The organism is Clostridium grantii DSM 8605 (genome assembly GCF_900129965.1).
In the GTDB taxonomy this organism is placed as follows: Bacteria; Bacillota; Clostridia; order Clostridiales; family Clostridiaceae; genus Clostridium_AF; species Clostridium_AF grantii.
In genome coordinates this window covers 230687-274479 of the sequence record NZ_FQXM01000005.1, presented here as the reverse complement: position 1 = coordinate 274479, position 43793 = coordinate 230687, and the positions used below count along the sequence as shown (strand labels likewise).

General features: G+C 29.6%; 41 protein-coding genes and 1 other annotated feature (1 of these 42 cut by a window edge). Of the genes, 9 read left to right on the top strand and 32 right to left on the bottom strand.

Annotated features, from left to right (window positions below; genetic code table 11):
- Positions 1–412: 412 nt before the first annotated feature.
- The 24 genes from BUB83_RS06235 to BUB83_RS06125 all read right to left on the bottom strand — a co-directional run bounded on the left by BUB83_RS06235 (position 413) and on the right by BUB83_RS06125 (position 27488).
- Positions 413–1414, bottom strand: coding sequence for an Rpn family recombination-promoting nuclease/putative transposase (locus BUB83_RS06235; protein ID WP_073337582.1), 1002 nt, complete (start codon positions 1412–1414; stop codon positions 413–415).
- Between the two features lie 681 nt (positions 1415–2095).
- Positions 2096–2692 carry a dTDP-4-dehydrorhamnose reductase gene (gene rfbD, locus BUB83_RS06230; RefSeq protein ID WP_084133425.1) on the bottom strand — a complete coding sequence of 199 codons (597 nt, stop codon included), beginning with the start codon at positions 2690–2692 and terminating at the stop codon, positions 2096–2098.
- 53 nt (positions 2693–2745) lie between these two features.
- On the bottom strand, positions 2746–3801 hold the full coding sequence (rfbB, locus tag BUB83_RS06225) for a dTDP-glucose 4,6-dehydratase (protein WP_073337581.1): 1056 nt from the start codon (positions 3799–3801) through the stop codon (positions 2746–2748).
- Between the two features lie 18 nt (positions 3802–3819).
- Positions 3820–4389 carry a dTDP-4-dehydrorhamnose 3,5-epimerase gene (rfbC, locus tag BUB83_RS06220; RefSeq protein ID WP_073337580.1) on the bottom strand — a complete coding sequence of 190 codons (570 nt, stop codon included), beginning with the start codon at positions 4387–4389 and terminating at the stop codon, positions 3820–3822.
- A gap of 24 nt (positions 4390–4413) precedes the next feature.
- Positions 4414–5298 (bottom strand): glucose-1-phosphate thymidylyltransferase RfbA, encoded by an 885-nt coding sequence (gene rfbA, locus BUB83_RS06215; RefSeq protein ID WP_073337579.1) that lies wholly within the window; start codon positions 5296–5298, stop codon positions 4414–4416.
- 100 nt (positions 5299–5398) lie between these two features.
- Positions 5399–6565, bottom strand: a complete 1167-nt coding sequence (locus tag BUB83_RS06210) for a nucleotide sugar dehydrogenase (RefSeq protein ID WP_073337578.1) — start codon at positions 6563–6565, stop codon at positions 5399–5401.
- Positions 6566–6589: 24 nt separating this feature from the next.
- Positions 6590–7624 carry an NAD-dependent epimerase gene (locus BUB83_RS06205; protein ID WP_073337577.1) on the bottom strand — a complete coding sequence of 345 codons (1035 nt, stop codon included), beginning with the start codon at positions 7622–7624 and terminating at the stop codon, positions 6590–6592.
- Between the two features lie 203 nt (positions 7625–7827).
- Positions 7828–9246, bottom strand: a complete 1419-nt coding sequence (locus tag BUB83_RS06200; protein ID WP_073337576.1) for an MATE family efflux transporter — start codon at positions 9244–9246, stop codon at positions 7828–7830.
- A gap of 367 nt (positions 9247–9613) precedes the next feature.
- On the bottom strand, positions 9614–10930 hold the full coding sequence (locus tag BUB83_RS06195; RefSeq protein WP_073337575.1) for an O-antigen polymerase: 1317 nt from the start codon (positions 10928–10930) through the stop codon (positions 9614–9616).
- 239 nt (positions 10931–11169) lie between these two features.
- Complete coding sequence (locus tag BUB83_RS06190; RefSeq protein ID WP_073337574.1) at positions 11170–12090, bottom strand: WaaS/CpsH family glycosyltransferase; 921 nt, start codon at positions 12088–12090, stop codon at positions 11170–11172.
- A gap of 41 nt (positions 12091–12131) precedes the next feature.
- The gene (locus BUB83_RS06185; protein WP_073337573.1) at positions 12132–13331 is read right to left on the bottom strand and encodes a glycosyltransferase; all 1200 of its coding nucleotides are present in this window, start codon (positions 13329–13331) and stop codon (positions 12132–12134) included.
- A gap of 31 nt (positions 13332–13362) precedes the next feature.
- Complete coding sequence (locus BUB83_RS06180; protein ID WP_073337572.1) at positions 13363–13959, bottom strand: DapH/DapD/GlmU-related protein; 597 nt, start codon at positions 13957–13959, stop codon at positions 13363–13365.
- 53 nt (positions 13960–14012) lie between these two features.
- Positions 14013–15023, bottom strand: a complete 1011-nt coding sequence (locus tag BUB83_RS06175; RefSeq protein WP_073337571.1) for a WaaS/CpsH family glycosyltransferase — start codon at positions 15021–15023, stop codon at positions 14013–14015.
- Between the two features lie 6 nt (positions 15024–15029).
- Positions 15030–16190: an NAD-dependent epimerase/dehydratase family protein gene (locus BUB83_RS06170; RefSeq protein WP_200801441.1), complete on the bottom strand. Its 1161-nt coding sequence runs from the start codon at positions 16188–16190 to the stop codon at positions 15030–15032.
- A 23-nt stretch (positions 16191–16213) separates the two neighbouring features.
- Complete coding sequence (locus tag BUB83_RS22690; RefSeq protein WP_278336917.1) at positions 16214–16345, bottom strand: hypothetical protein; 132 nt, start codon at positions 16343–16345, stop codon at positions 16214–16216.
- A 121-nt stretch (positions 16346–16466) separates the two neighbouring features.
- Positions 16467–17480: a virulence RhuM family protein gene (locus BUB83_RS06165; RefSeq protein WP_073337569.1), complete on the bottom strand. Its 1014-nt coding sequence runs from the start codon at positions 17478–17480 to the stop codon at positions 16467–16469.
- 138 nt (positions 17481–17618) lie between these two features.
- On the bottom strand, positions 17619–18236 hold the full coding sequence (locus tag BUB83_RS06160) for a sugar transferase (protein WP_073337596.1): 618 nt from the start codon (positions 18234–18236) through the stop codon (positions 17619–17621).
- Between the two features lie 28 nt (positions 18237–18264).
- Positions 18265–20190: a polysaccharide biosynthesis protein gene (locus tag BUB83_RS06155; RefSeq protein WP_073337568.1), complete on the bottom strand. Its 1926-nt coding sequence runs from the start codon at positions 20188–20190 to the stop codon at positions 18265–18267.
- Between the two features lie 166 nt (positions 20191–20356).
- A complete protein-coding gene (locus BUB83_RS06150) occupies positions 20357–21124 on the bottom strand; it encodes a tyrosine-protein phosphatase (RefSeq protein ID WP_073337567.1) in 768 nt (255 codons plus the stop codon).
- 80 nt (positions 21125–21204) lie between these two features.
- Complete coding sequence (locus BUB83_RS06145) at positions 21205–21945, bottom strand: CpsD/CapB family tyrosine-protein kinase (protein ID WP_073337566.1); 741 nt, start codon at positions 21943–21945, stop codon at positions 21205–21207.
- 18 nt (positions 21946–21963) lie between these two features.
- Complete coding sequence (locus BUB83_RS06140; RefSeq protein ID WP_073337565.1) at positions 21964–22650, bottom strand: YveK family protein; 687 nt, start codon at positions 22648–22650, stop codon at positions 21964–21966.
- A 420-nt stretch (positions 22651–23070) separates the two neighbouring features.
- Positions 23071–24765, bottom strand: a complete 1695-nt coding sequence (gene ilvB, locus BUB83_RS06135) for a biosynthetic-type acetolactate synthase large subunit (protein WP_073337564.1) — start codon at positions 24763–24765, stop codon at positions 23071–23073.
- A 437-nt stretch (positions 24766–25202) separates the two neighbouring features.
- Entirely contained in the window at positions 25203–26198 is a 996-nt protein-coding gene (gene ilvC, locus BUB83_RS06130; protein ID WP_073337563.1) for a ketol-acid reductoisomerase, read from the bottom strand.
- A gap of 78 nt (positions 26199–26276) precedes the next feature.
- Positions 26277–26468, bottom strand: a binding site (T-box leader).
- Positions 26469–26597: 129 nt separating this feature from the next.
- Positions 26598–27488: a DMT family transporter gene (locus tag BUB83_RS06125; protein WP_073337562.1), complete on the bottom strand. Its 891-nt coding sequence runs from the start codon at positions 27486–27488 to the stop codon at positions 26598–26600.
- A gap of 176 nt (positions 27489–27664) precedes the next feature.
- Between BUB83_RS06125 and BUB83_RS06120 the strand changes: the two genes are divergently transcribed.
- The gene (locus BUB83_RS06120; RefSeq protein ID WP_073337561.1) at positions 27665–29323 is read left to right on the top strand and encodes a DUF5050 domain-containing protein; all 1659 of its coding nucleotides are present in this window, start codon (positions 27665–27667) and stop codon (positions 29321–29323) included.
- 426 nt (positions 29324–29749) lie between these two features.
- On the opposite strand, the gene BUB83_RS06115 is transcribed toward BUB83_RS06120, so the two are convergent.
- From BUB83_RS06115 to BUB83_RS06100, 4 genes are read right to left on the bottom strand one after another with little or no spacing between them, the layout of a single operon-like run.
- The gene (locus BUB83_RS06115) at positions 29750–30853 is read right to left on the bottom strand and encodes a sodium ion-translocating decarboxylase subunit beta (RefSeq protein WP_242950636.1); all 1104 of its coding nucleotides are present in this window, start codon (positions 30851–30853) and stop codon (positions 29750–29752) included.
- 59 nt (positions 30854–30912) lie between these two features.
- On the bottom strand, positions 30913–31287 hold the full coding sequence (locus tag BUB83_RS06110; RefSeq protein WP_073337559.1) for a biotin/lipoyl-containing protein: 375 nt from the start codon (positions 31285–31287) through the stop codon (positions 30913–30915).
- Between the two features lie 48 nt (positions 31288–31335).
- Complete coding sequence (locus BUB83_RS06105; protein WP_073337558.1) at positions 31336–31638, bottom strand: OadG family protein; 303 nt, start codon at positions 31636–31638, stop codon at positions 31336–31338.
- A 38-nt stretch (positions 31639–31676) separates the two neighbouring features.
- Positions 31677–33164: an oxaloacetate decarboxylase subunit alpha gene (locus tag BUB83_RS06100; protein WP_073337557.1), complete on the bottom strand. Its 1488-nt coding sequence runs from the start codon at positions 33162–33164 to the stop codon at positions 31677–31679.
- Positions 33165–33420: 256 nt separating this feature from the next.
- On the opposite strand from BUB83_RS06100, the gene BUB83_RS23045 reads away from it, so the two are divergent.
- On the top strand, positions 33421–33564 hold the full coding sequence (locus BUB83_RS23045; protein WP_479723228.1) for an Lrp/AsnC ligand binding domain-containing protein: 144 nt from the start codon (positions 33421–33423) through the stop codon (positions 33562–33564).
- 221 nt (positions 33565–33785) lie between these two features.
- Here BUB83_RS23045 and uvsE read toward each other — a convergent pair whose 3' ends face one another.
- Positions 33786–34703, bottom strand: coding sequence for a UV DNA damage repair endonuclease UvsE (gene uvsE, locus BUB83_RS06095; RefSeq protein ID WP_073337556.1), 918 nt, complete (start codon positions 34701–34703; stop codon positions 33786–33788).
- A 225-nt stretch (positions 34704–34928) separates the two neighbouring features.
- Here uvsE and BUB83_RS06090 point away from each other — a divergent pair, with 225 nt between their 5' ends.
- The 4 genes from BUB83_RS06090 to BUB83_RS06075 all read left to right on the top strand — a co-directional run bounded on the left by BUB83_RS06090 (position 34929) and on the right by BUB83_RS06075 (position 39955).
- On the top strand, positions 34929–36722 hold the full coding sequence (locus tag BUB83_RS06090) for a PocR ligand-binding domain-containing protein (protein WP_073337555.1): 1794 nt from the start codon (positions 34929–34931) through the stop codon (positions 36720–36722).
- Positions 36723–36870: 148 nt separating this feature from the next.
- The gene (locus tag BUB83_RS06085; protein WP_073337554.1) at positions 36871–38139 is read left to right on the top strand and encodes a DEAD/DEAH box helicase; all 1269 of its coding nucleotides are present in this window, start codon (positions 36871–36873) and stop codon (positions 38137–38139) included.
- A gap of 60 nt (positions 38140–38199) precedes the next feature.
- Positions 38200–38565 (top strand): HsmA family protein, encoded by a 366-nt coding sequence (locus BUB83_RS06080; RefSeq protein WP_073337553.1) that lies wholly within the window; start codon positions 38200–38202, stop codon positions 38563–38565.
- 199 nt (positions 38566–38764) lie between these two features.
- Complete coding sequence (locus BUB83_RS06075; RefSeq protein ID WP_073337552.1) at positions 38765–39955, top strand: DUF5692 family protein; 1191 nt, start codon at positions 38765–38767, stop codon at positions 39953–39955.
- A gap of 41 nt (positions 39956–39996) precedes the next feature.
- Here BUB83_RS06075 and BUB83_RS06070 read toward each other — a convergent pair whose 3' ends face one another.
- Positions 39997–40608 (bottom strand): TetR/AcrR family transcriptional regulator, encoded by a 612-nt coding sequence (locus BUB83_RS06070; RefSeq protein WP_073337551.1) that lies wholly within the window; start codon positions 40606–40608, stop codon positions 39997–39999.
- 221 nt (positions 40609–40829) lie between these two features.
- On the opposite strand from BUB83_RS06070, the gene BUB83_RS06065 reads away from it, so the two are divergent.
- Together BUB83_RS06065 and BUB83_RS06060 are read left to right on the top strand one after the other, a co-directional pair.
- Entirely contained in the window at positions 40830–41666 is an 837-nt protein-coding gene (locus BUB83_RS06065) for a hypothetical protein (RefSeq protein WP_073337550.1), read from the top strand.
- A gap of 205 nt (positions 41667–41871) precedes the next feature.
- Complete coding sequence (locus BUB83_RS06060; protein WP_073337549.1) at positions 41872–42471, top strand: hypothetical protein; 600 nt, start codon at positions 41872–41874, stop codon at positions 42469–42471.
- Positions 42472–42522: 51 nt separating this feature from the next.
- On the opposite strand, the gene BUB83_RS06055 is transcribed toward BUB83_RS06060, so the two are convergent.
- Entirely contained in the window at positions 42523–42975 is a 453-nt protein-coding gene (locus BUB83_RS06055; RefSeq protein WP_073337548.1) for a DMT family transporter, read from the bottom strand.
- An 11-nt stretch (positions 42976–42986) separates the two neighbouring features.
- Positions 42987–43406, bottom strand: a complete 420-nt coding sequence (locus BUB83_RS06050; protein WP_073337547.1) for a DMT family transporter — start codon at positions 43404–43406, stop codon at positions 42987–42989.
- A gap of 98 nt (positions 43407–43504) precedes the next feature.
- Here BUB83_RS06050 and BUB83_RS06045 point away from each other — a divergent pair, with 98 nt between their 5' ends.
- Positions 43505–43793, top strand: partial view of a Crp/Fnr family transcriptional regulator gene (locus BUB83_RS06045; RefSeq protein ID WP_073337546.1) — the 5' portion only. 392 nt of this gene lie beyond the right edge of the window; only the first 289 of its 681 coding nucleotides appear in the window; the start codon lies at positions 43505–43507; its stop codon lies off the right edge, out of view.

Below are 43793 nucleotides of genomic sequence, written 5' to 3'. Positions count from 1 at the left end.
AAACAAGTTTTCTTTAATGATCAATTTACTTTGTTAAATTTATTTCAGTTAATAAATGAAATATTTCTAAAAAATGGTATAAAATCAAGAAAAAAAAGTAAAAAAACATCTCTTGACATCATAGAAGCTATACTTGAAACATTCATGGAAAAAAAAGCTGTAGCTTAAAATATTAAACAATCAATAATCTAAATGGATATATTACCATATTCAGGTATTATATTTAAGGATAGTTCTAACTAATTTTAATGTAATATTTTTCACATAAATGATAAGTATAGCATTTGAAGAAAATAATAAATATTATTTAATATTCTATATTTTTTAAATATTCTAAACTTTACGGACATGGGTCTGGCCCCATTGCGGAGCTTGCTCCTTGCGAGAAGGCTTTACCGACGAGGTTGCTAAGCTAATTAGATACTTCTTTATTAATATTTTCTACTTCTTCTATTGTTAAGTCAGTACTTTCTACAATTATATCAGTAGATACACCTTTTTGTAAAAGCTTCTTAGCTATTTTTATAGCTTTTTTAATTTCGCCTTCTTCTCTGCCTTCTTCTCTGCCTTCTTCTCTGCCTTCTTCTCTGCCTTCTTTTCTGCCTTCTTCTCTGCCTTCTTCCTTATAGTGCAATTTTCTAATCTCGTCTATTGTCATTTTAAATGCACCTCCTCTTAAATTTTTATATTCTTCATATCTCTTTTCAAAGGTAGGATCTTTAGTTAAAAATAAGTATCCTAAAAAATCTACTAATGCTTTTATTTGATCATTATTTTTAACTTTATTATAAGTTGATAATTCATCTGATAGTTTTATTTTGGCCTCATATATATCTTCATCTCTTGTACCTGTTTCTAATAAACTTTTTGCCATTTTAAAAACTAATTTAAGTGGGTTATCATCACTAATATTTTCAAGTTCTATTTTTTCTACATCAATAGTTTTAAAGTTATATATTAGTATTTCATTTTTTAACTCTGGTAATTTATATACATAACTTTTATCTTTTCCACTATTACCTTTATAAGTATATATTGCTGCAGCTACTATTTCTGACCTATCTTTATTTTTATATCTAAATTTATCCCATATCCTATAAAAGTATCTAAACATTCTTTCTCCAAAAATTTCATGGTTACTTCTATAGCTTTGTACTTCTACATGAATAAATAAAATCTTACTTCCTTTATCCTTTAATTTCACCTTTATTATTTTATCTGATATTATGTTTTCAGCGCTATCTTTATCAAATATATCCTTTTGTATTTCTTTCAAATCTTTATCTAATGATTCTGTTCCCAATTCCCAAGCTATTTTATTAAATATCTCTGGAAAAAGCAATTCTACTATTTCTTCTTCAAATGCTTCCAAGATTGATTTCCACGCTGCATCAAAATCATGTTTTTTAGTCAAAATTATTCACTTCCTTGTAATTTTGTAATTCAATTATTATTTTAATATAGGTTCATTTGCCCCCTATCACTAACTTTATTATACTTTACCCGGGGTCATATGACCTAATATTATTATATCAAATTTTAGTAACTATTACACGAGTATATAATTAAAGTTTTTCAAATTGTTTGTAAATAATTTTTAATCATGCAAATGATTTTTAATAGTATTTTGCTAAAATTTGAATCAAAGACCAAAATTAATTTCGCGAAACGTATATTTAGCATAAAAAGAACACGCTTCTCTATTGTAGAAACATGCTCTTTTTTCTCACCCTACGGGTCTTTTTTCAATTTTTTCTTCTTATTCTTTACTTTATATCTCCTAGTTATATCCTCAGATCCACTTTTTCTTTACTTTTACTTTTTTCCTCTTCTACTTCATCTTCACCCTATTTGCATCGGATTCCATCCCTCGCAGAACTTATCGCTCAGTTGTTCACGTTTCGTTCACAATTGCTTGGATTATTTTTACAATTTTCCCCAAGGGTCTGGCCCCTTTGCGAGGGGAAATGCTTTATGCCCCGAGCTTGCTTCCCTCGCAGAGCTTATCGCTCAGTTGTTCACGTTTCGTTCACAATGGCTTGGATTATTTTACCAGTTTTCCCCAAGGGTCTGGCCCCATTGCGAGGGGAATGCTTTATGCCCCGAGCTTGCTCATAACTCTAGCTAAGTCTACTGTGCTTGTTGGGCTTCCTTTTTGATCATTAACTACTTTTAATGTTTTATTTGTTTCACTTAATTTAATCATTGTTTTTACAAAGTTATTTCCATCTCCATAAAGCCATGCTGTTCTAACTATGTAATGCTTAGGATTAAGCTTACTTACAACTCTTTCTCCTTCTAATTTTGTTTTACCATATACAGTTTGAGGATTTACTTCATCAAATTCTGTTAATTCTTTATCCACTTCTCCATCAAAAACATAATCAGTTGATACCTGTACTATTTCAGCACCTATAGTATTAGCTGCTGATGCTAAATTTTTAGGACCTATTGTATTTATTTTATATGCCATATCCACATCTGTTTCACATTTATCAACAGCTGTATGTGCTGCACAGTTTATAATTACTTCTGGTTTATGCTCATTTACAAATTCATATACAGTTTTTACATCTGTTATATCTAAATCTGCTACATCAGTAAGAATCAATTCTATATTACTTTTTTCTTTGTATTGTTTTGTTAGTTCTCTGCCTAATTGACCATTAGCTCCTGTTATTAAAACCTTCATATTTAACACCTCTTATAAAAAAACTCTCAGAGCTTACCCCAAGAGTTTAAATTTTATTTATTATCGTACATTTTATTGTAGTATTTTTGATAATCTCCTGATGTTACATTTTTCATCCAGTCTTCATTATCTAAATACCATTTTATAGTTTTCTTTATTCCAACTTCAAAAGTGGTCTCAGGATACCATCCAAGCTCTTCTTTAATCTTAGTTGGGTCTATTCCATATCTTAAATCATGGCCTTTTCTATCTTCTACATATTTAATTAGGTTTTCTGTAACTTCTTTATCCACATTTTCATTTATATAATCAATAACAGTTTTTACTATAGTAATATTAGTTCTTTCATTATGTCCACCTACATTGTAGACTTCACCTAATCTACCACCATTTATAACCATATCAATAGCTTTACAATGATCTTCAACAAATAGCCAATCTCTTACATTCATTCCATCACCATAAACAGGTAAATCTTTATGACTTAAGCAATTGTTTATAAGTAGTGGTATTAATTTTTCTGGAAATTGGTATGGACCATAGTTATTTGAACATCTTGTAATATTAACTGGCATTTTATATGTATCTGCGTATGCTTTAACCATTAAATCAGAACCAGTCTTGCTTGCTGAATATGGGCTATGTGGGTCTAATGGTGTAGTTTCCATAAAGAAACCTGTTTCACCTAAGCTTCCATAAACTTCATCTGTAGAAACGTGAAGGAACTTAACTCCTTCTTTAAAGCCTTCTGCTGTCTCCCAATCATTTTTTGCACAATTAAGTAGGTTAACTGTACCAAGTACATTGGTTTGAGCAAAAATTTCTGGCATCTTTATACTTCTATCTACATGTGACTCTGCTGCAAAGTGTGCAACATAATCAATTTCATACTTATCAAATAAGCTAGAAACCAATTCTTTATCACATATATCCCCTTGAACAAATATATGTCTTTCATCATTTTCTATATCCTTTAAGTTCTCTAAGTTTCCTGCATAAGTTAATTTATCTAAATTTATTATTTTAATATCTTCATATTTGTTAAGCATATAAAGTACAAAATTTGACCCAATGAAGCCAGCTCCACCGGTAACTAAATAAGTTTTCATAACAACTCTCCTAACTATTTATGGTATATATACAAAAGGTACTTCAATCTCTGATAATTTCTTCTGTGCTTTATCCTTTTCGGATAAAAGAAGTTCTTCTATTCCTTCAATTGGCCACTGTACACCTATTTCAGAATCATTCCAAAGTACTCCAGCATCGTATTCTGGTGCATAAAAATCAGTACACTTGTAGTTAAATACAGCTTCTTCTGAAACAACTAAGAATCCATGTGCAAAACCTTCTGGAACATAGAACTGCTTCTTATTTTTACCAGAAAGCAAAATTCCTTCCCATTGTCCAAAGGTAGGTGAACCCTTTCTTAGATCCACTGCCACATCATAAACTTCACCTTCAATAACTCTAACTAGCTTTCCTTGAGTATGCTTTGTTTGAAAGTGTAATCCTCTAAGTACTCCCTTTTTAGATTTTGATTCATTATCTTGAACAAATTCCATTGTGAGTCCAGCTTCAAAGAAATCTTTTTTGCTGTAAGTTTCCATGAAATATCCTCTATTATCACCAAAAACCTTTGGCTCAATTATATATAAATCTGGAATCTTGGTTTCTATAAAATTAAAGTTTCCCATATGTACCTCCATTTATTACTCTTCTTATAAATTAGCATTATTGTACTCATCAGCAATCTGAGTTAAATACCTACCATACTCTGTTTTCATTAAAGGTTCTGCTAATTTTAAAAGCTGCTGTCTATTTATAAAGCCTTTTCTATAAGCAATTTCTTCTAAGCAAGCAACATAAAGTCCTTGTCTAGTTTGGATAGCTTCTACAAAGTTTGAAGCTTCCAATAGTCCCCTGTGAGTTCCAGTATCTAACCATGCCATCCCTCTACCAAAAAGCTCAACTTTTAAATTACCTCTTCTTAAATATTCATTGTTTACTGCTGTTATTTCTATTTCACCTCTTGCGGAAGGCTTAACATTTTTAGCAATCTCTACTACATCATTATCGTAGAAATATAATCCTGGAACTGCATAGTTTGATTTTGGTTTTTGTGGTTTTTCTTCTATCGATACTACATTATACTTTTCATCAAATTCTACTACTCCAAATGATGTTGGATCACTTACATGATATCCAAAAATAGTAGCACCTTCTTTTCTTGAAACAGCTCTTTGAAGTCTTTCAGTAAATCCATAACCATGGAAAATATTATCCCCTAAAACTAATGCAACACTATCATCACCTATAAATTTTTTTCCAACTATGAATGCATCTGCAAGCCCTCGTGGTTCTTCTTGGATTGCATAGGATAATTCAAGACCTAATTCACTTCCGTCTTGAAATAATTCTTTGAAGAAATTTATATCTCTTGGTGTAGAAATTATTAAAATTTCTTTTATACCTGCAAGCATAAGAACTGACATTGGGTAATAAACCATTGGCTTATCATAAATAGGTAGTATTTGTTTAGATACTGATTTAGTTATTGGATAAAGTCTTGTGCCTGATCCACCTGCTAAAATTATGCCTTTCATTAGTAATCCTCCATTTATTCGAGATTATAATTTTATATTTTTTCTATTCATATAAAGGTATAGATTTCTACCTCTATACCTTTTGTTTATTCTATTTAATTTAATCCCTACAATATAGATCTCTAGTATAAACTTTTTCTTCTACATCTCCTAGTTCACTAGACAATCTATTAGAAACAATAACATCAGACATTTCCTTAAATTCACCTAAATCTCTTATAACTTTTGAATGATAAAACTCTTCTTCTTTTAGTACTGGTTCATAAACTACTACTTCAATACCTTTTGCTTTGATTCTTTTCATTATACCTTGAATAGAAGATGCTCTAAAGTTATCAGAATCAGTCTTCATTGTTAATCTATAAATACCTACAACTTTAGGGTTTCTAGCTATTATCATATCAGCCACATGATCTTTTCTAGTTCTATTAGCATCTACAATGGCTCCCATGATATTTTGAGGAACATCAGAATAATTAGCTAGCAACTGTTTTGTATCTTTAGGTAAACAGTATCCACCATAACCAAAAGATGGGTTATTGTAATGGCTACCTATTCTAGGATCAAGAGATACTCCTTCAATTATTTGCTTAGTGTCAAGACCTCTTACCTCTGCATAAGTATCTAATTCATTGAAGTAAGCTACTCTAAGTGCTAAATATGTATTGGAGAATAGTTTTACTGCTTCTGCCTCTGTAGATTCAGTAAATAACACATCAATATTTTCTTTGATTGCTCCTTGTACTAATAAATCAGCAAATCTCTTAGCTCTTTCTGATTGCTCACCTACAATTATACGAGATGGATATAAATTATCATATAGTGCTTTACCTTCTCTTAGAAACTCAGGAGAGAAAATAATATTATCTGTTTCAAACATTGCTCTTACTTTTTCTGTATATCCTACTGGCACTGTTGATTTAATAATCAATGTTGCATCTGGATTAATGGATAATACATTAGCGATAACGGCTTCAACTGTTCTTGTATTAAAATAATTTTTTTCTGCATCATAATTAGTAGGTGTAGAAATAATAACATATTCAGCATATTTATAGGCTCTATATGCATCTGTTGTTGCTGTTAAATTTAATTCTTTTGTTGCTAAATATTCTTCAATTTCTTTATCTACAATAGGTGATATTCTATCATTTATCATATCTACTTTTTCTTGAATAATATCAAGTGCTATAACTTCATTATGTTGGGCTAATAAAACTGCATTCGATAGTCCAACATAGCCAGTTCCTGCTATTGTGATTTTCATGATAAGTTCCCCCTTTCTTATAACCTAAATCTTATAATATTCTTTATACCATTCTACAAACTTACCTAATCCATCTTCTATACTTGTACTAGGTTTAAAATCTATATCCTTCTCCAAGTCACTTACATCTGCATAGGTTCTTAAGACATCTCCAGGTTGCATATCCATATAATTTTTAACAGCTTTTTTATCTAATTTATCTTCTAATACAGATATGAATTTTTCTAATTGTACCGGCTGATTATTTCCTATGTTATAAATCTTATATGGAGCAAAGGAACTACTTAAATCGTCTTTTACTTCATCCCACTCTTCATTTGATTTTGGTGCTAATGGTAATAACTTATAAATTCCTTCTACTATATCATCCACATATGTGAAATCTCTTTCCATCTTTCCATGATTAAATACATTAATAGTTTTATCTTCTAATATATTATTAGTAAAAGAGAAATAAGCCATATCAGGTCTACCCCATGGTCCATAAACAGTAAAGAATCTAAGTCCTGTTGTAGGGATATTATATAAATGACTATACGTATGTGCCATTAGTTCATTAGATTTTTTAGTAGCTGCATATAAACTTACTGGATGGTCTACATTATGGTTAGTTGAGAATGGGGCTACTTTATTGCCACCATATACTGAACTTGAAGAAGCATATAATAAATGTTTTACTGGATAGTTTCTACAAGCTTCAAGAATATTCATAAAACCAATAAGATTAGAATCAACATAAGCATACGGGTTAGTTATCGAATAACGAACTCCTGCTTGTGCTGCTAGGTTGATTACATAATCCGGTTTGTAGTTTTCGAATATATTGTCTATATCTGATTTGTCTTTTAAATCTACTTTGTGAAATATGAAATTGTTGTTAGTTTGTAATTGTTTCAGACGATTTTCTTTTAATTTAGGGTCATAGTAATCATTTAAGTTATCTATCCCTATTACCTGATAATCATGATCAAGCAATAAGGTTGATAGGTGAAATCCTATAAAACCGGCTGCTCCTGTCATCAAAATTTTAGTGTTTTTATCAATTATATTAGTGTCCATATCAAAATCTCCTTAAAAATTATACTCACTTTTTTTACTCAATGCTTGTAACCGAAAATTTCTAAACTATTCTGTTTATAGTGAAAGCTTTCTCATGTTAATCCATCATCACAAATTACAGAATGCTACGACTCAATTATTTATCATCATTTGATGGCTAGAAATCCAGTCATTGCTATAATTGTATACATTACGAGTTCTTATTAAGCTTTCATTAATAGCTTTACATTTTTAATTGCATTAGTAATATCTTTTCGTTTTATAGCCAAATATATTATATAAGCTACTACATATAGTAGAACTGCAAGCCAAGAATTTATAAACCATCCTGTTAATATAAAAATTAATGCCATTGTTAATTCCAAGACTATATCTTTATACAAAGAAATTTTAAGAATCTTGGACAAATATATTTCAGCTAATATACATCTAAACGCTAAAAGAATAACAATTGATGCTATTGCTAAATTTAAATTTTTAAATAGTATAGTAGTTACAAAAGTAACTGTTGCACTTAAGATAAGTGAAATTGAATTGATTTTCAACATCAATTTTTCTTTTCTCATAGTTTTTAAATATGTATTTACAAGCAAAGCCATTTTCCCCTCAAATACACATATAGGAAACACCAACGACATATACATTAAGCTATCATAATACTTCGGCAACCATGCTGATAAAACAACTTTAAGAGGATAATATACAATAATCAAACCTAACAATATTACCATCAGAAAGTCTCTCATCGTTATATATAAACCGGGTAATTTCTTCCCATCAGTCCTTCTTAAAATGGGAAACATAATAATTCCTACAGCATTAATAAATAGCATCATTAAATTTGATATGCTTAACGTAAGCGATACTTTCCCAAAAGTCGAAACATCCCACGAATGTTCTATTCCAAATCTCACTACACCTATAATCAACATACTTGCAATATTGGAAAACATGAGTTTTATTCCAGCATTAATATTCTCGAATGTTTCTTCGAAACTAAAGTAAAATGTAGAAATTCTCCTAAAAACCATATCCCCACAGCAATATGTAGCATATACCAATGAAATAAACCTGCCAATTAAATCAGCCACTATCATTAATTTATATTGTCTAACACCAATTGCTAATAAAATGATGATTAAGCAACAATATAGTATTTTATCCATCATCGTTATTTGGGCATACTCTTTTATTCTATTCGTACATTGCAAAATATATAGCAACATAAATCTTACATTGGTAACTAATAAACATAAGGCCGTCATTCTAAATATAAATATCTTATTCCCATCAATAAAAAAAAGATTGGAAACGGTAAACATAATCACTGCTATTATTAACTGAAGAAGAAGCAACATGTAAAACTGTGAGAAAAATAGTCCTTTATCTAGTTCCTTATATTCTTTACCTCCATATCTTAGATAAATACCGTCATTCCATCCAAAATGCAAAAAACCTACATATAATGAATAAAATAAATATAATTGCCAATAACCGTATTCTTGTACTCCAATCAACTTTGGTACTATTAATATCACCAAAGTTGAGATAATCAATGATAATAAATTTGAAGTTAGTGTATACGAAAAATTTTTAATTAAATTAACTGCTTTACTATTCAATAATTAACTCTCACCTTTCTATTCAGATATTGTAACTTAGTTGTTTATTTTAATAAATATTTTTTAAAATAAACTTATACTACCTTTATTAGTTTTTACATAACCATTAACCTTTTATTTTATAATCCATTAATAAGTTTAAATGTTTTAAACTTTTGTATTTTATTCGTAAGTCTTTAATAATCTATATACCATACAAATTATCAATATATAATGTAATCTAAATATACTATTTACTTTTCTATTACAAACTTTGAAGTTAATAAAATAATGCATTTATTCAATCATTAGCATTGAATGTGCAAACTTTCAAGAATCAACTTTGTTGTTTACTCAATTTGTCTATAATGTCTCAATTTTCTATCTTTTATTTAATCGAATTTGAATTAAATAATCTATAAAATATATAAAAACAGCAAATTTGAATTAACATCGTTGGGGTTAGTAATATTGTTAAAAATTTCTCATCAATTGATTGCATGACAATCGGGTAGAATATGCTAGAATATATTAATATAGCAAATATTTCATTCTTGTAAATGTGATGCTTAATCTTTAAATATATTGAAGTGTAAAACATCCCCATTATAAACTGTATAAAACACATTCCTATATAACCGTAATCATGGAGATACCTTCTTAAAGATGTATATATATTTGTCCTTAAATATGAGTTAATTGCAATAAATTCTAAATGCCTAGTTTCAATTACTTCTTTTCCTGTCAGCCTTGACAAGATATGACTTATTCCATACAATGTTTCACTGCCAAAATCAGTTTGATTAAATGTAAAAGTCTGAAGGAATAAATTCAATGATACTATAGACCCTGATGAATAAACAGATATTCCCTCAAATGCGTCATTAAAATGTTGACTTTTTCCTGTTAATTTTCCTGAAAAATAGAATATCACTAAAAAACCAAACATTGCTAAAATTGCAGTTTTAATCATTTTTTTGTTACTTCTTTTCTTCCATCCATATTTGTTTTTCCATAAAATATACCCCATTACAACCGTAGATGTTAAAATGTATATAAAATTAGAGCGTGACCCTGTTATAATTTGCATAATAATAAAAATCACAATGGGTATAAAATTATACACATCATATTTCTTAAACTTATTAAAAATAATTTTATACAAAATGATATATATATACGTGTTCACTAATACATTACATACTAAAAATCCAAAAGTATATCCAATCCCTACATTATATCCAGTAGAAGATGAAATATTATAATATTGTAATGTAGTTGAAAAATCAACAACATTTCCAAACATAGAAGCAATTTGTTTTATTTTATAATAATATAGATATCCATAGATAACCATCACAATTGATATACAAATATTATATGAGAAAGGTATATCCAACTCGTAAACATTGTTAAAATTCGTTGATCCCATTGTATTTTTATAGCTTAATTTTTTCTTCCTATTTAGAAAAAAACTTCTAACCGATAATTCACCTAAAGCTAAACATATCATTGCTATTACTATAACAAAAAATGTTTTACTACTTAAATAAAATCCCCACTTTTTTTTATTAAGAATGAGCACTATAGTGCTTAAAGAAAAAAATAAGTTTGAAAGAAACGAAGCAGATAAAATATCTTTATTTGTGATAAAATATGTAAATATTGCAAAAATAATTAAAGTTATTAATAAAACATAAATCAACCAATTACACCTCAACTCTATTTATCAATTCCTACAAGTGGTTTTTAAAACATAAGTTTTATCTTATGTTCACATGTTCTATTTTTAGGATTATATGCTGCCTTTGAATCTGTGTGAGAAAATCTATTACAATTTTTAGATTTCCATATATTAATACAAAGCTCTAAATAAATAGAATATTTAAATTTTTTTAATACTCCTATAAAAATAAAAATTTGTGAAGTAGCATATATTTGTACCTAAACATTCATTTGATCTTTAATTTGATTTAACCAGTTACCAAAATCATAATTCTCTATAATATTTTTATCTATGGATATATAATCTGAATTAAGAAATCTTTTTAAATCGTCAATATTATCTTTACCCAAAATGAAAATATTGTTTCTATTGTAAAAATCATATTTGCAAATTTTAATATCATTAGTAACTAATTTTTTACTGAAAAAGATTGCTTCCATGGGTCTTTGTGACATTCCCATCTGCCCAGGTTGCACTAAATCTAGAATGGCATAACTTTTTGAAATTTCTGCCAGCACTTCAGAATAAGATATTTTATACTCGTACGTATAATTTTTAACATTTTTAGAATTTGACGACTTTGTTATGTGAAATTTAGTAACAATGTCCTTTTGTTCAAACACTTTCTTTAATTCCAATAACTCATGGATTCTGCCTTTATCTGCACCCACAAAATAAATATCATTTATTATATCATTTTGTGGTAACTCTATACCCGAAAAATAATATGTTTGAATATAATTCAATCCATACTTTTGACAATCCTCTTTGTCAAAGGAATATATTTCACAATCACTGCCTCTAAGTTTATCAGGTTTAATCTCTGTAATTACAGGATTCCAATACCATTGTATAATTCTTATATTAGTTTTTTTTCTTATATATTTTGCTATATTTGGACTGTATGGATTAACAGATATAATAATCAACTCATACTTATTAATGTTTTTCACCCAATTATCATAAAATATAGATAACCCTGGTAATTTATATTTTAATATTAACCTACGAATTAATTTACTAAATTTGCTATCACTTTTAAAAATACTTGTAGCATTAATACCATTATACTTATTCCTTTCATTGTTATAAAATTCTGTACTATTATTTCCATTTAAAAATAATATATTAGTATCCATACTGGTTTTACACTCCTTAATTCTCAACGAAAATGATAAAATTAATTAACTTTATACTTTGCTTCAGCGACTTTTTTCAGTTCTCTATAAAATTCATCACGTCTATTAGTAAGCTCTTCTTTCCTATATCGTCTTGCATTTTCTATATTTTCACAGCTCATTACCTCAAGTTCATCACAGTTTTGTATTAATCGAATAATTTCATTTGCAAATCCATTGATATCATCTGGAGCAAACATATACTTGCCTTCTAATAACTCAGGTATACCTGCTACAGCAGTAGAAAGACATGGTAATCCTACTGCCATTGCTTCTATAACTGCCCTTGGTAATCCTTCCGCTCTAGTAGGGAAAACAAACAAATCGCTGTTAATTAATAGATTTCTGACCTCATATTTTGAAGAAAATAAACCAACAAATTCAACATCTTCTGAGATTTCCAAATCAGATGCCATCTTTTCATAGTAATTGCGTTTATCACCATCCCCTATACAAATAAGTTTTACATTTAGTCCTTTCTTTTTTAATATTTTGAAGGCATTGAGTAACGTTGTATGACCTTTATTATCATTGTTTATACTACTTGCAGTATGAATTATTGTGAAATTCACTTTAGATTTAGCATATTTCTTAGGTTCACTAAAAAAATCTTCATCTAAATCTATCGATGAATAATAATTTTCAAAATAAAGTGAATCATCTGTTCTAATTCTAGCACGTGATGGGTATCTTTCCTGTAGAAAATACTTTGTTACATACGAAACACCATTTGCCTCTGCACAAGTTCTTTTCAATTTCATTGTATATACAATTCTAGCAACTAAATTTGTGCTATATGCATCATAGGGGTCTGCAACAACCTCAACAGCATAAGGCCTTTTAGTTCTTTTAAAATATCTCAATACCATAAATGCTGGTATTGATGGTAACCTAAATATAGCACATTCTTCATCCTTTATAACAGCTTTTATTTCTTTTAAGAAACTAAAATAATGAATTAAAAATCCCTTAGCCCCTCTTACAAATGGTAATTCACATATTTCGATACCTTCTCCATCAACACGTGTGTACTTACCTTTATCTATGTTTTTCATATACTCAACACGAGAAACTACTTTTACTTTTTCAAATACAGATAAATATCTACTCCAAAAAACATAGCCATGAACAGCAGTTTTGCACCAATAAGTTCCATCTACACATTTCACCAAATGAGCGTCTGACACCACTAATAGTTTCATTCCACATCCTCCATTTAAGATAAAACTCCCTTTATCTATTTGTAATCCATACTTTATTTTTATTGTCCCATTTTTTTATTACTTTTGCCGGTGACCCAGCAACTATACAATTATCCATCACATCTCTATTAACCACCGAATTAGCACCAATAATGCAGCCATTACCAATAGTTACTCCCAACAAAATACAAGCATTCTCGCCGATCCAAACATTGTTTCCAATTACAACTGGTCTCATGTAGAGGAGTCTATCATCTGGTGGAACATCTGGTGATGAATCAATTGTTTTATTTGAGTAATTCCCATGATTAGTATCACTAATAAATATCTTAGACGCCATTAAACAGTTGTCACCTATTATGACTTTTTCATTTGCAACAATATGAACATTATCTCCAAGCTTGCAGTTTTTGCCTATAAAAAGTTTCTTCGAATTGTCATTGTCTTCACCAAGCAAATCAAATCTGCAACTATACCCTGTGGTAAGTCCTTCATCGAATTGTAATTTAGCTTTACCTCTACAATAGAATGGTCTTCTAATCAGTCTTGCACCTTTATAAAATAATTTTGTACAAATCAAGGCATATGCCGTTGCTATAGTTTCTGATAACGAATATTTATTTTTCATTAACTACCTCCATCTATCATTGCTGGTAGTACCACAGCATTCTCATAGTTCCACTATCTTAAATAATTATTATCACTTTCATTAATAATTGTTGTTATAAAGCTATGTAAACTATATTTTTTATAGATATCTTCACCTATTGGTACATATTTATTATTAATGAATTCTTCTATTTTATCTAAATTATTCTCATCCATAACAAATATATTGTTTTCAGTGTAAAAATCATATTTCTTAATATTTGTATTAGTAGTAATCATCTTTCTTTTAGCTCCAAGAGTCTCAATTGTTCTCATAGTCAAACCGCTCTGCTTGTTATGTTGCATATCAAACACAGTATTTGATTTCTTAAGAACGGCCAAGTTTTCTTGTTCAGACAAAGGTATAAATTTAAATTCACTGCTCTTTGCACCTTTAAATTCAGGTACAAACACCTTATTATATAAGTACTGTAGTTTATTCAAAAACATATAAGAAAATATACGGATACCCTTAGACTCTAGTTTTGGGAACAACTCATGCATTGTCTTATAACGATTAGGGTGAGCTGTACAGACACTTACAATATCGCATTCTCTTTCTTCAACGTCTTCTTGCCCTATTTCTTTATATTCTTTACAATAAAATAAAGGTAGAAATTTTAGTGTTTCTATTTTTTCACTGTCTTCTAAATCAAATGAATATGCCTTATCAAATATAGAAATCAGCTCTCTGCTATTAGGATAAAGCGTTAAAGAATCCCACATATATAAAACAAATCTAGCAGTCTTTTGGGTATTTCTTAATTGCTGAACCATTGCAGGAGTAAACACTTTGCAATTAACTATAAATACTAAGTCATAGCTTTTCTCTTTAGTTTCAATCATAATTTTATCAAAATACTTTTGAATAAGAGAATTCATAAAACTCTTTCTAATTTTAATCATACCCTTAACAAATGAACTTTCACTTGGTCTATCATTATAAAAATCAACAGAATATCCCTGTTCTTCAAACTCTAAAATTATTTTTTTATGATAATTAAATATTGGAGTACCAATATACAAAACTTTTTTTTCACTCATGTCAACTTACTCCTTAGCTTGAATTAACATTCCGGTTTCTTTCATTTCATCAATCGAACGTTCAAAAAGATCTTCAGATTTTTCTAAACTTTTCTCTTCATCTTGTTTCTTTACCCATGTTGTAAATTCTTCCATACCTTTTTCAAAAGTATATACCGGTTTAAATCCACACATTGATTTTGCTCTATTAATATCTGCAATATTATGCCTAATATCACCTTTTCTAAAATCACCCGATGTCTTTATTTCTGAATTTGATTCATATAATCTTTTTAATGTTTCTGCAACTTGTATTACAGAAATGTTCTCTCCACTACCTACATTTATATACTGATAGTTGGTATTGTCATTTTCAAGTGCATTGCATGTAGCTGCCGCAACATCACTTACATGAACAAAGTCTCTACTTTCTTTTCCATCTTCAAAAATATTCAAATTCTGATTTTTTAACAATAACTTTGAGAATATTGAAAGAATACCTGTATAGGGATTATTTAAAGATTGGCCAGCACCATATACATTTTGATATCTAAAAATTGTATATGGTATATCCATTGTAGGACACATTACCTCAAGCATTTTTTCTTGTGCAAGTTTTGTATATGCATAGTAAGAGATAGGTGTTAAGTTACACTCTTCTGTTGTATCTCTCAATTCAACTGTTCCGGCACACACTGGACATTTCACTTCAAAATCTCCATTCTTCATATCATCAATTTCTCTTGATTTAGGAACAACTATTCCATGTTCTTCACAATAATACATTCCTTCCCCGTAAACTGACCGAGATGAAGAAAGTATTATTTTCTTTATAGGTAGTTTGTTTTTTAATATAACTTCAAGTAAGTTTGATGTACCTTTTATATTAACATCAGTATATCTATTAATTTCATACATAGATTGACCTGTACCAGTTTCAGCAGCAAGATGTATTATATAATCCACACCTTCTAGTGCTACCTTTAAATCTTCATAATTTCTTACATCGCCTTTAATTACCTTACACTTATCTTTTATATTTTGATATAAGTATGATTCTTCATAATTATCTCCGTGAATTTGAGGAGAAAAATTATCTAAAACAACAATTTCATATTTTTCGTTTAATTCTTTAACAATCGCATTTCCGATAAAACCTGAACCACCTGTAATAAGTACTTTTCTCATAATTTAAAGCTTCCTTCCCAGTGTTATTTATTTAAACTCCATCTAATCCTTACCCCATTCTCACTTCGTTTTCCATTTTCTGTAAAAACTTGTCTATTTTTGTATTTTCTTGTAATATCTAAACCCTTACAAATCAAGGCCGAACAAGCTATCATAGCTTGTCTTATCCATACCCCATTCTCATCTTGTCAAAAGAATGGACTATAGATAAACATGCTTATTTTTAATTACAATTTTTTATTTTGAACTGCTCGAACTTTTCGAGTAGTTGCTATTTTATTTCCCCTCAAGTTTTTTCTGTGTACTTTTAATATTCTCTATAAAATCTTTTTCAACTTGAGTTAGCTCTTCTTTACTTCGGTCTTTATATTTCTCATATTCTAATTCTGCTTTTATTTTAGCCTCTTCATGACTAATTTTCCCTGCGCCACTTAAGAGTTCACTTCCACTCATTTTTATGAAGCCATTTAATCTTTCTATCCAATCCTTCATATACATCGGTCTTTGCCTAATCGCTTGAAGTTCGGCAAATTCTAAATAAGCAGTTACTAATCTATTCAAAATTTTAATTTCATCTTCATTTAAATAATTCTTTGCAATTGATGCATCTGCTTTTCTTAAGCTTTTGCCATCAAAAGATGTCATTCCCATGAATTCTTTGTCTCCATCAGCACGTAAAAAAACAATTTCTGCTGCTGTATGTCCATGTGCAGCATAATGCATTTTATTCTGTACTACTTTAAAAAATTTAATTGACTCTTCTGCCCTCGGATCATAATCTATACTAGTTGCATAAATGTCTAGCACTTGTCTATAGAATACTTTTTCACTAGAGCGAATGTCTCTAATACGCTCCAAAAGTTCCTGAAAGTAATTGCCGCCTCCTGCATTTTTAAGCAATCGGTCGTTCATGGTAAATCCTTTTACAATATATTCTTTTATTCTTTGATTTGCCCAAATTCTAAATTGAGTTCCTCTGTGTGATTTCACACGATAACCTACTGAAATAATTACATCTAAGTTGTAAATTTTAGTCTGCCTTTTAACGGTTCTACTTCCTTCTTTGCGAACTTGTAAGGATTCCTTACAAGTTGAATTTTCGTCTAGCTCAGCTTCTTCATATATATTTTTCACATGCATCGTTATGTTCTGTGGTGTTGTTTGAAACAATTCAGCCATCTGGGCCTGCGTAAGCCAAACGGTTTCTTCTTCCATTTTTACTTCTATTTGAATCAGACCATCTTGAGTTTGATACATTAAAAATTCAGTATTATTTTCTTCTATGTTCATTTATTTCACTCCTTACAATAATCAGTAAATTTCATTACAAAAACTATTGTACTACACTACTAATTTATTTTATATACCAATCACTCATAGCTTGTCTTATCCAAATGCCATTCTCACTTCGCCCACACCATTCAATCCCTACATAGAAACAGAATCCTCATCTTCCAAAACTCCAGTCCCGCCTTCAACAACTCCATCACTCTTAAACACACTAAAAATAGTGCCAAAGAATATCTTAACATCCATCACAAAACTCATTTTCTCAACATAAACCCCATCAAGTTCAGCTTTCACATCAATAGGAAGTTCATCTCTCCCATTAATTTGTGCCCAACCAGTAAGTCCAGGAAGAATATCATTAGCCCCGTACTTATCACGCTCATCTCTTAAATCATACTGATTCCAAAGAGCAGGTCTAGGTCCTACAATACTCATTTCACCTATAAATATATTCCAAATCTGAGGAAGTTCATCCAAGCTAGATTTTCTCAAAAACTTACCTATCTTTGTAATAAAAGCATCTGGATTTTGAAGCATATGAGTAGGCATATCACTAGGAGTATCTGTTCTCATAGTTCTAAATTTTAATATACTAAATTCTTTTTTATCTCTTCCAATACGGTTTTGCTTAAATAATATTGGTCCAGGTGAATCAGTTTTTATAATTATTGCTATTATTAATATAAAAGGTGACAAGATTATTATGCCCATTAGAGATAAAACAATGTCTATAACTCTTTTAATATAAGGATATATTTTTATAAGAAACCCCTCCCAATACACTTTATAACATACTCACTGCTGCTTCTTGCTTCGTATCAATTATTTCTTTTATTTCTTTTTCTATCACTTCATCACTAGATCCATTTCTACTACAATAAGTCGGTACTAAATCCCTAACAACCGCAAATACCATCTCATCATCTTCTGCTTCTAATAAAAGCCTAACCCCACCTAATTTATTCTTTAATTTTTCAAAAGAAATATCAGCTGGTTGTCCGATAAATATCTTTTCATGCTTAGTTTTACCCAAATCTTCTTCATCCATTAACAACTCTTCATAAAGTTTTTCCCCTGGTCTTAGTCCAGTAATTTCGATTTTAACTTCTTTCTCAGGCTCAAATCCTGAAAGCTTTATAAGATCACTGGCTAAATCGTAGATTTTTACAGGTTTCCCCATATCAAGTACAAAGATTTCTCCTCCACCTGCAAAAGCACCCGCTTGAAGTACTAATTGAGCTGCTTCTGGGATAGTCATAAAGAATCTAGTTATATCTTTATGGGTTAAAGTAACTGGTCCGCCTGCTGCAATTTGTTTCTTAAATAATGGAATAACTGACCCATTAGAACCAAGTACATTACCAAAACGAACTGCCACAAACTTTGTTTCACTTGTTTTATCTATAGCTTGTATTATCATTTCACAAATACGTTTAGTAGCTCCCATAACATTAGTAGGATTTACTGCTTTATCTGTGGAAATTTGTACAAATCTATCAACACCATGTTTATCAGCACATTCCACCAAATTCAAAGTACCAAAAACATTATTTTTAATAGCTTCCCCTGGGCTTTCTTCCATTAAAGGCACATGTTTATGTGCTGCTGCATGGAACACCACTTCTGGTTTAAATTTAGCAAAAATAGCTTCAAGTCTTTTCTTATCTCTAATGCTTGCAATAAGCACAGTTAAATTCAAATTAGGGAATAAAGTTTTTAATTCGTTTTGAAGATCATATGCGTTATTTTCATAAATGTCTAATACCAAGAGCTGCTTAGGTTTGAATTTAGAGATTTGCCTACATAACTCTGATCCGATAGAACCACCACCGCCAGTAACTAATACTACACGATTTTCTAGGTAAACACTAATACCTTCCATATCCAATTGAACTGTATCTCTTCCAAGTAAGTCTTCTACTGCCACATCTCGCATTTTACTAAGGAAAACATCATCATTTAAAATTTCATTATAAGCAGGGATTATTTTAAGTTCACAACCCGTTTCTTTACAAATATTTATAATTTCCACTTTTTCTTTCTGAGATATTTTAGCTATAGCAATGACTATAATTTCAATATTTTCTTTTTTTACATAATTACGTATTTGATTTCTACCACCTACAACTTTAACTTTATTAATGTAGCTACCCCATTTACTTCTGTTATCATCAATAACTGCTTGTGGTGAATAACCAAGGTGTACATTAGAAAGCATTTCTTTAATAATTAATGACCCTGTATAGCCAGCTCCAATTATCATTACTTTCTTTGGAATCAAACAACTATTCATAGATTTAGTTTGAAGAAATATCATATATCGTCTTAAAAATCTATAAAACATTCTTGATGAAAAAGTGAGTGTTACTGTAAATAAAGAAAATATTACAGCTCTAGTAAAATTCAATCCTTGTTTTAAAAGAATAATCTTTAGAACATTAAAAGTTAATGTAGCACATGCATTAGCCATAATAACATTCAAAAATTCGTAAGACCCTGCAAATTTCCATAATGAATCATACAATTTAAAAACATAAAAAAAGAATAAATAAGTACAAGTCGCAAGAACAAATCCCCAAATATTAATTTCATTTCGCTGCTCAAGCAACAGAAAAGCAAATCCATAAAAGAAATTCACAAAAATAACATCTAAAAATATAAGTAATACTTTTTTATGCCGAAGTTTTAATTTATCTAAAAAATTTTTCAAAGTATCCCCTTCCCTTAAAATAATTTTTTTCAGTTGAACACAAATTGCCTTAACAATCCTAAACTCATAACAACTCAATCAATGATACCAAATTCAACTGCAAACAAACAGTCTTAAATCCAGTGATAATCAAGTAAAATTCAACAAATACTAATGTTTGGCCTTATTATCTCCTAAAAAACCCAAACATCTTCTTCTTTTCTCTATATATCTCCCTATTTACAACAATGTCGCCATCTTTCAACAATATTCGACAATTATCGCTAATGTCATCAATGATTTTTGCACTTTTTTTAGTAATAATGTCGAATGATTCTTTTATCCTAGGCGATCTAACCCCTAATGAATGTGCATCTGATGCAATAAAATCGCAAAACCCTTCATTTACCAAAGAAAAAGCTGTTTTCTCAACCTTATTACCAAATTTACCAAGTAAAGAACCTGCATTCACTTGAAACAAACACCCTTCTTTAATAAAATAATTTAAAGAGATTAAACTTTCTTGAATAAAAGCATATCTTTCAGGATGAGCGATAATAGGCACAATCCCTTGAACTCTCAATTCATAAATAATATCCAAAATTTCTTCCCCTAATTTTCTAGGATCCATTTCTACCAACATATACTTAGAATTGTTTAAAGTACCAACAATACCTTCTTTATAAAGTGCCAAAGTAAACTCATCAAGAAAAACTTCTTGCCCAGGCATAATATGAATATCAATGCCAGCTTCTTTTGCACGATAATTAACAATCTCTATAAGTTTTATCACATCTGAATAGCTATTTTCAAAATTAAACTTATAATAATGTGGCGTAACAATTATTTTACTTATACCATCAGCCTTAGCCATTTTTAGCATTTTCAACGTTGTTTCCATATCTTGTGATCCATCATCAATTCCTGGGAGACTGTGGTTGTGCATATCCAGCATTGGTTTCACTCCTTTTCTTTAGTATAGTTTAGTTGTGGGAGTACAAACTGGCGGGCATGGAAACCCGCCCCTACTATCTTTTACTTTACGGCCGCACTATTTAATTCTGGTTTCTTAGGTTTTTTAGTTTTTTTCCCTTTTGTACTCTTTTTATCGTCTTGTCCATAATAATAGTAATACTGGTATCCATAACCCTTACCTTTACGCATTTCCACTTTATTAAGTACTACTCCAATAATATTAGCTCCAACTTTTAGTAACAATTCTTTAGCTCTTACTACAGCATCTTTATCTGCTTGTTTTGAAGCTACTACTAATACTACCCCGTCTACATTTCCGGCTAAAACTTGGGCATCTGTTACTGCTATTACTGGTGGTGTATCTAGTAATACATAATCAAAATTTTCTTCTAGTTTTGATATCAAAGCTTTCATTTTATTAGATCCCAACATATCCGCTGGATTTGGAGGAATTGGGCCTGATGTAATTACAAAAATATTCTTATCAATTAATTGAAGTGCTTCTTCTAATTTTACTTCTCCTGCTAAATAATTTGATAATCCTACAGTATTAGAAAGTCTCATTTTCTTGTGTACGCTAGGTTTTCTCATATCACAATCTACAATAACAACTTTTTTATCAACTGTTGCTAAAGTGTAGGCTAAATTACCTGTAGTAGAAGATTTTCCTTCACCTGGCCCTGCGCTTGTTAATAAAATAGTTTTCATTTCTTTATCTACTGAAGAATACTGTATATTAGTTCTAAGAGTTCTATAAGCTTCTGCTGATACACTCTTGGCATCACGTTTTACGATTAACAAATAAAACAACTCCTTTTCCTATTCTGCTTCATGCTCCGGAATTAATCCAATTACTGGCAAATCAAGTATCTTTTCTACATCTTCTTTAGTTTTAACAGTGTTGTCCATAAATTCTATAACAAAAACTAAGCCTACCGATACCATAAGTCCTAAAAAGAAGGCTATAGCTACATTTAATTTTTTATTTGGTGCTACTGGGTTTTCTGGTAATTCAGGTTGGTCTAATATTTCTATACTACTATTAGATATTAAACTTTCTGCTCTTTTTATAAAAGCCAAAGTTAATGATGATACGATTTGTTTTGCTTCTTCTGGATTTGTAGATTTAACTGTTATGTCCATAAGTTGTGTATCTGCTTGTGGAGTAACAGTAACCATTTCAATTAAATCGTCAACTTCTAGATCTGTGTCCATTAAATCTAAGGTACTTTGAGCTACTACTCTTGATTTTGCAACTTCTGCATAAGTTTTAACTAATTTTTGGAACATAGTAACATCATTTAAACTGTATGCTGAATCTGTGGAAGTTGTTTCCGCTTTTCCTATAACCACACTCATTTTCGCTTCATAAACTGGTGTTAATACAAAAAAACTTATAATTATGGATATTATAGTTGATGCCAAAGTAATACCAATTATAAGACCCATTCTTTTTCTCAAAATGTAGAATAATTCTTTCAGGTCCAAGGTCATTTCTTCTTCCATTATTTTTCCTCCGTCCATTTTTTTCCTTATTTTTTTATAAAAAGATAAATTTCGAATGATTTCTTAATTTAAATTAAATGATTTCTTAATTTAAATTATACAATTGATTATAACATACATATATGACAATTTCATTGTTAATTTATTCAAAATCAATCGAAATTTTATTTATTTTCTCTTATTATAAATTCATTTGTATTATATCATACTTTTTTTAGAATTACTAAGTTTTTTTGTATAAATATGTATAAAAAACTAAGTAGCTTGAAATAATCCCCTTAAATCTTTATCGCATAAATATCAGTTATTATGATTTCTTTTCATCATAATTCCAATAAATAATAGGGTTATATTTTTCCACAACAAAAGCCCATTTGCAAAAGCAAATGAACTCTTTATGAGAAATACATCCTTTTTATTCTATTCTTCTATCATATTTTCAATACTTTCCCCTGGTGGTACTATAGGGTAAACATTTTGTTCACAAGGAATTATACATTCCACTATAACTGGTCCTTCTATTTCTAATGCTGCTTTTAAAACTTTTTCAGCTTCTTCTTTTTTATCAAGTTTAAAATAAGGAATATTATAAGCTGCTGCTAATTTTTCAAAAGAAACTTCATCTCCAAATTCTGTGAAGGAATATCTATTGCCATGGAATAATCCTTGCCATTGATAAACCATGCCCAAAGTTGAATTATTAAATATCAATTGTAGCATAGGTATTCTATATCTAGAAACTGTAGAAAGTTCATGAGAATTCATCATAAAACTTCCGTCTCCAGCCACATTAATTACTTTTTTACCACCAGTTGTAAAGGAAACTCCCACTGCTGCTGGAAGACCATACCCCATGGTGCCCATGCCACCTGAAGATATAAAGTTTTTAGAATCATTAAATTTATAATATTGCGCTGTCCAAATTTGATTTTGTCCTACTTCTGTAGTGATAATGGCATCTCCTTTAGTAACTTTATAAAGTTCTTCCACCACATATTGCCCAGTAAGTACTCCTCCATCATTATATTTGTATGGAAAATCTTGTTTCCATTTTTGAACATCTTCATTCCACTTATTTTCTACGCGAGGATTTACTAAATCAATTAAAGCGGTTAAAACTTTCTTTACATCTCCCTTTAAAGGAAGATCTACTCCTACGTTTTTACCTAATTCTTTTTCATCTATATCTATATGAATAATGGTAGCTTTTTCAGCAAAAACAGAAGTTTTACCTGTTACTCTATCTGAAAATCTACAACCAATAGCTATAAGCACATCACATTTACTAATGCCTAAATTTGAGCTTCTAGTTCCATGCATACCTGGTAATCCTGTAAAGTATTTATGAGTGCCTGGAAATCCACCAAGGCCCATTAAAGATGTAGTTACTGGAGATTTAATTTTTTCTGCAAATTCTAAAAGAGCCGCTTCGCCACCTGATTTTTCTACGCCGCCCCCAGCGTAAATCATAGGTCTTTCACAATTATTTATAGCATCTGCTGCCAATTGTATAGCTTGCTTTAAAGAATCGAAATCTGAATCAAATGTAACTTCTGCATTTTTTAATCTAGCTTCTCTTAATTTAGCTATTGTCCCTACTTCATATTCCACTTCTGTTAATTGAATATCTTTTGGAAAATCTACAAGAATGGGACCTGGTCTTCCTTCTTTTGCTAAGAAAAAAGCTTCTTCAAATATTTCTGCAATTTTATTAACATCATCTATTAAAAAAGTTTTTTTAGTAATAGGCTTTGTAATAGCTCTTATATCCATTTCCTGAAAAGAATGTCTTCCTAATAAAGCAGTAGGTACTTGTCCTGTAATCACCACTATAGGCACTGAATCACTAAAAGCCGTTGCTATACCCGTAACGCTATTAGTAGCACCTGGACCTGAAGTAGTAAGAGCCACACCAACCTTGCCGGAAGCTCTAGCATACCCATCTGCTGCATGTGTAGCTCCTTGCTCATGTGCAGTAAGTATATGCTTTAATTCTCTCTCATAATATAAACAATCATATATTGGTAAAACAGACCCACCTGGATATCCAAAGAAAGTATCTACATTTAATTCTTTTAAACATTGTAAAAATAATTGTGCCCCATTTAACTTCATAAAAAACCCCCCTTTAATTTGATGATATGACATTAATTTGATGATATAACATTTGATCCATGATGTTGCATTTGTTTTATGAAGAAAACAGGCTGGCATGGAAACCAGCCCCTACATATATTAATCAGAATATTCCGATAATTTTCAAAATAAGTGTATTTCTATTTTATTCTCTTTGTTTTTATCAGAAATCCTGCATTAGCAAGATTTCTGATAAAGCTGGAGTTCTTACAGGCTCCAGCTTTGCATGGATTTTTTACATAAAACAATTTGCTACAACGAGTTTTATTTAAACATTAAATGTTGTACCCTTAACTCTGCTTACTAATATTGAAGTAAAAGATTTTAAAAGTCTTTTGCTATGCAAAAGAGTCCCCACCTTATCATTGTAGATAATAAGCTCTTTTAATCTTTTAACTTCTTTTTTTACTGTTTTTTTATTGTTTCTTGCTCCATGAGAACATTGATCTTAATTCTTTTCCAACTTTCTCAACTTGATGATCTGCACCAATGGCTCTCATTCTGTTGAAGTATGGTCTATTTACTTGGTTTTCTGCTAACCAGTTTCTAGCAAATGTTCCTTCTTGGATTTCTTTAAGAATTAATTTCATTTCTTTTTTAGTATCTTCTGTGATTATTCTAGAACCTGTTACGTAGTCTCCGTATTCAGCTGTATCACTAATTGAGTATCTCATATATTCGAATCCACCTTGGAATATAAGGTCTACTATTAATTTCATTTCATGTACACATTCAAAGTAAGCATTTTCTGGTGCATAACCTGCTTCTACTAATGTTTCAAAACCTGCTTGCATTAAGGCTGTAACACCTCCACATAAAACTGCTTGCTCTCCGAATAAATCTGTTTCTGTTTCATCTTTAAATGTAGTTTCTAAAACTCCACCTCTAGTACCGCCTACTCCTTTAGCATATGCAAGAGCCATGTCTTTTGCTGATCCTGTAGCATCTTGGTGTATAGCTATTAAGCAAGGAACTCCATTTCCTATTTCAAATTGACTTCTTACAGTGTGTCCTGGTCCTTTTGGTGCAACCATGAATACATCTACAAAATCTGGTGCTATTATTTGTTTGTAGTGAATATTGAAACCATGTGCAAACACAAGTGCATTTCCTTCTTCTAAGTAAGGTTTGATTTTTTCATTATAAACCGCACCTTGAGTTTCATCTGGTATTAAAATCATTATTACATCAGCGGCTTTTGCTGCTTCTGAAGTTTCTAATACTTCAAGTCCTGCTGCTTCTGCTTTTGCTTTTGATTTACTGCCCTCATATAAACCAACGCAAACATCTACTCCACTTTCTTTTAAGTTAAGTGCATGAGCATGCCCCTGACTACCATAACCTATAATTGCTACTTTCTTACCTTGTAATAAATTTAAATTCGCGTCTTGTTCATAATATATCTTTGCCATTTTTTAAGTCCCCCTTATATTTCAGTGTACAGTGTACACTTTATGCTTATTTTTTTGTAAAAAAAAGCAGACTGACATCCATGAGGCGTCATCCGCGGTTCCACTCAATTTTATATCTCAATGAAATAACGGCTCATAACCGGCACAGCTTACTAACTTCAGCTGGCAGCTCCTGGGTGATTTTCTTATGATAATTATCTATGGGCTTTCACCTTTCCCCACTCTCTAAAAGATATTTTTCATATTACTCTTCCCAATCAACGCTGAAAAAACTTTTCATATTTGTTTACTAGAATACAATGTAATGAAGTATTTTGCAACTAATTATGTTGCCACATTTTTAGCAATATTTTGCTAGTATGAATATTTTGTGGGAAAGATGAAGTTCACTATCCCTTATCAACTTTCAACTACACTCTTCCTTCTTTTTAACTTTAAGTCTTTTAATTCTACAAAGAAACTAGCTCCTAATATCATAACTCCACCACAAATTTGCCATATTGTTATTCCTTCTCCCAGCACTAAAGCTCCTAGCAGTAAGGCTGATATTGGGTCAATGTAGCTAAGCATAGCTGCAGTATTAACCTCAGTATCCTTTATTCCTGAGAAATATAAAATATAAGCTAGAGCTGTATGTACAACCCCTACTATAATCATAAAAATCAAAGAATTTGAACCTGAAAAATTAATATTATTTCTAACTATAACAAAAGGTATAAGCACTACAACAGAAGCAGCCAATTGAACAATAGTTCTTTCAAACCCTGTAAGTCCTACCACTCTTTTGTTTAAGAAAATAACAGTAGCATATAAAACCGCTGCACTCAATCCATAAGCAATTCCAATAAAATCATTGCCCTTACCTAAAGTTTCCCCAGCACCATTATTTATAATTAAAACTAAGCCCCCTAGTGCCACCAATACTGAAAGGATTTTTTTAATAGATAACTTTTCCTTTAACACAATAGGTGCTGCCATAACCACAAAAACTGGAGCAAAATAATAAGATAAAGTAGCATTACTTATAGATGTAAATTTATAAGCTTGAAAAAGTAACACCCAATTAAACCCCATAGCAATTCCCGAGGCCATAAGTAAAATTAAATTCATCTTAGAATAATTCCTAATATTCAAATCCTTTTTAATAATTCCTATACTTAAAAGTATAAAAGTTGCAATAATAGCTCTAAAAAAAGCAATTTCCATAGAAGGCATTTCTATGTTTTTTACAAACAAACCTAAACTACCCCAAATAATCATAGCAAAAACAATTTTAAAACTTGATTTCAAATAATACTCCCCCTTTTCCAACTTTTCAAATCCCCACTAAATTATACCACCATCCATGAAAAATATCTCCCTCCCTCACTTATTTTTTTCTATATTTATAAAAATACAATAAATGGTTATGATAATTTAAAACAATATAGTAAAATTGATATATGTAAAGAAAGGATGATACTTTTATGAAAAAACTCTTCATTATTTTTATAACCTGTTCAGTATTAATAACTGGATGTAACATAAATAAAAATTATAATTTAAATAATTTTTCTACTAAAGAATCTAATAAAAACTCTATGGAAAATACTACTGAGAATTCTCAAAATCTAAATTCTATAAAAACCAGTGCTTTAATAATAGATGCTTTTACTTCTAACTATTATGATGGAAGTATATATTATATTGATAAAGATGATAATATTTCAGCCATAAATGAAATCACCGGGGAATCAACTACTATTATTGATAGTAATGGAAAAATAATTGATTTTACCATTAGTGAAAATATATTATTTTATTGGGCAAATAATAACAATGATTATAGCTTTCATTACGGCGAAATGAAAAACCTAGAAAATATAAATACACTGAAAGATATGACTTACAAATTTGAAGATGGTGTACATAATTTTAAAGATATGATTATAAAAGATAATATTATTTATTATGCAGAGAATAATAATATATTCGTCGTTGATATTAATAAAAAAACCAAAAAGGAAATTTCTGTAGATAAATCTATAAATATAACTTCTTTGCTTTATGTTATTAAAGATAATATTTATTTCATCCAAGAAAATAAAGATGAAAATTTTCTTTACTCTTTAAGTATTGATGATAAGCTATTAACAAAACAAAATTCTTTTACTTTTGATACTTTAGCAGAAAATAAAAATATCTTTTATTATAATAATGAAATTTATTATGTAAAAAAAGATAGTTTAAGTAGGATAATTAAAATTGATAAAACCGGAAATTCTTCAACCATCTTTAGAGGTTTCAACATTGATAAAATCAAAATATTAAAAAACAATTTATTTATTTTAGATGATACAAGTATATCTAAAGATTTGTTTGTTTCAAATAAAGATGATAAAACTAAATTAATAGCTACCAAAGTTACAGACTTTTGTGTTGGGGAAAATGAAATTTTTTATTCTAGTGAAGATAGTAACAATAAATTTTATATTAATAAAGTTAATTTATTAGGAGAAGAAAAAGTATCTTTAGTCAATTTAGAAAAGCTTTCTTTATCAGAAATCCTAAGTTCTGAAGATTTATTATACTTTACCCTTGAAAATGGGGATTTACATAGCTATAATACAAACAATAAGGAAACAACTTTTATAGACAAAAATGTTTCAAAAATTTCGCTGCTAGGAAAGAATTTAGTTTATTCATATAAGAATTCCTCTGCAGAAAAAATATACTTACCCAATATTGAAACCCAAGTTAAAGAATCTATCACTGAGGAATTAACAAAGGAATTAACAATTGAAGAACCCTCACCTGAAGAAATTATATCAAATTTGATAATTGATTTTGATAATGCTTGGGCAGATTATGTAAATGAAGAAAATGAATTAGTTAAAGATTATATAGCCCCTAACAGCCCTATATATGATTATCTCTCCAAGTTTCAAAGAAATATTATTGACGAAGAATTTTTAAATATTGAAGTTAAAGCTACAAGAATAAAAGAAACAACTGGAGAAGTAGACGTAAACGAAACTTTAAAAAAAGTTGTAAATGGAGTTGAAGAAATTAAGAACTACCAATGGACTTACTCTGTAATCTTAGTAGATGACGAATGGAAAGTTTATAATTATAAAAAAAGATAGATTTAGCTAAAAGAAAAACTGAATATGCTCTTCTACAAAATAAATAAACCCTCAGATAATCTGAGGATTTATTTTATATTTGATTAGAATAGAAGTTCAAGTTAAACCTTTTATACTTCTAGGCTATCTTTGCCGGTATTTTGTGTGAGTTGGTAAGGTGGTAAGTTGGTATGTTGGAAGAGTTGGAAAGGTGATTATTTACTGTTCTTTGTTCACTATTCACTGTCCACTATCCACTAAGTATTCTACCCAATAAAAATTAATTTAGTACAATAAAAAAACTGGGCCTATCAGTATTATATCACCTTTTTCACAATTTATCATTCTAATTCCTAAATTTTTTATGGAATTATTACATATTTTTTATTTATCTTAAATTTAAGCTTTAATTAAAGCAAAATTTGTTCTTTTATAGGAAATATTTCCCTATCCAAATATACTGAGTAACACTCCTGCGGCTACGGCTGAGCCTATTACTCCCGCTACATTGGGACCCATGGCATGCATTAATAAGAAATTTGAAGGATTTTCTTCTTGTCCTACCTTTTGCACTACTCTAGCTGCCATTGGTACAGCTGATACTCCTGCAGCACCGATCATTGGATTAATTTTGCCTTTTGTTAACTTACACATTAATTTTCCAAATAGTACTCCTGATGCTGTTCCTACCGCAAAAGCAATTAATCCTAGAGCAATTATTTTTAATGTAGTAGGATTTAAAAAAGTTTCTGCATCGGCTTTAGCCCCTACTGTTAATCCTAAAAATATTGTAACTATATACATCAAAGAATTTTGAGCTGTTTCTACTAATTTAGGTACAACCCCTGATTCTTTTATTAAATTTCCAAACATTAACATACTTATCAATGGAGCTGAAGAAGGAAGTAGCAATATAACAAAAATTGCAACTACAATAGGGAAAACCACTTTTTCCTTTTTTGATACAAATCTTAATTGCTCCATTTTTATTTGTCTTTCTTCTTTTGTAGTTAAAGCTTTTATTATTGGAGGTTGAATTATTGGCACCAAAGCCATATAAGAATAAGCTGCTAGTGCAATAGGACCTAATAAATCCGGTGCAAGTTTTGAAGTTAAATAAATTGCCGTGGGGCCATCCGCTCCCCCTATAATTCCAATAGCTGCAGCAGCCGCTCCATCAAACCCCAACAATATAGCCCCTATAAAAGCAAAAAATATACCAAACTGAGCCGCCGCACCAAGTAATATACTTTTAGGATTTGCAATCAAAGGTGCAAAATCTGTACAAACACCCACACATAAAAATATTATAGGAGGATAAATTCCAAGCTTTGTTCCCATATATAAATAATGAAATAGCCCTCCTTCATCCATCAATCCAGTATTAGGCAAATTCACCATTAACATGCCGAAAGCTATAGGTAATAAAAGGTAAGGCTCGTATTGTTTCTTAATAGCTAAATATAAGAAAAAGCATGCTATTCCAATCATCAAAATTTGTTGCCATCCAAGCGCCATAAACCCTACACTATTTAAAAAATCTAGTAACATGTTTTTAATTCCTCTCTACTTTATTATTTTTTATGTTGCTATTTTCAGATTGTCCATTTTTAGTTTCTCTTCAAAACCCCCAAACATTCTCCCGTAACAACGGTTCCACCTTTATTCACAAGAATTCTTCCAACAATACCATCATTTGAGGCTACAATCTCATTTTCAAGTTTCATTGCTTCAAGTATAAAAAGAATCTGGCCTTTTTTTACACTATCCCCTTCTTTTACTTTAACCTCTAAAATATTCCCCGGGAGAGGAGCCAAAATTTCTTCCCCCTCAACAGAATTAGTAGCTGCTACTTCACTCTGCTTTTCCTTTTCTTTCTGCTTATCCTCATCCCCATTAAAAGTTGCTGGCTCAGAAGTTACTTCCATTTCTTCTACCTCTACCTCATATACCTTACCGTTTAATTTCACTTTATATTTTTTCATTCAACTCTCTCCTTTTTAGGTTGTTAATTGGTTATCATTTTAAACTTTCTACTCCCCAACTTCCCTCATAGACACTATCCTAAACTTACTATTCTTCTTCTCATTACTCATATTAATTGCAGCCGTTATAGCTACTATTACTTCTTCATCTGTCACAGCTTTACCAATGATTTTTTCTTCTTTCCCTTTAACTTTTTCTATTTCTGTAACCTGTGATTTTTCCTTTTTTTCTGAAAAAATTATTTTAAATAATCCTATAATCAAGGAAATGACGTAAAGGGTTACAAATACAATACCCATGCAAATAGCCGTTATTTTTAAAGCTTCAATAATGGTTATATATTCTTTCATTGCTTTCTTCCTTTCTTTTATCTATATGATTATAAAAATCACATTACAATTTCAATATAATAAGTATCCTCTTCAACATTATCTTCAATGTTATTTTTCATGTTATTTTTAATGTTTTCTTTAATGTTTTCTTTAATGTTTTCTTTAATGTTTTCTTTAATGTTTTCCTTAATATTTTCTTTTATCTGTTTTTTCTGATTTTCTAAATATGTTCTTGTCACATCTGGAAATATTGCATAAGCTAGGATCATTTCTTCTTCTTGTGTTAAATCTTCTATTTCCTTTTTTGTTTTCTCATACATTGGTTCTATTTTATCTGCAGGGCAATAATCAATGGTGACTCCTTCCCCGATTATTTTCTTTTTTATTTCTTCCTTTATTGGTACAGGAGCTCGTCCATAAAATCCTTTAACGTAATCCTTTATTTCTTTAGGAATCATCTTGTACCTTTCCCCTATTAAAACATTAAATACTGATTGAGTTCCAACCATTTGACTTAATGGAGTAACTAGTGGCGGAAAGCCTAAATCTTCTCTTACTCTTGGTATTTCATTCAATACCTCTTCATATCTATTTTCTGCATTTTGAGCTTTTAGTTGTGATAATAAGTTTGAAAGCATTCCTCCTGGAACTTGGTATTCTAATATTTGAGGCTCTATTTTCATAACTCTAGGATTAAAAGTTCCATCTTCTATATACTTTTCTTTTACCCTAGAAAAATGCGCTGCTACTTTTTTCATTTTTTCTTCGTTTAAATTTAAAGCTCTTTCATTATTTTTAAACACTTCATTTAAAGATTCTGTACAAGGCTGAGAGGTTCCTGATGAAAATGCTGATATAGCAGTGTCTACTATATCTACCTCTGCTTCTATAGCTTTCATATAAGTCATTTCAATAATGCCACTTGTACAATGTCCATGTAACTCAATGGGTACCTTTATACTACTCTTCAACTGCGAAATTAATTCAAAAGCATTATCAGGAGTTAAAATTCCTGCCATATCCTTTATACAAATAGAATCCGCTCCCATATCTTCCATGGTCTTGGCTAGCTTTGTATAATAATCAATAGTATGAATTTTGCTAGTTGTATAAGAAATAGCACATTGACAATGGGCTTGCTCTTTTTTAATAACTTCTATTGATTTCTTTAAATTTCTAACATCATTCAAAGCATCAAAAACTCTAATAATATCTATTCCATTATAAATGGATTTTTGAATAAATCTTTCAACTATATCATTAGAATAATGCTTATAACCCAAAAGATTTTGTCCTCTTAATAACATTTGCAGATTTGTTTTTTTAGCTTTTTCTTTTATTAATCTAAGCCTTTCCCAAGGATTTTCATTTAAATATCTTAAACAAACATCAAAAGTGGCTCCTCCCCAAACTTCCATAGCATAATATCCAACTTCATCCATAGTCTCTACTATAGGAAGAATTTCCTCTATTTTTAGCCTTGTAGCTATTTGACTTTGATGCCCATCTCTGAGAACGGTTTCTGTTATTTTTAGTTTATTCATAATAGTCACCTCTTTTTTTTATTCTTATATTTAACCACTAACTATCCACTATCCACTTGCCTTTAAACTGTCTCTATCTTTATAATATCACTCCACTTTACCTTTGTGAATATATTAACCAAATTTCCTAATTTTAATTAGTCAATTCCCGTTTCTTTTTTTTTATTAAACTAAAAGATTTTAAAACTTTATATTATTAAATTGATAATTTGAGTTTATTTTGTTCTACTGCGTTTAACAATATGATATACTGAAAATGATAATCTGTTGTATGATAATTAAAGCTTGTTTTCGTGAGATTTCAGAATTAGAATCTTTTATAAATAAGCTTCAACAAATTGAAGATACAAATACTTCTATTGTTTTGTCTACAAATATGGAATATAATGCCTTGGAATAAGATTGAATTTAAAGTGGCAAATAGTTGAGAGATTTCCATTAAAAAATGGAGCCTGTTGCTTAATAAATCTATTTTTTATAAATATGCAATAAATTCACAATTAAACTAGCCTTTTTTTGGTTTTATTTGGTATAATTTGTAGTAAAGGTTTTACTTTATCCAAGGAGGTATTTATTTTGAAGAGTTATAAGAAAGGTTTTACTTTAAAACAAAAACACTACCTATTTGATAGTGTTTTTTTCTTGTTCTTTGCATTTCATTATTTCAAGCGCAGCTTCATCTTTCATTTTGGCTTCCACCATTAAATCAATATCTATATCTATAAGCAAGCTTTTTAAATTAGCCAAATCTTCACACTTCACATAATCACTATGTTTTTTATCATTTATGCCAGTTTTCCCACTACTTATATGCATTTTAGGGATTAATCCTGTTGATTTCCAAGAGTTTTTGATTCTTTCAATATGATTGTGTGTTAATGCTAGTTCATAATTACAATTATGATGATGAATATCTAGCACTATAGGTATGCCACATTTTTCACTAATATAAAGAACATCTTGTACCCTATAAGAAACATCATCATTTTCTAATCTAAGCATTTTCTTTATATTTTCATCTAGTTTTCCGTAGTTTTCTATAAATCTATCCATAGAAGCTTGTTTATCCCCGTAAACTCCCCCTGTGTGAATTATAATATCTTTACCTGCTAATTTTTCTAAAACTTGGTAATGATATTTCAAATATTCAAAACTATTTTCTACTACTTTTGGATTTAAACTATTGAGCACTGTGAATTGATCTGGATGCATGGATAATCTTATATTGTTTTTTTCCACTACATCTTTGATTTCATTCATATACCCACATATTTCTTCATCCTTTTGCCAACGCCACTGAAAATCCCTTATAATATCTGGATGGGTAACTAATGGTAGCAAGGTGCTAGTGACTCTATACATGTATATATCATTTTTTATATTCCATTCTAAAATGTCTTTTGTTAATTGAAGGTTATTGATAATTTTCTCTCTTAAGTAATCTATACCATATTTATAAACTGAACTTAATCTACATTCTTTAAATCCTCTTGGTTTTAAGTTTACATTAATACATGCATATCCTATTTTTTTAATCATAATATCCCTACTTTCTTGGTAATAATTTTATCATTTAATTATTTTCTAATCAATAAATAATAAATACTAATTAATAAATACTAATTAATAAATACTAATTAATAAATAATTTAGAATTTTGTTGTTTAATGAACAAAATTATTCCAATTAATGAGTATATTTGATATAATACTGGTATATTAAATATATTATTACAACAAAATTCTTTCTTAGTGTGGTGTAAACATGTATAAACTTGACGAACTTATTGATATGCAGGCTATAAGCTCAATGATAGATAATTTAAGTAAAATTACTGATATAACTATTTTTGTTATAAATGTTCACGGAGATATAATTATAGAATCCCCCAATAGCAAATTATGTAAAAATTTTCACAGAAAATGTCCAACTTTAAACCACATATGCTCTAATAATAAACATCTTTTAGCATGCAGTATTGATAAAAGTCCTAAGTGCCACCTTGGTTTAAGTAATTTATCTGTTCCCATAATATTATGTAAGAACATAATTGGTTATATACAACTGGGACAATTTTTTACTGAAAAGCCTGATTTAGATTTTTATAAGAAGAAATGTGATTTTTATGGTTTCAATGAAAAGGAATATTTTGAAGCTTTAAAGGAAATAACCATAGTGTCTGAAGATAAACTTGAGAGCTATAAGAATTTGATTACTCAATTTATTTCAACTATATTAAAAAAAGATTACACATCTTTACTTCAGAAAAAGCAAAGATGTATTCTTAGAACTTCAAATAAGCTTCTAGAAAGTAAAATAAAAGAAAAAAATATAGAATTGAAAAAAATGAATATGATTTATAAAGAAAGTAGAGAAAAATATAAAATACTACTGGATTATCTTCCAGATATTCTTTATGTTATGGTAGATGGTAAGATAACTTTTGCCAACAAAGCAGCTCAACTTTTTTTTAATTTACCAAAAATCACTGATTTAATTGGCATTAATCAAAAGGATTTATTTAGTGTTCACTCTTCTGATTTAGAAAAATTCAGAAAAATTTTAGATCATATAAGTAGTGGAGAAGATATCCCTTTTTCTGAGATAAAATTGATTAGAAAAGATACTAATAAAGTAGTTAACACCTTGATTGGTGTAAATAAGTATATATTTGATGATTATAATGGATTTTTAGTTATGATTAGAACCTTGGAATATAAGAATAAGGCTGATGAGTATAGCCAATTACTTAATGAAGCTATTTCTTATGATAAATTAAAAACAGATTTTTTCTCTAATATGTCTCATGAATTTCTAACTCCATTAAATGTTATAATAAGTGCCTTACAGGTTCTAGAACTTTATTCTAAAACAAATGATTTAAATACCTATATAAATAAAAATGAAGAATATAGAAAAATAATCAAGAAAAATTCCTATAGATTATTGAAATTATCCAATAATATGATAGATATAACAAAAATAGATTCTGGCTTTCTTAAGCTTACTTTAGTTCCTCATAATATAGTAAGCTTGGTAAAAAATATATGTTTTTCCGTAAAACACTATATGAAAGAAAATAAATTAAGCTTTGAATTCACCAAAGAATCAAATGAACTTTTTATAATTTGTGATGAGGAAAAAATAGAAAGAATAATATTAAATTTATTATCTAATGCTATAAAATTCACACCTACTGGCGGTAAAATTTCTGTATCAGTTGCTGCTGTTAATAATTATGCTTGTATTACAGTTAAAGATACGGGAATAGGTATTCCTTTAAATAAGCAAAAGATTATCTTCGAAAGATTTAGACAAGTAGACAAGTCTTTTACTCGCATTAGCGAAGGAAGTGGTATAGGATTATCTTTGGTTAAATCTTTAACGGAAATGCAAATGGGTAGAATAGCTGTTTCTAGCGAATTACAAAAGGGAAGTGAATTTAGGCTTTATTTTCCTCTTATGAAAAGCGAACTTGGTACTTCTTTTATTGATAGAAGTAATTCAGTGCTTAGTAATGTAGATAGTATTAGTATTGAGTTTTCTGATATTTATTAAAAGGTTTTTGTGCGGGGTTTGATTTTGTGTGGTATAATTAAAGTTATGCTTATAGTATCAATAGAAAGTAGATTAAATAGATGCATTATAATATATTAGCATAATTTATGGCATTTAAAATTCAAAAGCTACTTTACGAAGGAGAAACATGTTATTCGAGAATTTTAATATTAACAAAAATATACTTAGAGCTTTGGATGAAAAAGGTTATATAAATCCTACTCCTATTCAACAACAATCTATTCCTATACTACTAGAAGGAAAAGACATTTTAGGTTGTGCACAAACGGGCACTGGTAAAACTGCTGCTTTCGCTATTCCTATTCTTCAAAACCTTTATAATGAAAAATTCAACACAAAAACACCTAAGAAAATAAAAGCATTGATACTAGCTCCTACTAGAGAACTTGCTATTCAAATCGATGAAAGTTTTACTGAGTATGGAAAATACTTAAATTTTAAAAACACAGTTATTTTTGGCGGTGTAACAAAAATGCATCAAATTAACGCTTTAAGAGCTGGGGTAGATATTTTAGTTGCTACGCCTGGTAGATTATTGGATTTAATGAATCAAAATTATATTAAATTAAATGATATAAATTATTTTGTGCTTGATGAAGCAGACAGAATGTTGGATATGGGATTTATTCATGATGTTAAAAAAATCATATCAAAACTTCCTAAAGAAAGACAAACACTTCTTTTTTCAGCAACTATGCCAAAAGAAATTTCTCAATTAGTAGATTCAATTCTTGTTAACCCTGAAAAAGTTGCAGTGGCTCCAGTTTCCTCCACAGTGGATACCGTTGACCAATGTATGTATTATGTGGATAAAAAGAATAAGAAATTCTTACTTAATGATATATTAAAAGATAAATCTATAGTTTCCGCCCTTGTTTTTTCACGTACAAAACGTGGTGCAAATAAAATCACAGCTGATTTAGAAAAAGCTGGAATTAATGCACAAGCTATTCATGGAAATAAATCACAATCTGCTAGACAAAAGGCATTAAATGATTTCAAATCTGGTAAAACTAGAGTTTTGGTAGCTACCGATATAGCTGCAAGAGGAATTGATGTGGATGAATTGTCTCATGTAATTAATTTTGACATGCCTAATCCCCCAGAAACTTACGTTCATAGAATTGGTCGTACCGGTAGAGCTGGTAATAATGGTATTGCAATTACTTTTTGTGACCATGAAGAAAAAGATTTTCTTAAAGACATTGAAAAACTTATAGATAAATCTATTCCTTTAATTGAAAATCATGCTTATCCTATGGGTGACGCTCCTATTGTTACAGCTGATGTATCAAAAAATAGAAAATCAAGTAAAAAACCCAATTCTAATCCTTACGCTAAAATGAGAAGAAAAAAAAATAATAACAACATAAAAAAACAAAGTCAAAAAAAATAAAACAAGCTTCATAATAAACTTACAGAAGAATCTAAAAAAAAACGACGAGGAGAAAAAATTATGCTTATTTATGCAATAGTAACGATTACTTTAGCTTTAGTATTCTATACCATTGGAGTGTGGAGCGAAAAAATACAAGGTAGTTTAAAAAAGTGGCATCTAGTAATATTTTGGATAGGTCTTGCATTTGACACCATCGGAACCACTCTTATGAGTAATCTTTCCGGCAATTCATTCCAATTTAATTTTCATGGTATTACCGGGCTTCTTGCCATAATTCTTATGATTTTTCATGCTGTTTGGGCAACTGTGGTATTAGTGAAAAAGGATGAAAATATGAAATTAAATTTTCATAAATTTAGTCTTTTAGTTTGGCTTATATGGCTAGTTCCTTTTCTGTCTGGTATGATTTTTGCAATGAAGTAACAAGAATTAAAATTTTAAGGTTCACGGTTTCAGAGTTAATGAAATTTTCCTCTGAAATCATGAACCTTTTTTTATTATATGTATAGTTATTTTTTTAACAAAATATTATGAATTTTATTGACGTAAATTCATAATTTTGTTACAATTACATTACCGAACGCTTGTTATGACAAGTAGAAAATTTAAAGGGGATAGAACTATGGAAAGTTTTAAAGAAAACGTTTTTAGTCGCAATATTACAAAATTTATACTTATTTTACTTGTGGCCATTTTATCAATGTGCTCACTATCTTTCGTAGCAAAAGCTGATGATAATAGTATTTCTGGAACTTGGCAAACTCTTATAGATGGTAAAGAATCCAGTGATGGTGGTTTATTTTTTAGATTTGAATTTAATGAAAATGGAACTGTTGATTTAACAGAAGAATCTGGAGATTTAAATTTAACTGAAACTAAAAAATTTGAAAGAAATGGTGATGAAATTCAGATTATCAGTGCTGGAGATGATAAAATCACTTCTTTTGATAATGCTGTATTAACAGTAAAATCAGATTCTCAAATAGATTTTGTCACTGATGAATATACTGGTGTTATTAATCTTCATAAAGGTGGACTAGCTTTTTTCTATTGGTTATTGATTCCTATAGTTTTGATTGGTATAAATGAATTATGTAGAAAATATAAGTGGGCAACTATTATAATTTACTTTATTATTCCTTTTGCTTTTATTCCTATTTTTGCAAAACAAGGAGTTAGCCACTGGTTTAAATGGGTAAAACTTTATTCTGTAGTTTTTGCTGTTTTCTGGTTTTTCCTTGTTAGATATACTAAGTTTGGAAAGAAAAATTCTGCTAAATTTATCGCTGCAACTATTTTAGGTTTAAATATTTTAGAAGCTGTTTCCCAGGATTTTTCTATGGGTAAATTGCCTAATATATTAAATGGTTTAGCAGGTATATTCTCAATTATCACTCTTTATTATGGCTGGAAAGGGCTTAAAAAAGATGATTCAAAAGAAGGAGATATGGTTTGGCCTTTGATGACAACTCTTTGGATTATAGCTTATGATGTTTGGAACTGGGTTTTTGTTTATTTAAATTTCCCTGGCTCTGCTTCAGGTCAATTTATGGTAATTGTATCTTGTACTATACCAGCTTTATTTATTAAAAAAGGTACTTGGTTACAAGCAAGAGGATTTACACTTGCTGCTTGGTTTATTTATTATTTTACTTTCCCAAGATTTACAGAATCTATGCAATTAATGGTGTTTAGAAATGATTTAACTATGAATTTAGTTGCTTTTATAAGTATTATTTTAAACGTTATTTGTTTAGTTGTATTTCTTAAATCTTTATCTAAGGATAAAAAGATGAAATTAGCTACTAAATAAAAAATATTAAAGCTTCCGCCAACGCGGAAGCTTTTTCTTCGCTATTTACTATCTTTTTCTAGTTCATTTAAATGATCCAAGAAATTAGGTATTCCCACTTTTAATAATTCTTTATATACCTCAGTTATATCTTCTATTTCTGCTTGATTGGATTCTAATAATAATTGCATTACTACTCCATCTATTGCTCCTATAAGTAATGAACATACTGCTTTCATCTGTTTTGGAGATTTTTTACTGTATAGTACACCTAGTAGATCTTCTGTGTTGCGTATCCATTCTTCATATTTTTTATGAAATTTTGCTTTAATAGCTTCATCCCCTAGAATACCTTCTTTAGACAAATGAAATTGCAAAGTATTTTCTTCTTTTTTTCTAAATCTATCCCCTATTCTTTCAGCTATTATATCTATAAGATGCTCTGTTGTATAATTATTGATACGACGCTCTTCCTCTACTCTAACAGTTTCTGAAAGACTAGTATCCATTATTTCATATAATATTTCTTCTTTGCTTTTATAATAATGGTAGATAGCTCCTGTGCTAAGGCCTGCTTCTTGAGCTATTGCTCTCATGGTTGCCCCTGTAATTCCACTTCTAGCTATTACCTTTTTAGTAGCTTGAACTATACGTTCTTTTCCATCTACAGCCATGTTTTTCCTCCTTTATGCATTTTTATGTGTCATTATTTCTTTTTATTATAGCACAAAAATACAGAACAAAAGTTTATATATTTCATTAATTATTTTTTCAATTTATGTTAAGGATTTCATTGACTAAGTTTGCCAAGTTTGTTACAATTATATTAACCGAACAATCGTTATGTTGCATGTTTTTTTGTTTTAAAAAAATAATAATTTTGGAGGGGAATGTTATGGATATTCCTGTATGGCAGTATGTACTTTCTATGAGCATTTATTTTATTTTACTATTATTTATTGTAGAATACATGCGAAAACATTATGTGTTTGCAAAATGGTTTTGGATTGCTAGCTTATTTACTTTTCCACTTTGGTTAATGGGTGGCGTGGTTGGTTGGTTTAGATGGTCTAAAATAATAAGTGTTATCATTCCTACAATATTCGTAGGCTATTGTAGAATTGCTAACTATGAGAAAAGAAAAGGTAAGTTTTGGGAATCTTTGCAAAAAGGTTGGGTTCTATGGATAGTTTATGGTGTTTTATTCTTAAATATCATGGAAGCAACTATTAAAGATTTTACTATGGGAAATTATTTTAATGCTGGCTGTGGTTTATTACTTTGTGTAACTATTCCATTTCCTAAGAAATTCTGGAGATATTCTACTGAAAAACCTGGGGATTTGATTGTTTTCACTACCCTTGCTTGGAATTTCTTATACACTACTTGGAATGCTTGTTTTGTTTATGCAGAAACTCCAGTATTTTTTGCTTCTTCACTTTGTATCATTTTAGCAGCAGAAATTTATCCAATAATTAAAAAGAAACCTGAATTATATGTAATGGCTAGAGTATATACCTTAGCTTCTCACCTTATAATTCGTTCTTGTATTCCTACTTTATTCCCAACACTTATGGATGCAAGTTCATGGCATAATGCATCATTTATGAAATATTGGGGTATAGTGAACTTTATATTAATAGTTCCTTATGCATTCTGGTACATAGGACAAGTTAGATCTGGTAAAGCAGATGTTAGTTTTAAAAGAGGAAGAGTAAATTTAACAACTTAAAACAGTTCACAATTAAATAATTAGAAGATTAAAAGAAGTTGCCAATTGTCAACTTCTTTTGTTTATATTCAACCTTCCAAATCTTCTTCATAATTCCTTGATATTTTTGTTATATTATTTATTCATAGGATAAACACCTACAAAAATAAATGCATTAATTTTAAAAATATGCATAAGCTAAAAAAATTAAAAGGAGTGTTTAATAATGAATAAATTTAGAAATTTTATAATCCCTGGAACTATCGCTTTAAGTTTAATTGGTGCTACTACTGCATTTGCGGCTACTACAGATACTAATGTTGATACCGGAGCAACTAAAACCCAAATTACAGCTGAACATAATGGTGAGGGAAGAGGTACTGGTGAAGGAAGAAAAGGAAAAGTTGGAGTAGAAAATAGAGAAGCAAGAGAAACTGAAAGAGCTGCAAGACAAGAAGAACAATCTACTATTATTGCTAGTGCTGAAGAACTTATTCCAGGTGCTACTGCTGAATATGAGGCTTTACAAACTGAATTAACAACAACTCGTGATGCTTTACATGAAGAAATGGATGCTTTAAAAACCAAAGTTGAAAGTGGAGAAATTACTAGAGAAGAAATGAAAGAAACTTTAGGCGATAAAATAGGTGGAAGAGGTGCGGATATGAAAACTGCTGATGAAGATGTATCTCATCCATGGGATGATTTAGAAACAGCTGTTGAAGCCAAAGATGCTACTGGAGCTCAAACCGCTTTTGATTCTATCTTAGCTCGTATGAATTCAAGATTAGCTAGTTTAACTGAAAGATTATCAGCAATAAAGTAAAGAATGTAAATAACTCATGTGGCTGCCACATGAGTTATTCTTTTTGCTTAATTATTTCACTGTTTGTAAAGTAGCAGCCTTGTCCACTTTCATATTATATAAAATTCCTAGAAGAATAAATACTCCGCCAATGATTTTGCCTGTGGGTAATTGGTGAAAGTAAAAATAATCCATTAGAATTCCTACGATAAGTTGTCCTGAAAATATTAAAACTGTTGTATAAACTACTGGTATTTTAGGAAGAATGGCGTTATTCATCATAACAATCCCAACTCCTAGTAATCCTCCTGTTAAATATATTAAAGGAATATTTGTAATCTGTGATAATCTCAAGTCAAATCCTTTATTTATAATGGTATATAGTATTATTGATCCTATCAATCCTACTAAATAATTTATAAGAGTTCCCCCTGTTAAGCCAATTTTTTCAGCTAATTTAGCATTTAAAGTTATTGATATTATAACAGAACCACCAGTTACTAAAGCTAATAATATATAAATCATTTTTTGTCCTCCTATAATTTTATCATTGCAAAAATTCCAACACACATTAATAAAATACCAAAAGTTTTTTTAGGCATAAATTTATATTTTTTTACTCCAAATAATCCAAAGTGATCAATAACAAAGGAAATAATTATTTGACCCAAAAGCCCTAGGCCCAAAGTTAAAGTTACTCCTAATTCACCTATACAAACATTATTGGAAAACAAAGTGAATATTCCAATAGCCCCTCCCATAAATAATATGAATGGTACATTAAACAAACTTATTTTTTTCTTTTTTATTAATATAATTGAAGTAATAGCTATCAATCCAACTGTGTGAATAACTATTAACGAAGCATAGTCACCTAAAGAAATTGCCAGTAATCCGTTGGCAACCACCATTAATGAAATTAACATTCCATCTAAAATTGCTAGTCCTTTAAACATTTTTTATCCTCCTTACTTTACTTTCCGTCATTAATAAGGTATCATAATTTTAAAAATATCATTAGGACATTTGTCCTACTTGTTAAAAGGACTATATTATGAAAATAATTAAAGATATTAAAATATTAAATACTTATATTAATAAATTTGAAATTAATAAAATACTTCCCGCTGTGGCTTTAAAAGAAGCTGCACTTTATCACTTTGAGAAGAGTGATTATATTTGTAGTTATGGAGAAAAAATATTGAACTTTTATTTTTTGGTAGAAGGAAATGCAAAGGTGTACGTGCTACTGGAAAATGGTAAATCTTTTCTTTTGAAATTTTATGAGCCTTTTAGCAATTTCGGAGATTTAGAGATACTAGAAAAAAGCCACTATCAAACAA

Bases quoted from the DNA above. Each gene is read 5' to 3' on its own strand.
- rfbD (WP_084133425.1), bottom strand. From the start codon at position 2,692: ATGAAGGTTTTAATAACAGGAGCTAATGGTCAATTAGGCAGAGAACTA.
- rfbB (WP_073337581.1), bottom strand. From the start codon at position 3,801: ATGAAAACTTATTTAGTTACCGGTGGAGCTGGCTTCATTGGGTCAAAT.
- rfbC (WP_073337580.1), bottom strand. From the start codon at position 4,389: ATGGGAAACTTTAATTTTATAGAAACCAAGATTCCAGATTTATATATA.
- rfbA (WP_073337579.1), bottom strand. From the start codon at position 5,298: ATGAAAGGCATAATTTTAGCAGGTGGATCAGGCACAAGACTTTATCCA.
- BUB83_RS06210 (WP_073337578.1), bottom strand. From the start codon at position 6,565: ATGAAAATCACAATAGCAGGAACTGGCTATGTTGGACTATCGAATGCA.
- BUB83_RS06205 (WP_073337577.1), bottom strand. From the start codon at position 7,624: ATGGACACTAATATAATTGATAAAAACACTAAAATTTTGATGACAGGA.
- BUB83_RS06190 (WP_073337574.1), bottom strand. From the start codon at position 12,090: ATGGATACTAATATATTATTTTTAAATGGAAATAATAGTACAGAATTT.
- BUB83_RS06185 (WP_073337573.1), bottom strand. From the start codon at position 13,331: ATGAAACTATTAGTGGTGTCAGACGCTCATTTGGTGAAATGTGTAGAT.
- BUB83_RS06180 (WP_073337572.1), bottom strand. From the start codon at position 13,959: ATGAAAAATAAATATTCGTTATCAGAAACTATAGCAACGGCATATGCC.
- BUB83_RS06175 (WP_073337571.1), bottom strand. From the start codon at position 15,023: ATGAGTGAAAAAAAAGTTTTGTATATTGGTACTCCAATATTTAATTAT.
- BUB83_RS06170 (WP_200801441.1), bottom strand. From the start codon at position 16,190: ATGAGAAAAGTACTTATTACAGGTGGTTCAGGTTTTATCGGAAATGCG.
- BUB83_RS22690 (WP_278336917.1), bottom strand. From the start codon at position 16,345: ATGATAGCTTGTTCGGCCTTGATTTGTAAGGGTTTAGATATTACAAGA.
- BUB83_RS06165 (WP_073337569.1), bottom strand. From the start codon at position 17,480: ATGAACATAGAAGAAAATAATACTGAATTTTTAATGTATCAAACTCAA.
- BUB83_RS06150 (WP_073337567.1), bottom strand. From the start codon at position 21,124: ATGCTGGATATGCACAACCACAGTCTCCCAGGAATTGATGATGGATCA.
- BUB83_RS06140 (WP_073337565.1), bottom strand. From the start codon at position 22,650: ATGGAAGAAGAAATGACCTTGGACCTGAAAGAATTATTCTACATTTTG.
- ilvB (WP_073337564.1), bottom strand. From the start codon at position 24,765: ATGAAGTTAAATGGGGCACAATTATTTTTACAATGTTTAAAAGAATTA.
- ilvC (WP_073337563.1), bottom strand. From the start codon at position 26,198: ATGGCAAAGATATATTATGAACAAGACGCGAATTTAAATTTATTACAA.
- BUB83_RS06120 (WP_073337561.1), top strand. From the start codon at position 27,665: ATGAAAAAACTCTTCATTATTTTTATAACCTGTTCAGTATTAATAACT.
- BUB83_RS06115 (WP_242950636.1), bottom strand. From the start codon at position 30,853: ATGTTACTAGATTTTTTAAATAGTGTAGGGTTTATGGCGCTTGGATGG.
- BUB83_RS06110 (WP_073337559.1), bottom strand. From the start codon at position 31,287: ATGAAAAAATATAAAGTGAAATTAAACGGTAAGGTATATGAGGTAGAG.
- BUB83_RS06105 (WP_073337558.1), bottom strand. From the start codon at position 31,638: ATGAAAGAATATATAACCATTATTGAAGCTTTAAAAATAACGGCTATT.
- BUB83_RS06100 (WP_073337557.1), bottom strand. From the start codon at position 33,164: ATGAATAAACTAAAAATAACAGAAACCGTTCTCAGAGATGGGCATCAA.
- BUB83_RS23045 (WP_479723228.1), top strand. From the start codon at position 33,421: ATGATAATCTGTTGTATGATAATTAAAGCTTGTTTTCGTGAGATTTCA.
- uvsE (WP_073337556.1), bottom strand. From the start codon at position 34,703: ATGATTAAAAAAATAGGATATGCATGTATTAATGTAAACTTAAAACCA.
- BUB83_RS06090 (WP_073337555.1), top strand. From the start codon at position 34,929: ATGTATAAACTTGACGAACTTATTGATATGCAGGCTATAAGCTCAATG.
- BUB83_RS06085 (WP_073337554.1), top strand. From the start codon at position 36,871: ATGTTATTCGAGAATTTTAATATTAACAAAAATATACTTAGAGCTTTG.
- BUB83_RS06080 (WP_073337553.1), top strand. From the start codon at position 38,200: ATGCTTATTTATGCAATAGTAACGATTACTTTAGCTTTAGTATTCTAT.
- BUB83_RS06075 (WP_073337552.1), top strand. From the start codon at position 38,765: ATGGAAAGTTTTAAAGAAAACGTTTTTAGTCGCAATATTACAAAATTT.
- BUB83_RS06070 (WP_073337551.1), bottom strand. From the start codon at position 40,608: ATGGCTGTAGATGGAAAAGAACGTATAGTTCAAGCTACTAAAAAGGTA.
- BUB83_RS06065 (WP_073337550.1), top strand. From the start codon at position 40,830: ATGGATATTCCTGTATGGCAGTATGTACTTTCTATGAGCATTTATTTT.
- BUB83_RS06060 (WP_073337549.1), top strand. From the start codon at position 41,872: ATGAATAAATTTAGAAATTTTATAATCCCTGGAACTATCGCTTTAAGT.
- BUB83_RS06055 (WP_073337548.1), bottom strand. From the start codon at position 42,975: ATGATTTATATATTATTAGCTTTAGTAACTGGTGGTTCTGTTATAATA.
- BUB83_RS06050 (WP_073337547.1), bottom strand. From the start codon at position 43,406: ATGTTTAAAGGACTAGCAATTTTAGATGGAATGTTAATTTCATTAATG.